General features: G+C 48.2%; 33 protein-coding genes, 2 tRNA genes and 1 pseudogene (1 of these 36 only partly in view). 18 read left to right on the forward strand and 18 right to left on the reverse strand.

The window, feature by feature from the left end; all coding sequences use genetic code 11:
- From OC187_RS00925 to OC187_RS00935, 3 genes are all read right to left on the reverse strand, one after another.
- Positions 1–734 carry the 5' portion of an MFS transporter gene (locus OC187_RS00925; RefSeq protein WP_262997811.1) on the reverse strand. It extends 580 nt beyond the left edge of the window, so only the first 734 of its 1,314 coding nucleotides appear in the window; the start codon lies at positions 732–734; its stop codon lies beyond the left edge, outside the window.
- 145 nt (positions 735–879) lie between these two features.
- The gene (locus OC187_RS00930) at positions 880–3,699 is read right to left on the reverse strand and encodes a PD-(D/E)XK nuclease family protein (RefSeq protein ID WP_262997810.1); all 2,820 of its coding nucleotides are present in this window, start codon (positions 3,697–3,699) and stop codon (positions 880–882) included.
- Positions 3,700–3,797: 98 nt separating this feature from the next.
- On the reverse strand, positions 3,798–5,279 hold the full coding sequence (locus tag OC187_RS00935; RefSeq protein ID WP_262997809.1) for a peptidoglycan D,D-transpeptidase FtsI family protein: 1,482 nt from the start codon (positions 5,277–5,279) through the stop codon (positions 3,798–3,800).
- Between the two features lie 428 nt (positions 5,280–5,707).
- Between OC187_RS00935 and hemB the strand changes: the two genes are divergently transcribed.
- Positions 5,708–6,703, forward strand: a complete 996-nt coding sequence (gene hemB, locus OC187_RS00940; protein ID WP_262997808.1) for a porphobilinogen synthase — start codon at positions 5,708–5,710, stop codon at positions 6,701–6,703.
- The gene (gene nadE, locus OC187_RS00945) at positions 6,696–8,240 is read left to right on the forward strand and encodes an NAD(+) synthase (RefSeq protein ID WP_262997807.1); all 1,545 of its coding nucleotides are present in this window, start codon (positions 6,696–6,698) and stop codon (positions 8,238–8,240) included. The genes hemB and nadE overlap by 8 nt, the downstream gene beginning before the upstream one ends.
- Positions 8,241–8,257: 17 nt before the next feature.
- Here nadE and mutS read toward each other — a convergent pair whose 3' ends face one another.
- Entirely contained in the window at positions 8,258–10,732 is a 2,475-nt protein-coding gene (gene mutS, locus OC187_RS00950; RefSeq protein WP_263008496.1) for a DNA mismatch repair protein MutS, read from the reverse strand.
- A gap of 330 nt (positions 10,733–11,062) precedes the next feature.
- On the opposite strand from mutS, the gene OC187_RS00955 reads away from it, so the two are divergent.
- From OC187_RS00955 to OC187_RS00970, 4 genes are all read left to right on the forward strand, one after another.
- A complete protein-coding gene (locus OC187_RS00955; RefSeq protein WP_263008497.1) occupies positions 11,063–12,373 on the forward strand; it encodes an AM410 family tick-upregulated protein in 1,311 nt (436 codons plus the stop codon).
- A complete protein-coding gene (locus OC187_RS00960; protein WP_262997804.1) occupies positions 12,366–12,737 on the forward strand; it encodes an HIT domain-containing protein in 372 nt (123 codons plus the stop codon). Before OC187_RS00955 ends, OC187_RS00960 begins: the two co-directional genes overlap by 8 nt.
- A gap of 127 nt (positions 12,738–12,864) precedes the next feature.
- Positions 12,865–13,767 (forward strand): 4-hydroxy-tetrahydrodipicolinate synthase, encoded by a 903-nt coding sequence (dapA, locus tag OC187_RS00965; protein WP_262997803.1) that lies wholly within the window; start codon positions 12,865–12,867, stop codon positions 13,765–13,767.
- 109 nt (positions 13,768–13,876) lie between these two features.
- Positions 13,877–15,067, forward strand: coding sequence for a phage major capsid protein (locus tag OC187_RS00970; RefSeq protein WP_262997802.1), 1,191 nt, complete (start codon positions 13,877–13,879; stop codon positions 15,065–15,067).
- On the opposite strand, the gene OC187_RS00975 is transcribed toward OC187_RS00970, so the two are convergent.
- Positions 15,039–15,236: a hypothetical protein gene (locus tag OC187_RS00975; RefSeq protein ID WP_262997801.1), complete on the reverse strand. Its 198-nt coding sequence runs from the start codon at positions 15,234–15,236 to the stop codon at positions 15,039–15,041. The two genes, OC187_RS00970 and OC187_RS00975, sit on opposite strands and share 29 nt — an antisense overlap.
- Positions 15,233–17,950 carry a 2-oxoglutarate dehydrogenase E1 component gene (locus OC187_RS00980; RefSeq protein WP_263008498.1) on the reverse strand — a complete coding sequence of 906 codons (2,718 nt, stop codon included), beginning with the start codon at positions 17,948–17,950 and terminating at the stop codon, positions 15,233–15,235. Before OC187_RS00980 ends, OC187_RS00975 begins: the two co-directional genes overlap by 4 nt.
- Before the next feature lie 249 nt (positions 17,951–18,199).
- Here OC187_RS00980 and OC187_RS00985 point away from each other — a divergent pair, with 249 nt between their 5' ends.
- The 3 genes from OC187_RS00985 to miaB all read left to right on the forward strand — a co-directional run bounded on the left by OC187_RS00985 (position 18,200) and on the right by miaB (position 23,383).
- Complete coding sequence (locus OC187_RS00985; protein WP_262997799.1) at positions 18,200–19,027, forward strand: DUF2163 domain-containing protein; 828 nt, start codon at positions 18,200–18,202, stop codon at positions 19,025–19,027.
- Between the two features lie 205 nt (positions 19,028–19,232).
- Positions 19,233–21,860 (forward strand): glycoside hydrolase/phage tail family protein, encoded by a 2,628-nt coding sequence (locus OC187_RS00990; RefSeq protein ID WP_262997798.1) that lies wholly within the window; start codon positions 19,233–19,235, stop codon positions 21,858–21,860.
- A 134-nt stretch (positions 21,861–21,994) separates the two neighbouring features.
- On the forward strand, positions 21,995–23,383 hold the full coding sequence (miaB, locus tag OC187_RS00995) for a tRNA (N6-isopentenyl adenosine(37)-C2)-methylthiotransferase MiaB (RefSeq protein ID WP_262997797.1): 1,389 nt from the start codon (positions 21,995–21,997) through the stop codon (positions 23,381–23,383).
- Between the two features lie 1,115 nt (positions 23,384–24,498).
- On the opposite strand, the gene ubiB is transcribed toward miaB, so the two are convergent.
- Together ubiB and OC187_RS01005 are read right to left on the reverse strand one after the other, a co-directional pair.
- Positions 24,499–25,944 carry a 2-polyprenylphenol 6-hydroxylase gene (ubiB, locus tag OC187_RS01000; protein ID WP_262997796.1) on the reverse strand — a complete coding sequence of 482 codons (1,446 nt, stop codon included), beginning with the start codon at positions 25,942–25,944 and terminating at the stop codon, positions 24,499–24,501.
- Positions 25,937–26,596: a metal ABC transporter ATP-binding protein gene (locus tag OC187_RS01005; protein ID WP_263008499.1), complete on the reverse strand. Its 660-nt coding sequence runs from the start codon at positions 26,594–26,596 to the stop codon at positions 25,937–25,939. The genes ubiB and OC187_RS01005 overlap by 8 nt, the downstream gene beginning before the upstream one ends.
- A 60-nt stretch (positions 26,597–26,656) precedes the next feature.
- On the opposite strand from OC187_RS01005, the gene OC187_RS01010 reads away from it, so the two are divergent.
- Positions 26,657–27,586, forward strand: coding sequence for a metal ABC transporter substrate-binding protein (locus OC187_RS01010; protein ID WP_262997795.1), 930 nt, complete (start codon positions 26,657–26,659; stop codon positions 27,584–27,586).
- A gap of 22 nt (positions 27,587–27,608) precedes the next feature.
- Here OC187_RS01010 and recR read toward each other — a convergent pair whose 3' ends face one another.
- From recR to OC187_RS01025, 3 genes are all read right to left on the reverse strand, one after another.
- A complete protein-coding gene (gene recR, locus OC187_RS01015) occupies positions 27,609–28,199 on the reverse strand; it encodes a recombination mediator RecR (RefSeq protein WP_262997794.1) in 591 nt (196 codons plus the stop codon).
- Between the two features lie 85 nt (positions 28,200–28,284).
- The gene (gene tatA / locus OC187_RS01020) at positions 28,285–28,455 is read right to left on the reverse strand and encodes a twin-arginine translocase TatA (protein WP_262997793.1); all 171 of its coding nucleotides are present in this window, start codon (positions 28,453–28,455) and stop codon (positions 28,285–28,287) included.
- A gap of 19 nt (positions 28,456–28,474) precedes the next feature.
- On the reverse strand, positions 28,475–29,539 hold the full coding sequence (locus tag OC187_RS01025; RefSeq protein WP_262997792.1) for an ABC transporter ATP-binding protein: 1,065 nt from the start codon (positions 29,537–29,539) through the stop codon (positions 28,475–28,477).
- A gap of 343 nt (positions 29,540–29,882) precedes the next feature.
- Here OC187_RS01025 and OC187_RS01030 point away from each other — a divergent pair, with 343 nt between their 5' ends.
- The 4 genes from OC187_RS01030 to cpg1 all read left to right on the forward strand — a co-directional run bounded on the left by OC187_RS01030 (position 29,883) and on the right by cpg1 (position 36,606).
- Positions 29,883–30,389 (forward strand): protein-disulfide reductase DsbD domain-containing protein, encoded by a 507-nt coding sequence (locus tag OC187_RS01030; protein WP_262997791.1) that lies wholly within the window; start codon positions 29,883–29,885, stop codon positions 30,387–30,389.
- A 93-nt stretch (positions 30,390–30,482) separates the two neighbouring features.
- A complete protein-coding gene (locus OC187_RS01035) occupies positions 30,483–31,154 on the forward strand; it encodes a glutathione S-transferase family protein (protein WP_262997789.1) in 672 nt (223 codons plus the stop codon).
- Positions 31,155–31,160: 6 nt separating this feature from the next.
- On the forward strand, positions 31,161–31,883 hold the full coding sequence (locus OC187_RS01040) for a biotin--[acetyl-CoA-carboxylase] ligase (protein ID WP_262997788.1): 723 nt from the start codon (positions 31,161–31,163) through the stop codon (positions 31,881–31,883).
- 487 nt (positions 31,884–32,370) lie between these two features.
- A complete protein-coding gene (cpg1, locus tag OC187_RS01045) occupies positions 32,371–36,606 on the forward strand; it encodes a Cpg1 family polymorphic protein (RefSeq protein ID WP_263008500.1) in 4,236 nt (1,411 codons plus the stop codon).
- A gap of 150 nt (positions 36,607–36,756) precedes the next feature.
- On the opposite strand, the gene uvrC is transcribed toward cpg1, so the two are convergent.
- The 3 genes from uvrC to OC187_RS01060 all read right to left on the reverse strand — a co-directional run bounded on the left by uvrC (position 36,757) and on the right by OC187_RS01060 (position 38,926).
- A complete protein-coding gene (gene uvrC, locus OC187_RS01050) occupies positions 36,757–38,586 on the reverse strand; it encodes an excinuclease ABC subunit UvrC (RefSeq protein WP_262997786.1) in 1,830 nt (609 codons plus the stop codon).
- A gap of 136 nt (positions 38,587–38,722) precedes the next feature.
- Positions 38,723–38,794: transfer RNA gene (locus OC187_RS01055), tRNA-Gly, on the reverse strand.
- 60 nt (positions 38,795–38,854) lie between these two features.
- Positions 38,855–38,926 (reverse strand) — tRNA-Gly (locus tag OC187_RS01060).
- 268 nt (positions 38,927–39,194) lie between these two features.
- On the opposite strand from OC187_RS01060, the gene purB reads away from it, so the two are divergent.
- The gene (gene purB / locus OC187_RS01065) at positions 39,195–40,508 is read left to right on the forward strand and encodes an adenylosuccinate lyase (RefSeq protein WP_262997785.1); all 1,314 of its coding nucleotides are present in this window, start codon (positions 39,195–39,197) and stop codon (positions 40,506–40,508) included.
- 1,483 nt (positions 40,509–41,991) lie between these two features.
- Here purB and htpG read toward each other — a convergent pair.
- The 4 genes from htpG to gyrA all read right to left on the reverse strand — a co-directional run bounded on the left by htpG (position 41,992) and on the right by gyrA (position 48,181).
- Positions 41,992–43,905, reverse strand: a complete 1,914-nt coding sequence (htpG, locus tag OC187_RS01070) for a molecular chaperone HtpG (RefSeq protein ID WP_262997784.1) — start codon at positions 43,903–43,905, stop codon at positions 41,992–41,994.
- Positions 43,906–43,992: 87 nt separating this feature from the next.
- Positions 43,993–44,598 carry a hypothetical protein gene (locus OC187_RS01075; RefSeq protein ID WP_262997783.1) on the reverse strand — a complete coding sequence of 202 codons (606 nt, stop codon included), beginning with the start codon at positions 44,596–44,598 and terminating at the stop codon, positions 43,993–43,995.
- 242 nt (positions 44,599–44,840) lie between these two features.
- Positions 44,841–45,467: an endonuclease III gene (nth, locus tag OC187_RS01080; protein ID WP_262997782.1), complete on the reverse strand. Its 627-nt coding sequence runs from the start codon at positions 45,465–45,467 to the stop codon at positions 44,841–44,843.
- A complete protein-coding gene (gene gyrA, locus OC187_RS01085; protein WP_262997873.1) occupies positions 45,467–48,181 on the reverse strand; it encodes a DNA gyrase subunit A in 2,715 nt (904 codons plus the stop codon). Before gyrA ends, nth begins: the two co-directional genes overlap by 1 nt.
- Before the next feature lie 386 nt (positions 48,182–48,567).
- Here gyrA and OC187_RS01090 point away from each other — a divergent pair, with 386 nt between their 5' ends.
- From OC187_RS01090 to OC187_RS01100, 3 genes and pseudogenes are all read left to right on the forward strand, one after another.
- Complete coding sequence (locus OC187_RS01090) at positions 48,568–50,541, forward strand: ATP-dependent helicase (RefSeq protein ID WP_263008501.1); 1,974 nt, start codon at positions 48,568–48,570, stop codon at positions 50,539–50,541.
- A gap of 954 nt (positions 50,542–51,495) precedes the next feature.
- Positions 51,496–52,932, forward strand: coding sequence for a hypothetical protein (locus OC187_RS01095; RefSeq protein WP_262997780.1), 1,437 nt, complete (start codon positions 51,496–51,498; stop codon positions 52,930–52,932).
- Between the two features lie 411 nt (positions 52,933–53,343).
- Positions 53,344–54,471, forward strand: a pseudogene (locus OC187_RS01100) (hypothetical protein); the annotation flags it as partial.

Genomic DNA, 54,471 nt, shown 5'->3' on the forward strand with positions numbered 1-54,471 from the left:
ATGTTCTCCACCAGAGATTCAAAAATGTTCGTCCTACTCCCCGTTGATTTATACTCCACATAGTCACGGCTTTCACGTATCTTAGAGCGAAGGTATGGTAGTGGCAGGCCAATTACAACCGCAACCAAAAATGGAATCCTCCACCCCCATTCGTACATCTGCAGCTCCGTGAAGAGCGTTTCGCACACCCGCACCACAAACGTACCCAAAAACAATCCCAAATTACAGAACGCTATTCTGCAAACCCATATAACTCTTACCTTGCTGCTATCAGCGCTTTCAGCCATGAGCACAACACCGCCAATCTCCGCACCGTATGCCAAACCCTGCACTACCCTGAGTATAGTCAGAACCAATGGGGAAAAGATACCCCAAGTTAGGGGAGTGGGGAGAACGGCCATACACAAAACTGACCCTATGAGCATGGAGGCAGAAATATTTAGGACAATCTTCCTCCCCTTTCTATCGCCTAAGTAGCCGAAGACCGCAGCACCTAGAGGCCTAGCAACAAAAGCAGATGCAAAAACCAAAAATCCTATGAGTTCGGAAAGATACGCAGCATGGCTTCCCTGGCTAGACGGAAGAACCCCCTGCGCAAAGAATACCTTATTTATCGTGGAGCTAAGAATACCAAAAATAATGAAATCGTAATGCTCTACAGCATTGCACAACAACACAGCGAGCACAATTTCGTTCAGACCCGAGATTCTCCTCCAGATCCTGTATATGTACATAGACGAGCCAACAAGCAGGAAAACCCAACCGCACTGTAGCATGTGCCATGGGTGCACTCAAGTAAACATTTAAAAGAAATTAATTAATATATTAAAATAAATGAAATCGGGGCGCGGTGGCACGGTAACCTGCACAGATTTGGTATTAAGCTATGGGCACTTCACGCATCGGCCCGGGGCATAGTGCGCCCTCACGTATTCTCGACAGAAGCTCATACTCAGAAAAGTCAGAAAAATCTTCACGGGGTGAGAACGGGGTCATCTCTTCAGCGTATCGCAACAAAAGCTTTGTAAAGCCCTCCTTTGTAATGCCCAAAATCTCAGTAAAATCTGAGACTTGGGTTACCTCAACCGCCCAAGGTGTGATTTTCCAGTACGAAAAAGACACTGCATCTACCGCAGCGCCCTCCGAAACGCACACGGCATCTATAACAGCTCTAGATGCAAATCCACATCGTATATCAACCTGAGAAGGCACTGAACCAATCTTGTGACACACCACAGTAACACTGCCGTCTTTTAGATATTCCACTCTGTCACACATGGCAACAACTTGCATTTCATCACTAACATGCCAGAAGAAATTTTTATATGCTTCAATACGTACAGCTGCAGACCTACGTTCGCTGTCCATCTCAAAAAAGTTACGTGCCATCTTTTCAAATTTTGGCCACCACAGCACAAACGCATATGGATGCTGGGCAGCAATTGCATCAAATTTGCGCCTTGCTATTTCTAAGAGAAGATTATAATCGCCCTCCGCTACAACACTTGCCAAGTATTCTCGTAGGATCCCATGAACGACTGTGCCAAAACCCCCTGCCACACGCCGGGTGTCCACCACCCTTACTGGACGCATCTTCAGAATGTATTTCAGGTAGAACACGTACGGATTGTTGATCAAAGTATTCACAGCTTTTGCGGTCAGCACAGACATAGCCTTTTTCCTGACTGCCAATTCTGGATTCGGAGCAACCGTGCCGGATGCACCCGCTGTGGCGGCGCCACTGATGGCCTGAATGACGTTGCAGTTCACGGCGCAGTCCTTCAACAGAAATGCTAGGTATCGAATCCACACGGGCTCACTCACTACACCAAAGTCCTTGGTGGATTTGGTAATCCAAACCTTGCTGGAGTAGAAAAGGCTGTATAGCACATACATAATGCGTCCGCCGTATTCCTCAGCAGATGGTAGATCTAATTTCTCGCGCATCCAGTTGCTCAGCATAGGGCTGCAACGCGGTTTACAATCTGCCTCACTTAACCCAGAAATTATCACAACATCTCTGGTCGCAAGGTTCACAGCAGAAAATTTGTTGCGCTCCCTAGCAAAAAAAGCACCTATCAGCAGTTCGCACGCCTCTTTGTATTTCACCAGAGAAAACGTCATGGCACCGGTACAACGGTTCCTGAACAGGGAAAAAAATTGCTCTATTCTGTTCAGTGCATGTGTGTGTGCGGCCAAACCGTTAGTGCCGCATCCGCACAGAAGCTTAAGACACTTGGCATGCGCAGCAGCTACTTCACTAATCGTGCAGCCCTCGTGCACGGCAATTAGAGGTGATACTGCTCCCATGACCCTACTCCACAGCTCCTCCAATTGCTGAAAGTCTTCTTTTATGACATTGCCTATCGCCTCAAAGCTTGTAGCTGAGCGCTCTCTTATTATCTCAACTTCCAGTGTAACAAGTAGCTCTCTGTACCCATCGGCGTCATATCCAAGCGTAACTAGCGGGTGTTTTAGCAGATATAACAGCCGCACAGTATCTTCGGGCGAAAGCAATACCTCAACCACACAAAGTACGAGGGGGGCTATCACTCTATCATAATCCAGAGTTGCTGCTTCCGCTTGTTCGATATAGGACAGAGCATCTATCCTATGAGTGAGAGAGTTGCTACCTATGAATGCAATGCAACGCCCCTCTAGGGAACGCGCAACGTCCATATCACAGTTAGCACCCCCTGGTGTTGACGTGTGTCTCTCACCTAAGACTCGCCCACATACGGCTGCAACGCCAGCCGGGGCTTCTCCACTTTCTGCTGTCTTGCATAATTTCAGAATCTCCGCAACCTTGGTGGCTTCTTCAGCCTCCGAAGAACATGTAACGAGCTTGATGTTTTCCGTATTTTTGGCGCCATAGTCTTGGAGAGAATGCTCGACAATCCCAAAATTGAATAGTGACTCAACAACATGATTCGTCCTCACTCGACCAAGTCTCTGTATATCGTTCCTATCTATACCAAGCTCCCTTAGCAAGCGCACAAGGTAATACTGATAGTGCTCACAGTGTACAGCCCCCCACTTATGCTTAGGAAGTTCCAAGTCAACGTACGGAAGAACGATTGCAACATCCAGCACACTACCAATTAGTGACTGCAAAAAACGTGTGAATACTTTGCTGAACACAACACCCGCCACAATGACTTTTTTGCCTCGTTGATTCAGACTTTCCGTAAACAAATCAATACAGTACCCTGGAGGCGCAATACCCAGACCACTTGCCTCCCTCTCCCACCACAGCACTAATTCGTACAGAAAGTCGGCAGTGCGGCAATACCCAAACTCATCACTACGGCAAACTCGCAATGCACTCGATTCTACGCAGTTCACGTATAGCTCATCAAGTAAGGAAGACAGCTCACCAGCCATACGCAGAGGGTAATTAGAACCATGGTCTACATTCCATTTCTCTATGAACTGAACCAGTAACAGAAGCTGCTCTGCCGCGCTTATTGCAACACCATGGGACGTGAGTGCACACCCCTCAATGTCAGAAAACGCCAGAATTTCTGGACCGGTACCGGCACCACTGTATGCAGTAAGTTTAGAAATCTCATTGCTGAAAAGTCGCGCATCTTCCGCACTAGGAACAACAATTACACCCACCTGCTGGTCACTAGCGTACTGTGAAACCACCTCCACAAATGACTCGCTACAGTGTGCTGTAAAAACCTTGCCACTCATGAGTTTCTACAAAATCACGTAACACACATACTAGCGTAGCAACGCTTTTGGTACAATTTTTTACGGAATGGAGCGGTACCTGAGCACCTACAGAAATATTACCCGCCCACCGGGGCTACACTCAGTATAGGTGCTATCCTGCCGATTATTCTACCCACAACCGGAGCAGATACGGTACCACCCGTGACTTTCGCACCCTTAGGCTCGTCAATCATCACAAGAATTGCGTATTTGGGCTCCAAGATAGGGAAGATGCCTAAGAACGAAACAAGGTTTGCGTCCTTGCGGTATCTGCCGTCAATCACTTTCTCCGCAGAGCCGGTTTTCCCCCCGACAGAATACCCCTTCACGTTCGCCCTTTTACCCGTACCGTGCTCAACCGCAAACCTCAGTAGCCGCCTAACCTCGTATGACGTTCTACTGCTCACTATTCTTCTGCCTTCCGCCTCACGTCCCAGAATTAGCGTGGCCTCGTGCATTATGCCATCATTCACGAGCCCAGCAGCGGCTTGCACGACATGTACCGGAGTAACTGCAACCCCGTATCCATACGAAGCCGTGGCAACGGTGCTACTTCCCCACTCTCTAGGAAAAATTGGGAACCCCTTTTCTGGCACCTCCAAGCCTAGATCTGACAACAAATCCATTCTGTCAAAGTACTCCAGTTGTATATCTTTGCCTAAATCCATAGCAATTTGCGCCATACCCACGTTAGAGGACTGCGCAAAAATTTCCCGTACACTCAACACTGGACGACGCGACTTGTACATGTCGCTAATCCTATATCTGCCAATAGCAAAAGGTTGCGAAACGTCATATGTGTCCTCAGTTGAGACCTTACCCGAATCTATGGCGCTGGCCACTGTAAACAACTTGAATACTGAACCCATTTCGTACACGCCAAGAGTGGCTCTGTTGAATCTTTGATAGCTCTCAAATTTTGAACGATTGTTTGGATCAAAGTCGGGGAGGCTTACCGCAGCAAGGATTTCACCATTCCTTACATCCATGACAACGCCAACACCAGCAGAAGCATCATACTTGTTTACTTGGCGCAGTACTTCGTCTCTTACAACATTCTGCACCCTAATATCTACCGACAGTCTAACGTCACCCTTGACATCAGAGCTATCCACGTACCTTTCTATGCCTGAAATGCCCTTACCATCGGAGCTTACATAGCCAAGTATGTGTGAAAGTAGATTGCCATGTGGGTATACGCGCTTAACTTCCTTAGTTAAGTGCAGCCCCTTCAACTTCAATGCTCTAATCTCCGCTTCCTCAGCGGGGGTTATACCGCGCTTTATCCATATGAACTTTCTCCTAGGCAACAGTAACCTGCGTATGTGCTCCCTGTCGCCATGCAGGACAGCCGCCACTTTTTCGATCACCAACTCTGGATGTGATACGACAGTTGTATCAGCAGAAAGCGATGCAACGGCAACATCCATTGCCAGTATTTCACCATTTCGATCAAATATCATAGACCGGTTTCTAGGCTCCTGGCTCTCGCTAGTTGGCGCTTCCATCTCTCTAGATGGAGTAACCGTAAGAGTCATCAGCCTGAAGGCTAATATCACAAAAAAAAGCGCAAACGGAATCGCGGAGTATATAAGCCGTCTTCTGCTTCTGCGTGGAACCCCACTTTGCGGCTCGAAGCTATAAAAAATTTTCTCTACACGGTCACGCAAGGCTCCCTCAAGTAAAAACCCTTCAAGAAGGTTAGACGCTACACTTAGCTACATCAACTAATTTCGGTGCAACAAAAGCACAACCAATGGCATTGTGTGGGATAAATCTGCCATAGCACCTTCATACGATACAGTCAGGTACATTGCGCATCGTGCACTCTACCATCCCCGATTGCAGTATCAGAATACGTGAATGTCAAGTTAGTTGCTGAGTGTTACAAGTGTCAAGTTAGTTGCTGAGTGCTACAAATGTCAAATTAGTTGCTGAGTGCTACAAAAGAAAATAGACTTGGTCACCAGAGTGCGATAGGTGTCACATGCAATTTCCCAAGACGAGGCTCCGGCGTAGGCGTAGTCATGCCTGGATGCGTGATATGGTCAGGGAAACGGTGCTCCGCGCCGGGGATTTGGTGTTACCTATATTTGTCTTTGCTGGCGAAGGAGAAAGTGTCCCAATAGAGGGTTTGGAGTGTATGCGACATGTATCCGTGAAGGGTGCAGCGCATTTGGCACGCGAAGCACGTAAAACGGGCATCAACGCAGTCATTTTGTTTCCCTCCGGGTGTGAAAAGTCTGTCGGAGCAGAAGAAGCCTATAACCCGGATAATCTCATTTGCAGAGCAATACGTTGTATCAAGGATGCCGTACCGGAAATTGGGGTCATGGCCGATGTAGCGCTTGATCCCTATACAGTTTCTGGTCACGATGGAATACTGGTGAATGACCGAGTGGATAATGACGCCACAATAGGTGTGCTGTGCAAGCAGGCAGCGGTGCTTGCAGCCGCAGGTTGTGATGTCGTTGCCCCCTCTGACATGATGGATGGCAGAGTTGGTGCAATTAGAGAGTTTCTCGACAATTGCGGGTTCAGTAACACCTGCATACTCTCCTACGCCGCAAAGTTCTGCTCGTGTCTATATAAGCCATTCCGCGAAGTGGTGGGCTCTCGCACTATGTCCCAGCCCATAGATAAAGGCACGTACCAGATGGACATAGCAAACTCCAGGGAGGCCGTGCTGGAGGCACGTATGGACATTGATGAGGGTGCTGACATCGTCATGGTCAAACCAGGAGTGTTCTACCTGGATGTGATATCCGCCGTGAGTACTGCATTTGAGGTGCCAGTGTTTGCATATCAGGTCGGAGGAGAGTATGCAATGATAAAGGCTGCATCGGCGAATGGATGGCTTGACTATAACCAATGCATGCACGAAGCACTGATAAGCATGAAGCGCTCAGGGGCCAGGTGCATTATCACCTACGCAGCACTGGAAATGGCAAAAATGCTCGATACCGGGGAAACTAGTGGCTAAGATCTTCATAGCGCAGCTAAATTACAATTCGGAAGACGTACGCGGCAACCTTGAGAAGATACTTGCTGGGTACGAAGAAGCATCAGGTAGCGGGGCAGACATCATGCTATTGAGCAGGTATGCAATATCTGGGTACCTTGGTAAAGCTCCGCCATTTCTGAGAGAATTCACAGAGCTGTGTTACGGGCACCTGCAAAGCCTTGCATCACACACACTAAACAGAAGGACTTGCATTGTAGTCGGCAGTATAGAAAAAAAGGACAATCAGCTACATGAGGCTGTTTTCTTATTATCCGGTGGCGCAATACAAACCCTCATGTGTGTGCCAAGGCATATGTGCGATACCACTGGAAGCTGTGTAGCGTTCAGCACAAATGGCTTGAAGTGTGTACTGTTGTTTGGAGACGGGCCATCGGTGCAAGAGAATGCACGTGCCAGCATGCTGAGCAGCGCAGACCTGATCATACTAATGGGGCAATCCACCCGCGGATGGCCAGATGCTTTGCCTTACTGCACAGAGCTCTCCAAAAAATTTGGTGTTCAAGTGGCGTACATTAACCTACTAGGTGGGTATGAAAACCAAGTTTTTCCCGGGGGGTCGTTAATTTGCAGTGGCACAAAAGCACACCTGTGCACCCTATGGTCGGAAGAGACAAAGGTTTTTAGTCCTGACACCATACCACACAGTATCACAGCGCCTCCAGCAAGTGAAGAGCAAGATTACCAGAACCTCATGCTTGCGCTGAGGGACTACACCCACAAAAACAGATTCACCGGTGCAATACTGGGAATGTCTGGTGGAATAGACTCGGCATTGGTCGCCACCATCGCTGCTGACGCCCTCGGGCCAGAGCACACACACACGTTCATGTTACCGATGAGGTACACAGTAGATTCAAGCGTAGAGGATGCCGCCAAATGCGCCGCAAATCTTGGTATCAACCATGCAGTGGTACCCGTAGAGGACGTTTTTTGTGCCTCACTTGAAAGTCTACATACGCTTTTCAAAAATTCTCATCCAGATATCACAGAAGAGAATATACAATCCAGAATAAGGGGTATGTTTTTAATGGCAGTAAGCAATAGGACTGGATTGTTGCTTCTTGCTACTGGAAACAAATCTGAGTTGTTAACGGGGTACATGACTTTATACGGGGATACGTGTGGAGGCTTTGCCCCTATAAAAAGCGTATATAAAACCAGAGTGTATGAGCTTGTAAAGTGGAGAAATAGCAATGTGCCACAGGGCAGCCTCTGCAAAAAAGTCGGGGTGGTTCCTGAAGAAATAATACACAAACCTCCCTCTGCAGAGCTCAAGCCCGGCCAGAAGGATCAGGACATTTTACCCGAATACCCTGTTTTAGACCGGGCGCTATACGCGCTTGTGGATATGGAACAGACACGGGAAGAAGCAACACGCTCGGGGTTAAGCAGAGATGTGGTTGAGTTGGTGGCAACCCTGGTGCAAGGGTCGTCTTTCAAACTTCAGCAAGTCCCGTGTGGGCCAATAATAGGAAGCAGCACGCCACCTGCCTAGATACATCACCAGGGGTTTCAATCCTGCAGTGCCTCAGCTTCACGCTGCTCAGCGGAGCCAATACAGCTTGGAATTCCGTTACCGCTACCACTGAGCTCTTCCATAAAAAATCGCGCTCTCTCCAGAACACTTCGTGGGAACCCGGCAAGTTCAGCAACGTATATTCCGTAAGATTTGCTGGAAACCCCAGCTGTAAGCTCATGCAGAAAAACCACCTGCCCTTGCCATTCCTCTATCCTCATACAGAAGCATTTTACACCTTGCAAATAAGAACTAAACTTCGGCAATTCATGATAATGCGTGGCGCAAATTGCTCTACTCCTCGTGACATCATGAATATGCTCTAAGACAGCCAAGGCTATAGAAAGCCCGTCGTGGATCCCCGTACCACGACCCACTTCATCAAGAATCACCAAAGACCTATCGGTCGCTTGATTTAGAATCGCAGCAGTCTCTGTCATTTCCACCATAAAAGTTGAATGTCCCAGTGCTATGTTATCTGACGCACCAACTCTGCTGAAAATCCTATCTATCACTCCTATATGAGCGCTCTCTGCCGGCACGAATGACCCAATATGAGCTAAAATTGCTATTAGCGCATTCTGCCTAAGAAAGGTGCTCTTACCCGCCATATTAGGCCCTGTCACCAGGCATAGCCTGCCACCCTCCGAAAGGTCAGAATCATTAGAAATGAAACGCACTCCCACCTCAACCACCGGGTGTCGGCCCTTCTTAATAGCAAACTCCCTGCTATTATCCACAATTGGCCTGACGTATTTGTTTTCCACAGCTAGCTCAGCCAACGACGCTAAAACATCTAGCTCCGCAACCGCATTTGCTGCTAGATCAACATCTTGCGCTTCCTCTAATACTCTAAGACAAAGCCCGCGGAAAATGTGGGCCTCAAGTTCCATAATCTCACCCTTGGCAGCAGTAATTTTCTCCTCTAATTCCCTAAGTTCTGAGGTGGTGTAGCGCACCGTGTGGGCCAGGCTTTGTCTGTGTATAAACACTTCATCGTTGAGCTTATGTGCAGAGGAGACCTCTATGTAGTACCCAAGTACGTTATTGTGCGCAATTTTCAGGCTACCTATTCCGGTATGCCTGCGGTATTTATCTTGCAAGTTCCGCATTAGCTGGTCACTCTCACTTTCAATGCGTACTGCTTCTGCCAAACGTGCATCGCATGTCGGATTAACGAACCCCCCATCTCTTGCGTGCACAACGTTGTTTTCGATGAGGGTGCTACCTATCAGCTTCAGCAACTTCCTATGCTCACCACACTCTCCGGTAATTCTCAGCAACATAGGGTTGTCTGCCGCCAGCATTATTTGTTGCAGGCGTATAATTCTCGCAAGGGCCTTCCCCAGCATGCAGACGTCTTTGGGCGAACATTTGAGCAGCTTAACTCTGGTCATAATCCGCTCCATGTCGGGAATATCGCGTACTACATCCCTAACGTTCTCACGCATCACCCTATTCTTCACAAAAAACTCCACAGCGTCTTGCTTGCTGTTAATAACATGAGGACAAGCAGCCGGAAATGCGAGCTGACGCTTCAAGAGACGACTTCCCATCGAGGTCACGGTACGATCTATGACAGATATTAGGGACCCTTCCTTGTCTCCGGATTGGGTACAGAACAATTCTAGATTCCGCAGTGCCGTACTATCCACCAGCACAAAGCTATTGCTGTCACACACTTTTGGGTAGCCCAATGTGGGCAGGCTGTTTTTTTGCGTCATGCGGACATACTCAACCAAAGAGCCACACGCAGATACTTCGACATCCTTAAAATTGCCAAGGCCGCGCAAGGTATTAACTCTATAGACCCCGCACAAAACTTTCTCTGCCTTCTTTACATCAAAAAAGCTTTCACTGTGGCTCGTAATTGTACACTTGTGCTTGCGTAAAACTAGTTCGATTTCTTTTTGTTCTTTGAGTTTATCAGAAATTAGAAGCTCCCTGGGACGCACTCGCTGTATTTCACTATCTAGATCTTCTAGCTTACTGGAGCGCACATTGAACACTCCTGCAGATATATCCATCCACGCCATACCATAGTCATTGCCTAAATTCGAAAGGCATGCCAGATAGTTGTTCTCGCGGGCGTCTAGCAGGTCGTCTTCTAGCAGCGTCCCAGGCGTAATTATTCTCACCACATCCCTTCTAACCAGGGCTTTGTACCCCCTCTTACGTGCTTCCTCAGCAGTCTCAAGCTGTTCGCATATGGCAATCTTATGACCAAGTTTAATTAGCCTACTTAGGTAGCTATCAACACTATGTACCGGCACACCACACATAGGGGTACCAGCACCTCTTTTCGTAAGAACTATATCTAAAGCCTTTGATGCCACAATTGCATCGTCAAAAAACAACTCATAAAAGTCCCCTAGTCGGTAAAACAGCAAGCAGCCTTCGTATTGGTCTTTTAGTGATTTGTATTGCCTAATTATGGGAGTGTACCCAGTATCGTCACCTATCTTCACCATGTGTTAACCTTTGCGTGCTTAAGTATGCGTCAACCCTTGCGTGTTCTTGGGTTGCGATTTTATACACAATACCGGGTACATACACCAAAATTTTTGTATTTTGTCCGGTGCGTTGATGTTTAACTTTTGCATACTGCACGCCAGGTACTTATAATCAACCCCGCAGTTCTCCTAGGTGCTCCTTTTGTAGCAGCAGGAATTTGGTCGTGAGAGTGATAAGTGGCGCTTCGGACTGATTGTGTTGGGTGAAGTGGGGCTGCGACTGGCTCGCGGTTACAGAGTCAACAGAGTGCCACTAGGGTGGGAAGTCGATTAATTTAGGAGATCCATATGAGCAGCGAAAAGGGGTTGCAGCACAAGGCAAGTGAGGCCCTCAAGCAAGCCAAAAAGGGCGTTTCAATCGCTGCAGATGCTTTCACCACTCCACCCACAAAAAGTGAATATGCCTTAACCACCAGAAACACGTGGCAGAACATAAAAGACCTGTTCAACAGAATTAAAGGGGGTGACGAGTGGAGCCCATTCAAGGCAAGAGTTGGGAGAATAGAAAACACACCTAGTGAGCGTAAGCGCGGTAATGACGTCAGCGCTTCTTACGGCATAGATGGAAGGCTGGTCATCAAGGTTGCGGATTACGCATTTAACGGTGAGGCGTTAAAGATATTAGACGCAGTTGACAGCAGCGAAGACAAGAAGTTGGACCCGCACAGTTCCGCGTTCAGGCTGGATTTTTCTAGCGACACCATAATAGACGTAAAAAAGATACTTAATAACAAGAAAGCCATGAAGGGCTACGATAATCTCATGGCGCTGCGTGCTGAGCTAGAAAAATGTGGCGGCGAAATTAGTGTTGAACGTTCCCAGGACGGGTTCAGCAGGGTGCTTAAGGTAACCCTAGACACCGCAAACAAGACAGAGAAAGAGATACAACATGAGATAGAGCTGGTCCTTGAGTGTGCCGGGCTTCGCAACAAAAAGTTGGCACAAAGCTTGGCTAAGGAAATGGCGTATAAGAGGGATAGTGAACATACTGGAGCGGATAGAAGCCGCGTTAGTAGCGCAATAAACGCCGCCTCTCCACCCAAAGATGAAGGCAGCCGGGATGTGGCCGGGAATGTTAGATCTGGAGTTTCAGCAACTTCGGAGGAACACGTGCAAGATTCAGGTGTTGACAGCGCTACTTCACACAGCGTAGATAGTAGTGTATCTAGAGTGGGGGATGATATGGTTCTTGGCAGTTCGGATGCAGCAGCACGACAGGCAGCAGGGGCTCCAGGTGTGTTGTCCGCGCATACAGGAGACATAACACCAGCAAGCTTTGACTTGGCGGCAGCAGCCGGGGAATATGTAAAATCCCAAATTGGGGTGAACTACAACGGGGAAAATGCAGCGAAGAGCCAGACAGCCTTCCTAGAAAATTACTCAGCCGTAAGGGCTGGATTGGGTGAGCATCAGGCTAAGGACGCTGATTTGCACTCGTTGAGTGGCGTGAGCCATGACACCCTGCGCGGCGCCTCTGCGGGGCTTGACGGAGTTACCGACGCCGGTCAACAGCAGGAGGCAACGTTCTCCCCTTCGGCAACCGCTGGGCAGAGTGTTGCCGCTGCGCGGACTTCCCAAGCAAGCCAGGCACGTGACTAGCAACGCGGTAATAGCACAGTACGATAGCGATAATGTGTTCGCTCGTATTCTGAGAGGCGAGTCCCCGTGTCGGAAGGTATATGAGGACGCTCAAGTTCTGGCTTTCCACGACATTAAGCCAGAGGCTCCTGTACATGTCCTAGTAATACCCAAAGGCAAGTATGTGTCATACGATGACTTCATAAGTTCTGACTGTGATATTGCCGGTTTCTTTAAGACGGTTGGCACCATAGCGAGAGAGCTAGGGCTGCACCATGGCGGTTACAGGTTAGTTACTAATCATGGAAAGCTAGCTGGGCAGATAGTACCGCATTTTCACATCCATATACTAGGGTATCCCAAAAAGCCTGAGGGACAGGCCTAGAGTGCCTCCCCATCCTTTTAGCTATGAGTATTGCAATTAAAGCATGGCGCCGCTGCTTGCGCATGCGGCAAAAAGGTGCTATTCGCTCTCCATGTATATGGTGGGACCCCGCAACAGTAGACAAGCGATGAAATTGGAAGGAATCTTTACCGCATTAGTCACCCCATTCAAGGATGACCTATCTCTGGATGAAGACGCGTTGGTCTCGCTCGTGGAGTGGCAGATTGCTTCTGGAATTCATGGAATAGTGCCGTGCGGAACCACGGGAGAGTCCTCAACCCTGAGCTTTGAGGAATATTGCACAGCAATAAAATTGTGCGTAGAAACCTCACGAAACCGCGTTCCAGTGATAGCCGGAGCGGGCTCCAATTGCACTGCAGAAGCCATAAAGAAAGCACTGTTTGCCCAGTATGCAGGGTCAGATGCAGTTCTGATGGTAACTCCCTACTATAACAAACCAAGCAGTGAAGGAGTATACCAGCACTTTCGAGCCATACACGACGCAACCAACATACCAATAGTGCTATACAATATTCCGCAAAGAACGGCAGTTGACATGTCCGACGACACAATCGGAAGAATTGCGGAATTACCCAGAATTGTGGGCATAAAAGATTGCACCGGAGCAGAAAGAGTGACAACCCTAAAAAAAATTCTCCCAGTAGAATTTGCTATTCTCTCCGGGGAAGACGAAACCGCATTAGCCTGCTACGCAAACGGAGGTTCTGGATGCATTTCTGTGGTGTCTAATGTGGCGCCAAAAATGGCTTTGGAGCTCTATAATCGCCATGTGTTAGCAGACATCGATGGCGCAAGAGAGGTTAACAGCAGCTTTGTGGAGCTCAGCAGGATATTATTCATCGAGCCAAATCCATCACCCACAAAATACGTGCTAAGCCTTATGGGCAAGATGCAGCCAAAAGTCCGCCTGCCACTGCTGGAACTAAGCAGTAATGGCCAAACCGCGGTTAGAACAGTGTTAGAAAAACTAAACATTGTAAAACCGGCCTTGTTTTCTGCTTACACATAACAGCAAACTGGGCAATAATACCTTATCCATTACTTGAAGTACTCGGGGTGGCCAACACCCCAAACAGATTCTGCTTACAATCCATATCGACAGCTAACTTAGGAGCCACATGACATTATCTAATTTTGAGACAAAAGACAGCATCACAGGTTTTATTCCCCCATACAACGAGCCTCAGGAACAAGAAAGCAGCGCCTCCTACGAAGGAAATCAGTGTCCTACCACAGATTTACTACAATACATGGAGGAAACCAATCGTAAATTTGACCAGCAAGGTGACCGCCTGGACAGGCTAGAAATCGCCTCTAAGCGCATCAATCTTCACGAGGATCCCAAAGCTGCGCTACAGTGCAAGTCACTTACGGAATATATACGCCATGGACAAGTCACAGGTTTTGAGAAGAAAGGCCTTGATAGCGGTTCAACGCTCGCGTATCTCGTGCCTAGAGAAATTTCTGTGCACATAGACAAACGTCTATCTCAGGGTTCCGTCATGCGCAAACTGTGTTCAGTAGAGAAAGTTTCGGGAGATAGTTTAGAATGTTTCACTACCAACAATCAGGACACTTTTGTGGGCTGGGGAGAAGAGATTAGTGCCGATACCAACGCCCCAAAGCTGAGCAAAACAACCATATATCTGCACGAATTGTATTCACAGCCAAAAATTGCAAAAAAGCTCTTGGATGACTCTCTGGTAGACTTAGAGGGCTGGCTCATAGACAATCTAGTAGATGCATTCAGTAGAAAGGAAAACCATGCATTCATATTGGGAGATGGAAACAAAAAGCCGGTCGGTATTTTGTCATCCGAAGATGGAACTGATGAAGCACAAGTGCAAAGAATACCTTTCAGGCAGCTTAGCAGCGATGCGATAATCTCACTTTATTACTCTTTGGACGAATATTTTGCAGGCAGGGGTGCTTTTATAATGCACAGAAGCGTGTTACAAACAATAAGGTCTCTGAAGACCAGCTCGGGACAATACTTGTTACAGCCTGGTCCCTCCGGAGAAGAAACGTTGCTCGGAGCACCTGTGTACCAGACCTCAGATATGCCACCTATGAGCAATACTGCGCTCCCGATAATAGCGTTTGGAGATTTTAAAAATGCGTACAAAATTGTGGAAAATCGCGACATTAGGGTCTTACGTGATCCATTTACGAGTAAGTCCTTCGTTACATTCTACACGACAAAGCGCGTGGGAGGAAATTTGATAAATGGTAGCGCAATTAAGCTACTCAAGATCGAATCCGACGGGATACAACCCCAACCTACGAGTGACTCAGAACTCCAGACATAGGGAAAACCCGTATATAACGCGGAACTGCAGCAGAAACCGCAATCCGGGCTTCACTATAGGCACTCACCACCCAATCTGTGCCAAAATTTCCTATAACAACAATGACGCGCATGAATCTCATAGAGTACGCAGCCCAGGCGGGATTTTCCCTGCCTGGGCCTTTCCTCATAGATTCCGACGCGCAAATATAGCATCCATTATAGCCTGTTGCTGGGCTACGTGTGTGTTTAAGTACCCAGCAGCTGTTGCTGCAGATTCAGGTCTACCTACGTAGGACAGAGGGCCGGCAATACCAGCACGCCGCATGGATTCCTCAACCCTGTCACGCGCAAAACTCCAACCACCCATATTGTAGTGCTCTTCCTGACACCATGTCACCGAAGCCTTTTTGTACTTCGCAAGTTCGGCAGCCAGAAGCTCAGTAGGAAACGGGTAATACTGTTCTAACCGCAAAAGCACAACATCAGTTCTACCAGCCCTGGCTTCAAGAAGATCATAATACACCTTCCCACTGCATATCACTACTCGACTTACCGCACTAGGGTCAATATCACCGGCACAGTCACCAATAACCGGAACAAAACGGCCTTCAAAGTCAGACACCTTAGACACCGCCATCTTGTGTCTTAGTAAAGATTTTGGGGTAAACACTACAAGAGGTTTTCTGAAATCCCTGTGTAGTTGCCTACGCAGCACGTGAAAAAAGTTGGCAGGGGTTGTACAGTTCACAACTTGCATGTTATCCCCAGCACAAAGCTGCAAATATCTTTCTATGCGTGCAGAGCTGTGCTCAGGACCTTGACCTTCGTACCCGTGTGGCAACAACAAAACTAACCCGCTGGAGCGCAACCACTTGGTCTCGGCAGAAGCGATGTATTGGTCAATGATGATTTGTGCTCCGTTGGCAAAATCGCCAAACTGGGCTTCCCAAATGACCAATACATTGGGAGAATCCAAGCTGTAACCATATTCAAAGCCTGCAACCGCATATTCAGATAGGGGGCTGTCTATAACCTCAAACTTAGCCTGCCCTTCACAGAGATTATTCAGGGGAATGTAGCGCTCCCCAGTTACCTGATCTGAGAGTTTGGCGTGCCTATGAGAGAACGTGCCTCTACCGGAATCCTCTCCCGACAGACGAACCCTAAATTTCTCGGTCAATAGTGAGGCTATAGCCAAAGCTTCACCCATACCCCAATCTATGGAGTCATTCTGCACGCCCTTGAGCCTACTTGCCATCATCCTGGCGATTTTCGGCTCTGCATTAAATCCATCTGGTATGGTGCACAGGGAACCAGCGAGGACAAGTAATTTACTCTTTTCCACCCCGGTGTTGGGGAGATAATCCTGAAACTCACCCGGTTCTGGATACCTGAAGCCACTCCAACAACCTTGAAACCAGTCCGCCCCCTTGGGCTTGTACTGCGCAGATTCAGTAAAGGCGGTCTCCAGTGTCTCGCGGAACTTACCACGCAGCCCGTCAACCTCCTCTCCAGAAATCACCCCCTCACCAATTAACTTTTCTGCATACAAACTTGCAACTGTCTTGTGCTCCGCAATACGTCTGTACATCAGTGGCTGCGTAAACATGGGCTCATCACCCTCGTTGTGACCAAAGCGTCTGTAACAGACTACATCAACTACTACATCCTTCCCAAACTTGCTTCTGTATTCCATGGCCAAATCAGTCGCCAACAACACAGATTCCGGATCATCGCCGTTAACGTGGAATACCGGGGCACCAATCATCTTTGCCACATCAGAGCAATAGAAGGATGTTCTGGTGTCTCCAGGATTGGCGGTGAAACCGATCTGGTTGTTGACTACAATGTGCATAATCCCACCTGGAGAGTACCCTTCAACTCCGCTCAAGGTAAATCCTTCAGCAACTACTCCCTGCCCTATAAATGCGGCATCTCCGTGAACCAAAATCCCGAGTACGGGTGCGCGCTTTTCGTCACTTTTCGCCCTTACTCTACCCATGACAACCGGGTTCACAGACTCCAAATGTGAGGGGTTATACGCAAGCGACAGATGAACCCCACAACCCTCAACTGTTCTGTCAGTTGAATACCCCAGGTGGTATTTCACATCACCCGCCACTGATAATCCCTCCGGATACACCATCCCCCCAGAAAACTCATACAGTACTGCAGCATAGGGCTTGCTCATGACTTTTGTTAGTACGCTGAGCCGCCCCCTGTGCGCCATACCCAGTACAATTTCTTTGAGATTAAACTTCGGCACAAGTCTAACTATCCTTTCAAGCATGGGAATGAGAACGTCGCCACCCTCGATAGAAAACCTCTTGTACCCCGGGTACCTGACGTGCAGAAACTGCTCAAACATTTCTGTCTCCTGCAAGCACTGAAGGATATTCCTCCGTTCTTCTGGTGCTATGACCCTATTTAAGTTTTCAATCCTACTCAGTAACCAGGAGCGTTCCTCTTCAGAGCATACGTGCATGAACTCAAAGCCAATCTTCCCACAGTAAGTCTCTCTCAAAGTCTCCAAAATCGAAGATAATGACGCACCGGACCCACACACAGCCCCAGTGCTTTCAACCATGGAAGAAATATGCTTACTGTAATCAAGTGCCACCTTACCGGCCATACCCAGCGGATCAAGATCAGCTGCAAGATGCCCGTAAGATCTGAAAAAGTTCAGTAGACACAGTACGTTAGAGGATTCGGTCAAACTGTCACAGGAGGTACCCCTGGCATTCCCGGATGCGCGCCCATTCTCCAATGTGTGTACAAACAAATCTCTCCAGCAATCTGAAAGCCCTTCGTCACCGCTCTCGTACCTGCCATACGCCTCTTCCACAAAAAGTGTATTATCCCCAAATAGACAGCCTTCCTGGCCCTTATTAAGACACCTCATATATTTTGCACCCAATATCAAATCACTGGCATAGCGGAGAGAATGCCACCCACTCTAGCATACTTTCATAGTCATTAAAAGTTAACATTGGACCAGCGCTATGCGTAAATTTGAACACATTCGCGGTTCTCTCTCGGGTAATTTTTTGCTTACTAGTTATGCAGCCTGGGCTCTATCCTTTAAGCAGAGATGTATGCATCAAAATCCTTTAGGGAGCACTTATCGGATATTTTTTAGGGGCCAATTCCAATGAAAAACGTAGCACAAGAGCTTTTAACCCATATCTCGCAAGAAGTCATCACTGTTGCACTTTGCTGCAGAATGACCGCAAAGAGCACTGAGGTGAGGCTAACAGAGCATGACGAAAACCTTGAAATCAACAATGCAATCTATAGTGCGTGTAATTGTATAAACTTCGGACCCATACACCACGGTAGAAATAGTATCACAGCCCTGGTAGAGATTACAGAGTGCAACGCAGTCAGTAAGGTAAATCTCATGAACGGGCAATGTGGCCGGGTAGAAGTAGAGTTATTCCTAGTGAATTATGAGAACATATCACAGGGAGCAATTACTTTGTTTGTCGGGACAATCGGCGGAATCACAATCGATGATAACAAACTCAAAATTTCTCTGGAAGGGGCTAAAAACGCGCTACACACCAAAGTCGGCACGCTGTTCTCCCCACATTGCAGGGCACAATTCTGCGATGGTAAGTGTAAGCTAGACAGGGAAAAATTTACGTTTCAAGGCTCGGTTAGTAAAGTTGTAAATTACCTGACATTGGAGGACGCTGCACTGCCCGACATAGACGGCTACTACAAGCACGGAGTGATCACATTTCTCGAGGGAAGCAATCGGGGAGTATCCGTAGGGGTACGCGACCACGTAAGTCACGTGCTCTACTTGTTGAGGAGCACTCCGCATCCCGTTCTGCCGGGAGATGCGTACTCGATAATCGCCGGATGCGATAAAAATTTCCTAACTTGTAGCAAAAAATTCAATAATACGAGAAACTTCCGCGGTGAACCTCATATACCAGATTTAAATTCTATATACCAACCCACTGAGGCTTAAGGGTGGCTATTAATCTGCCACTTAAGCTATGCAATCTTGGGCACATACCCATTGTAAAAACATGGGCACAATTGCCGCGGCACCGTAGCAGAGAAAACCATTGAACCTATATAGTACCACGCCTCTGATTGGCAACGCCACCTGGGGCATTTTTGACCACTCAGTGAGCAAAGTCTCGGCAACCATCAACTAATTCAGGTTTAGCATGTCAGCAACACTAATATTACCTACTATCGCGACCTTGGTGAGCAACACCGTGTGGAAAGCTGTAAACGCATCTGTTGGAGATGCACTCAGGCACATAACGGTTGACGATACACACAACCCTCACCGACGAAACAGACCCGGTACAGGGGCAGCAAGACCTCTGAAGGAAATAAAGGTACAGACATCTACCTACGGCAAGATGCTATATGAAGTTTATGGCACGGTGCGAATATCAGGCAACATAGTGTGGGCACAACAAATAAGACATGTAAGGCATAAGGAAATTCATACAAAGAATAACTCATTATCTACGAAGCGCTCCGTAACCACTGGTTACTATGCAACTTTTGCTGTTGCCATATGCTCGGGACCAATACATAGAATCTCACGAGTATGGGCAAGCGGTAGACCTCTGGACTTATGTAAGATTAAGCACAGGCTGTACAAGGGCACTGAAGATCAAGAGCCAGATCCACTCATATCCTCGGTAGAAGGGAATACTCCGGCATATCGCGGAATTGCTTATATCGTGATAGAGAACCTACCACTCCAGGACTACAACAACACCGTGCCAAATTTTGTGTTTGAAGTCACTGCATACCCTGAAAGCTTTTTAAGAAATCACGTGACCAAAAAAATCGATGGTATACACACGGTAGGAAGCGGAGAATTTGCTTACGACACCGAAGTGCAGACATTAACGCAAACAGAGACGATAGGTACGCAGGAAGCCGCTTACGGCACAGCTGTAAAAATCAATGGAAAAACCGGATACAAAGAGTCTAACGCATTACTGGCTCTGAACACGATGCAAAGCACTTTACCCAACTTGCAGTGGGTCGCGGTGACTGTGTGCTGGTTTACTGACGGCGCCAACATCAAAAATTGCAAGCTACGTCCCGCAACAGCCTATGAAAAGGACGCTAAGATCACACCAGACATCTGGAAAGTTGGCAACTTCACCGCACACAGACTCATGCCACACGACAGCTGCTACCATGCAGGCACCGCCAATGATGCATCTTTGGTGAGGTATATACAAAAGCTCAAACTCACGGGTTATAAGGTCCTTTTACTTCTAAAGCTAATAGCAGATTGCGAAGTAGGCTTGCAGTTGGTGTGCGAAAACCCCGGAGACATTAGCCAATTTTTTGATCTACAGTACCACCCGTTTGTACAGCATTACTGCCTGCTCACAAAAGGGACAATAGACGCATTTGTAGTTGGCAGCAATTTGGCATCGCTCACCAAAATTCAGGATGCTACCGGTGCATTCCCGGCAGTGAATGCCTTGGCGCGCTTAGCTGGGGTGGCAAAACAAACCCTGGGACATGGCGTAATCGTGACTTACGCAGCAAACTGGGATGAGTATCATTCGCATAATGGTATATACAATATGGACACATTATGGGCGTCCCACGATGTTGATGTTGTGGGCATCAACGCGTATTTTCCCCTGACCGACACCCCCAGCCCAGCGTGTGGGTTCAGCGAACAAAGCATCAGGCAGTCTTGGAGTAGCGGAGAAGGCTACGACTACTTTTTCAAGCCCTCTCCTACGGGACATGCTTCCTACAAAAATCTGCATCACGCATGGAAGAACATACATCAGTGGTGGAGTAACCATCACACAAACCATGGCAGCGATATAAAAACCCCATGGAAGCCTGAAAGCAAAAAGGTGTGGTTCATAGAATATGGGTTCCGAAGTGTAGAAAACTGCACGCACAAACCCCCGTCACCAGAGCAGAGCGCCAAAATGCAGAATAACTCAATCCCGGAAAGAGTAGATTTTGCTGCACAGAAAGCCGCCATAGAAGGAACATTAAACGCCTGGAAATCCTCAAAGATGGTAGAGAGAATGCTCCTCTACGCCTGGAACCTTGAACCATATCTCGAAACGGAGTCAGCCTCCTACCGACACTGGCAGACTAGTCACTGGATCAATGGAAAAATAGAACTGGTAACCTTATCAGCAATAATTCAAAGCGTACTTGGTAAGGCTGGTCTACACGCCACAACATCTATGAAGACAGACAAGCTAGTTCTAGGGTATTCCATTCATAACTGTACCCCGGTGTGGACCATCATCAAAGAGCTGCAAAATGCCTATTGTTTTGATCTTCTAGAAAAAGATGGGCAGTTATCACTAGCAGATTCTGACCCGGAATCTATATTGCACATACCCGGAGAGGACGTATATCCCGAAAGTTATAGGGCAACCTATGCAATTGCAGCCCCCAGCGCGGCCTCATCATTGATGTATATCAGCCATAGGTTTTGTTACCAACCAAGGCTCAGGAGCCCCCAGATGTGCAGGGCAAATACTTCACAGACTTCGGGCATTGTGCATACATCACTAGTACTAGATGATCTGCAGGCAGAAGGCATAGTAGACAATTCTTATTACCTGGCAGCGAACCAAAATTGCTCCTACAGAATGTCCGTGCCCATAAGGTACATCCAACTTAACGTCGGAGACGTGATCCGCATAGAGCTAGAGCACATGCAACACACAATCAAGTTGACTAGCATCGAAATCGCAGGTCTACAAGTGTGTCTAGAAGGTATTAGCTATGTTCCAACAAACTTTAGCTGCAAAACCTTCCCTGCACTTCCCGTGTAACCAACAGTAACGTTGCGCATTATTACACAAGGCACCGTGCACAGCTATAGCCCGCGAACGCGCACACAGAGATTTGCGTTGTATCACTACATCAGATGATGTAGGATCGTCCGTTACCATAACATGCGAAGCTTATGAAACGAGGGCTGTATATTAAGTCCTATGGGTGTCAGATGAATGCGTATGACTCCTCAATGATTGAGAATATCCTAAAGCCTTTAGGTTTTACGGCGGTGCCTCGTCCTGAGGATGCGGACATAATATTGATAAACACATGTCACATAAGGGAGAAAGCATCAGAAAAGTTATACTCCACGCTAGGGCGCATGAGAACACAGCGCAAGGAGGGCTGTATCATAGTAGTAGCTGGGTGCGTTGCGCAGGCAGAGGGGGAAGCAATTTTTGAGCGGGCACCATTCGTTGACGTAGTAGTGGGCCCACAGAGCATACATACTCTACCAGAGCTGATAATGCGAGCCACACGTGGGGGTAAGAAAACAATCAATGTCGAGTTCCCCGTCATATCAAAATTTGATGCCATACAAGTATATAGGGAAGCTAACCCAGGAACCTCAGCATTTGTATCGGTTCAGGAGGGGTGCAACAAATTCTGCACATTTTGCGTAGTGCCGTACACCAGGGGCCCCGAATATTCGAGGTCAGTTGAAGACGTGTTAGAGGAAATACGAACACTTGCAGATAAGGGCACCAAGGAGGTTGTGCTGCTTGGACAAAATGTGAACGCATACCATGGAACTTACAGGGGCAATGAGTGGGACTTAGGGCGCCTAATACAGAAGGTGGCCGAGATCAGCGGCATAGAGAGAATTCGATATACAACCTCTCACCCAAAAGACATGCACAGTTCGCTGTACTACGCGCATGAACACGAACCCAAGCTTATGCCTTTTGTCCATCTACCGGTGCAGTCTGGCTCCAACTCTGTGCTCCGCAGAATGAATCGCAAGCACAAGGTGGAGGAATATGTAGATATAATAGACACTCTAAGAAATTCCAGAGATGGCATGGCTTTTTCGTCAGACTTCATTGTTGGCTTTCCGGGAGAGACAGAGCGAGATTTCGAGGAAACGCTAAACTTGGTTAGGCATGTAGGGTTTGCTATGTCATACAGCTTTAAGTACAGTCCAAGGCCTGGAACCCCTAGCGCAGAATACCCTGCTCAGGTGCCAGAAGAGGAAAAGAACGACCGCCTGAGTAGACTGCAGAATCTTTTGTTCGAGCAGCAGCTATCGTTTAATAAAAGCATGGTAGGTAAAGTGATTCCCGTACTAGTGCATAGCGTAGAGGATGGTGCACACGGCGGTGGAAGAACAGTCTTCGGCAGAAGTGAGTACATGCAGTCTGTACACATCTGTGTGGGTGCTGACCCAGCTCAGTATATCAACAAAGTACTCGACGTAAGAGTGTCAGAGGGACACAAAAATTCCTTGAAGGCTTTCATCCACAACACGGGCAGCTACAGTGTTCACGACACTCTCAGCACTGCCAGGGAAGCCATTTAGTGTTTTGGCTATAGTCACCACAGACAACCCACAACATTTCTGACCTGGTATCGCAGTGTAGTGACAGAAACGGCAGAGTTGCTTATCCCACCGTCTTGGTAGACTGCCATTGCATCTTGGGCGCACCAGCGCACAATGTAACTCAGCCAAAACCTTATCTGAGGGGATGATTGCAGTATCACAAGATGTATACCGCAAAACTACCAATATGCCCGGTCTCACCGTATCATCCAAGCGCCACACCATTTACTAGCAGCGCAAAATTGCCATTCCCGCGCGGTACAAGCGCATCAGAGGCGCGCTGTCACGTATCCACCTAGAGGCTAAAGGAATGAACCATCATATTCACATTATGCATAGCTAAGACCGCAACGCAGATATCGGCAATAACCATTGCAGAGCTATAAGCCAAGCGGATAATAGGGCATGTTTCCCGTATCTCAGCCAAGATCTCAGCAGCGCGTGGAAACCTAACCAGCCGAGGCCCTGAATCCAGCCTTATACAGCGGGAACCTATAGTAAAAAACACACAAACGCTATACATCACGAGCATATCGCACATCTTCAGTTCAAGGGACGCGAATATTCCCATCTTTTAGAATTGTTCCATAAGCAGAGGCTCGATCCTATACCGCACCCCCTTTACACTGGCGGAAAAGCCGCAAATCCTGCAGCGCACGACACCAGAACTTCAGGTGCACCCACAGATTGGTAGGAAATACCAACATGAGACAGGCGCAGGGCTGTCCGTACGGGCTCCGGTACACGTCAGGAATTTGGAATACAATTGGGGGTAGTCCCCAGCTCTGAGAACTGATGCAATTCTGGGCACTGCAATCAGCTGTTGAATTATGATCACAGAAAGTTTGGCTGGCAGCACTTTGGAGAATCATGCCCCCAGAAGCACGTTGAGAATGACAATTAAGCCCACCGCCTGGCGGGAAGCTCGGAAAACGGTCCTGTAGAGACATTATGCACATTTTGGTTGCAACCCCTATCTCTCGCGTTAAGCTTATATCCGTTCTAGCCGCCTAATGGATACCAGATGATCGCGTCCGTCCTGGTAGGTACACGCACAAGGCAATCTATATCCACAAATCCCACACTACAGCAGCTTATCTGGCTGTGATCAGCACAACTAACAGAACAACTATGACCAGCACCAAAAATGGATTAGGGCTGTACTTGGCTTGCTTGCATTCTTGTCTGCTATTATGAGCAATTATCGCGTCTAGGCTGCGATCGAGCTTGGACGCCAGTACCTGAAAACCTCTTAAAGAGCGGTACAACTGCGACCGTCTAAATTTCTCAGTATACCCGCTGTTATCGCCATGCTCCTGCACCCATGACTCCGCAATCTTCCACAAATTCATATCAGGCGCTAGCTGCCTACAGATACCCTCAATTGAAACCATAGTCTTCTGCAGCAGAAGGAGTTTGGGCTGCACCTGCATATTAAACTCGGCAGTAACCTTAAATAGCTGGGCCAGTAATTCTGACATTGAAAAACCCTGCGCATTCATATCAGCAATGGGTTCCCATATGGCGCGGCATGCAGTGACAAACTCATCGCACCGTCCCGGAATGTACCCGGCATAAAGATGGGCCTCAGCAACTCTACGGTAATCCTTACTCAAAAATCCTATTAATATTTCGGATATATAGACGCAAGTTTCCTCGTCAAGTCTGCCCATAATTCCGAAATCTACAGCAACGATCCGGTCGTGGCTATCGACCATAAGGTTACCGGGGTGCATGTCTGCATGAAAAAATCGGTTTTTATATACCTGGTTACAGAAACACAAGATCAGGTTTCTAGCCAAGGACTTGCGGTTTCGCAGTTTATCAATTTCATAAATCGGAATAGCATCTATCCACTGCAGTGTCAGCACACGCCTAGAAGTGCAATTCCAATCCACCTTTGGTACGTAAAATACCGCACAATCCGCCTTTACACTTTCCCGCAACTCTTCCGCATTTGCGGCCTCGAAGCGCAAATCAAGTTCTAATCTGCATATACCAGAAAACATCTCGACTAACTGCCTAAGTCGAAATCTCTGTAACCTCTCGCACCTCCCAAAAACTCGCGCAAGCAATTGCATGACCCTTATGTCTCTACGGAAGGCATCTTCTATTCCGGGTCTAAGAACCTTAACTGCTTTTAGCTCACCATCCAGAGTTCTGGCCCTATGCACCTGGGCAACACTTGCCGCAGCAACCGGCACTGTGTCAAACTCTCGAAAAATGTTGTCAATGGACCGGCAAAAATCTCCTTCAATAGTCCTGACAACATCATCAAATGGAAACGGCGGGAGCGCGTCACACAGGCATAGAAGGTTTTTGGCGATGTCCTCCCCTACTATATCTATTCTGGTAGAAAGAAACTGGCCAAATTTGATAAATGTCGGACCCAGGCTTTGTAGAAGCATGCGTACCCGCTCTCCACGGGTTTTTGAGCGCAACCCCAGCGACAAGAAGCCTGTACACGGGAGAACGCCGTGGCGAAGAACAGCGGCAGTTATCTGTAGCAACCTAGCACAACATCTTACTACGCTAAACATTACTTGAGAACACGCTCAGAAATTTTGCACTTTCAGCGATTTCCTCGGGAGTGCCCTCACAACGTATCGAGTGATTGATGCAAATGACCCTATCTGAGCACGACATTACACAGTGAAGATCATGCGACGTCATAACAACACTTACGCCGCACTCTGCAACCAATCGTGCAATCAGCTGATAAAAACTGTTCTTCGCCTCAATGTCCATACAGCTTACAGGCTCATCTAGAACTATTAGATCCGGTTTCATCATCAAGCATCTGGCAAGTAGCACCAACTGGATCTCTCCGGCAGAAAGTTCTGACACTTGGCGTTTCAACAGCCTGTCAACATCTATGTACTGCGTAGCGTTTTTGAGATCCGGAGCCCTCTGTCGCCCCATGTATGTGCACAGAAGAAAGTACTCAACCGTCATTGGAATTAAGCGATTGACCTCAGGATGTTGTGGTAAGTAGCCAATCCCCCGCTCACCAAAATAATCTACAGTACCCGTATAGCTGCCCCTACTTATTCCCACTAGAATGCGCACCAAAGAGGTTTTTCCGCCCCCATTAGGGCCTAAAATAGTCACTATCTCCCCAAACCTCACTGAGAGGCTAATGCTATCTATTACCTTGTTATCCCCGTAAAATAGTGTTAGATTGTCGGCCATAAGTATTGTATGGCCTGGAGCTCTTGATTCTTCTCTCCCCACTGCTGTCGACTTTCCGTTATGTTGGCTATTAAAAGGCACGTAACCCCGCTTATAGCAGCACTCGCGATGCTGCTACCGGTAGCAGGATATACCGTTCCGAGGGTGGCTGCAACCATAAATCCCGTATACTTTCTAGTAAGCGCAGTTGTGCATGGAGTCACAGAGCCCGTGCTGCCGGCAACGGGGGCGTCGTGCGTACATGACTGTGTGCTGAAGCCCTCGGATGTGGCAAAGCTTAACTCCTCGGACATAGTGTTCTACACTGACGATAGGCTGGAATCCTTTGTGAGCCGGTTGGGTCACAAGGCAGGAAGAAGGCTGGTAAGGCTATCAGACGAAGTGGAACTGCTAGCAGAAAGGGGAATCAAAGGGCGCTATACGCACGAGAAAGACCTACACATATGGCTAAACCCAGATAACGCAAGCAAGATGCTACGAAAGATCTGTACGGCATTGTCCGAGGAAGATCCGGAAAATGCCCCCGTGTACAAGCGCAACGCGGAGGTCGCACTCGCAAGAATACAAGACATGATAAGTGAAATTGGCGCAGCGTTGGCACCCGTGAAGGACGTCCCATATATGGCTGAGCATGACGCCTATCAGTACTTTGATAGATATTTTGGGTTGAATTTCGTAGCTGCTTTATCAGGTAGCGGCGGACATGCTTCTGGTATTACGGCGAGAAGGCTGGCGTTCGCAAAAAGGGCAGTCAAACTACATAACGTACGGTGCATATTCGCCGATTCGCAGCACGGGGCATCGCGTTACAGGCTGGTGGGCAAAAAGAAAACATACACATTAGACCCGCTTGGGCGCGACATAGGACCCGGAAAGGACGGGTACTTTAAGATGATGCGGGCAATCGCCGATGGTTTCCGAGACTGCCTTCAACAGGGTATAGATCAGTCTTCGCAAGAATACAGACCATTCCCCCAGAAAGGCGTGTAATTCGCTCGCAGCCGGGCTCAGGCTAAGAAGCAATAACATACCTTGAGGACAAAGCAACGCGAAGCGTGCCTTCATCTAGATAGTCTATTTCCCCACCAAGTGGGATGCCACACGCAAGTCTGGTGACCTTCACATCGGTACCCTTTACCATCTGTGCTATATAGTTGCAGGTGACTTGGCCGTCCATATCGTTACTTGTTGCAATTATTAGCTCCTTCACCCCTTGTGTGTGTATCCTCTCTAAAATTCCGCCAAGATTTAGGTCTTCTGGGCCAATGCCTTCAAGCGCGGACAGAACCCCACCAAGCACATGATAAACACCGGAGTATATCTTTCCCCGCTCAAATGCCCACAGGTCACCTAATTCCTCGACAACACACACCACACCACTGTCTCTGCTTGCATCGGAGCATATAGCACAAGGAGAGGCGGTGTCCAAATTGTGGCAGATAGCGCACTCCCTGGTATGCATTTCTAATTCCCGAATCCCAGCAGCAAGCGGTACCATTATATCCTGCCTATGCCTCAACAAATGCAGAACTATACGGCGCGAAGACGCAGGCCCCAAACCTGGAAGTCTGGCAAAGAGATTTATTAACTTACTGATGTCCATATCAACAAAAATCGCGCACCCAGAACGCCGTCAACCACGAAACACCGAAGAAGCGCTAGACTACATCACAGGAGGATTGCCCCAGCTAGTGATTCGGCTCGTCGCTATTGTGCGCCAGCTTACCATCTTTTAGCTCTTTCCTCAAACTACGAATGCCCTTCCCAAGATCACTCATAACCTGGGGCAACTTACCGGCACCAAACAGCACCAAAACTATCAGGAATATCAAGAAAATCTGCCACGGACCCAAACTCATCGCACTACCCCAAAACAAATCACAATCTAAACAACGAGACCTTGCTAAAATCAAAAGACACGGATATCACATCACCTACTTCTGGTAAAACAGAACCGGTAAACTTCATCCAGTAAGCGCAACCGCTAACCTCTATGTATATCATACTGTTAAAAAACCTCACAAGTTTTACCATTGCCTGAGTTCCCCCACTTTGCTGCAAAGTAATCGCCTCAGGCTGTATGTACACAGCAACTCTGTTACCATTTCCAAACGAGCTTGCATCAATGTTGCCAACCCCGGCCACTTGAACTTTCATGTCGTGTACTACGGATTCGAAGTAGTTTGATTTTCCAAAAAATTGCGCAAGGTGCACATCTTTAGGATTATTGTATATCTCGCTTGGGGTACCACACCGCACTATCCTCCCCTCGCTTATTATGTAGATCTTGTCTGCAACTTCTAGTGCTTCCTCCGGATCATGTGTCACCAGAAGGGTGGTGATGCGCTCACGCCTTATTATGGACAGCACTTCTGTCCTAATCCTAGATCTCAATATAGCATCAAGATTAGAAAAGGGCTCATCCAGTAGAAATATCTCCGGCCTTTGGGCCATGGTTCTTGCGATCGTAACAAGCTGCTGTTGCCCTCCGGAAAGCATATGGGGGTATGCATCCTTGTAGCCAGCCATGTTGAGCAAATTTAGCATATGCAGCGCTTGCTGGGCTTTTCTCTCCCTGTTTTGATCTCTTATCGCAAATGCAACATTTTCCTCGACAGTTTGGTGATGGAACAGCGATGGGTGCTGGAATACCAGCCCCACATTCCTTTTCTCTGTGGGAATGTGTATATTGCTCTGAACATCGCTTAGCGTTCTACCGTTAACCGTTATCGTGCCCGTACGCAGCCTTTCCAGGCCAGCAATTAACTTCAAAATCGTAGATTTCCCACACCCGGAAGGGCCGAGCAAACATATAACTTCCCCCTTGCTCCCTGAAAAACAATCAACACTGAGCAGGAAATCTGTTTTCCTGTACTTGTGCGATACATTATCCAGTCTTAATCCTTCCACTACAGTCTCACCACCGACTACAACACCAGCCATGGTACCACCCACCACATTTATTCACAAGTACACCCAAATCAATGCCCCTCATCACAATGGCGGAAGCGCCATAATCACCACCCATACACGCCGCAAGGCCAGGTGCGCAACCACCCTTTGTCTCATGCAAATCCGACTGCACGTATCACATTATTTAGGGTTCCCCACACAAAATTACAAAAATTTTTATTCAGTACACAAGCGCACTCATTGCACAAAATTGCAAATCCCCCACTGCGTAGCACAAAAAAATGAGATAGCCCCAACCATTGCAAAACAGAAAAAAAGGGGCTAATCTTACGGCCTAGTAACGTGTGATATGAGGCTTCCTATGGGTATTTTTATGCGTTTTGCTGTATTACAACTCTCGCTTTTGCTGTGTTGCGCGCCAGTTGCGCATGCTGATGATGGCAAATACTTGAACCATGTGAACACTAAGGCTGCCGTAGGCTCAGTTACCGGTAACGTTGTAAGTGCTGCTGTGACGTTTGATATTGAATCGGGGTGGCACATATGCGCCCAGGAACCCGGGGATACCGGCATGCCAACCGTGTTTTCTTTTGAGAGCGAGGAAGTGACAAAGCACAATGTGCACTGGCCAAAGCATTCTGAAGTCACAGACAAGGCCAACGGTAAGACTCTAAACAGCCGTGTGTACTCGGGCACCGTGGTGTTCCCAGTAACATTTGAGATCGCTGAAGGCGTAAAGCAAGTGAGACTGAACGTTAGCTTCGCGGCTTGCGGCCCATCTTGCATACCACAGAGCAGGATTCTCGCTCTAGACGTGCCAGAAACAGGCTTTGAGGATGGAGCCACTCTCTCTCTAATAGATGAGTGGAAAGGCAAGTAAGATCTACAGTCCTTGCGTTGGGCCAGGGCATTGTTGTGCTCCTGGCTCCAATGTGGTATTGATGCAGGGTTTACTTAGCAGGCATTCCGCTGGATGGCTAACATTCTATATCACTTCCCGTCATGCCCGTTTTCCAGAAAGGTGCGAGTCTTTTTGAGAGAAAAAGGGGTGGATTTTTCCCTAGTCGAGGAAAATCCATGGAAAAGGAGAAGGGAGTTTGTGGAGTTGAATCCGGTGTGCCAAGTCCCGGTGCTGGTTAGCGGGCAGAATGTGATAGCCGACAGCCAGGCCATATGTGAGTACATTGAAGAAATATGCGACGGCGAGCCTTCGCGCATGGGGAAGTCCCCTTATGAACGTGCCAGGGTTCGCAGGCTGGTTTACTGGGTGGATTGCAGGTTCTATCATGAAGTGACCAGATATGTGATAAATGAGAAAATCGCCAAGCAGTACACAAAACATGGGAGCCCTAACCCTGGCTTGATTAGGGCATCCATGGCGAATCTTCAGTCCCATGTCAGGTATATGGAACACCTAATAGACACTAATGGGTGGCTCGCATCCCGTGAGTTTACCCTCGCCGATATAGCATTATCCGCACACATCTCCTTACTGGATTACGTGGGCATTTTCCCCTGGGACCTCAGCCCAACACTCAAGGAGTGGTATTCCCTGGTAAAATCCAAGCCATCATTCTCCCAAATTCTCGGAGACAGAATACCGGGCTTTACACCCCCGGTACATTACGCGCAGTTAGACTTTTAAACAACAATGAAGTTTGTTATACGCCACGCCAGCACGTCACACAGCACTAACTCGGATGCCATAGAGCTCGCGCATAGCGGGGCCTTAGACGGCACAGTGGTGGTGGCAGACGAGCAGATCTCAGGAACCGGAAGACACGGGAGGGAGTGGCACTCCCCAAAGGGAAATCTGTATTTCAGTGCCATAATCAGGAGAAACTTACAGGTTGCAGAGCTGTCCTTTGTGTCATCGTTGGCAGTAGGAATCACAATAGAGCAGATCTTCGAAACACACACTTGCAGCGAGAAAAAGGCTCTGATCCGGTACAAATGGCCCAACGATGTTATAGTAGATAACAAGAAGATCTCCGGTGTACTGATCAAGACAAAGATGGTAGGTGGCACCGTAGACTGGGCCGTATGTGGAATAGGAGTAAACATGTACGCTCCCCCCACGTACGCAACCTCGCTGAAAGCCCATATCCCAGAGTTTAAGTTGTCGAATCTAGAGCTCTTAGACATGGTGTTACAAAACTTAGACAAGCTCCTAAACATTCTGACAGACATGGGATTCTCGCATCTAAGAAGTCTGTGGCTGAACAGAGGGCCCAAACTAGGAGATAAAATCTGCATCATGACCAACAGCAAGGGAACGGTGGAGGGGCGATTTGTGGATATAGACATGCTGGGAGCGATTGTGCTGGATTCCGGTAGCAAAATCCTAACCATAAACTACGGAGAAATTCTCTAGTATCATTGTCAGTAATGTTTTGGTCATACTTCAAAAAAAGTCATTGGCTAGCGTGAAGCTGTAATGGCCTATGAACGGTAACTACAGGTACAACACAGCACGTAACGGTTGCATGCGTTACGATATTGCTGTACACTCCGGATGTGGTTTATGGCTAGTTGGCACCAGCAGCTGCGCGCGCAGCTGCTGGGTCCTTTCTCCGCACTATCTCCTTCGCGCCGTCCTCCTGGGTCGCCGTTTTCGCCCTCTGTACACGGTGTAATGCTACATATGTCACTGCACACGTGTGCGTAGGTACCATATCTTGACAATACACCTCGTGTGTGGTACAATCCGGCGTTGGTCTCGTTAGGCGGTAACACATCATCTTTGGCTGCTGAAGTAGCAGATGACTGAAAAAACCGCTTTGCGGACCTTCCGAACCACGGGGGGGGGGGGAGTGCACCCAACCCCAAAAAACACAAGCCAACGAACCACGACGCCAGCCATGCCGAAAAGGCTTATTGACGCAACGGAGCAAGCACTCATCGCGCTGCTTCAAAAAACAATGGAGGAGCACAAGCCTTGGAAAGGTGTCAAGGGGCAGCTCGCCCAAAAACTGCGCGAGATTACCATACCAAAGCCACAGGATGCCCACAGTCTGTCAATCTTCGTAACCGAAGATTATCTCTTAAAAATCTCAAGTGGATATACGGATGCCCACGTAGGGTCCCCATTCATGAATGTGCTCTCCTTGGCGGACGAGGAAGTTAGAGAGCACTACATACGTCCCGGGCCTGGGCGCTCACCAGCGTTCGCCCGCATACTCATAGAGTTTCGAAATGCACTCAAAGCCGGCGTTATCGATGGATCTCTATCAGACCTTAGCACATTCACAGACTTTCTCGAAGAATTAGTCGCAAAATCGAGGGGCGAGATAACATACGACTACGTAAAAGTCGATCCCGTAAATGGGAGTCTAACAGAAGATGTTGGTCCCCTTGAAAGGGCAATGATAGAAGCGGACCCGAAACGTAATAAAAATGCCAAACCCAAAGCAGCGACCCTTGCTAGCTATGGAACAGCTAGCAGCACCAAGGAGGATGCAGCAAAATCAGCAGTTGAAATCTTGATCGGGCAAGACTATAGGATCCTGTCGCCTGACTGGTTACTTATGCGGTCACTGGCCATTGCATACATAATCGCGAGAAGACAAAAGGGCTTAGAAGTCGAAGAGCGGTGCCCCGACAACGAAGAACTAGTAAACATGTTCAACCAGGAGAGGAAGTGCGCAGCGCTTTTATACGGTTGTGTGCTGCTCTCAACATATGTAGAGGAGATTAGACAAGCAGCGGTCAAGGCATTCGAAGCAGCCAACCCAAAATTGTCGAAGCTCCTTAAGGTGTGCAGAAAAGTTGCGAGTATGTCTAATATAACCTTAGGGATATACTTGTCGTTCATGGTCGCATCGATGATTGCCACAAGTATAGGGACCGGTGGAGCTGCTCCAGCAGCAGTAACGGCTGGCACTGTCCTAGGGTGGAGCGGGGCCGCGGTCGCACTCGCAACTCAGATCCCGCAATTGTCACTATTAGCTTCGCAGGGTATAAAGAACGTAGGAGAAGCGCTAGGACTTACTAGTGCTGCGGGGATCGAAGCTGCTGCGCTGCCCGCAACAGCGGCAGCCGCTACCGCAGCAACGACTGCTGCTGCTGGTGGGGCAGAGGGATTTGCAAAATTGGCTGCCCAATTTGCAGACACGGCAGTAGAATTCGCGAGCCCTGTTGCGGTACCTGCAACATTAATTTCAACCGCAATGATGTATATCTCCTTCCCAAGGGTGATGTTCGGCGGATATGAGTCTTCATGGATTAGGAAATATATTGAAGCATCAGGGGACGAAAAGGAATTCAAGCCACCCAGCATGTGGTCCCCCCTTATCGCATCCATGGGTATAAAACTTATCATGAATACCATGCTGGGTGCTACCCCTCACATAAAATGTAGTGCCCTAACTGCCGCACTTGGGTGGAGCCTATACCGGTTATATCTGCCACTCTCATTGATTGAACAACCATCAAAAGTTCGCAACGCTTATGAAGTTGCCATTGCCGCAACCTCCAGGAGGGATAATTCGGACTTTACGTATAACAATAAGGTCAGTATTCTGTGCTGTTTTGCCGCTCTCGGGGTTGAGCTTGCGCTACATGCCGCAGGTTTTCATATGCCGTCTGCTGCATCAATGGCGCTCAACTTCCTAATGAAAACCGCAAGAATTGGGGCATGGATCGGGCCAGTGATCCATGCAAGGTTGCATGGACAAGTGCAGTACACCAGAGAATTTGAGAAAATGTTCTGGACCGATGGTGTTAAGGCGATAACTGCCCCTGCAATTCTACTGTTGTTTGAGATCGCAAGTGGCCAACCGGCATTAAGTACTGGGGTACTTGCTGGAGACATTCTAGTCTCTCTTATTCCTGACTTGATAATCGGGTCCAGATTTGGAGCACTCAACGTGGCCTCAGGTAAAATCGTGGCGCTGGAATCACTGATGAAAACCGGCCTAAGTCAACAGGCAATCATTGAATTAAGCGTTGCGATGGCAATGCAAGAGGAGCCCTCAGTTGCCCAAGAACGCTTACAAACCATACTGGAAAAGCACTTCGGCAAGGACCAATACAAAGATCTTGGAATCGATCTCACAGTAGATGGCGGATTAAAAAGCCTGAGCCTGGAGGCGGAACGCAAGTGGAGGACAATCGTCGAGAACACAGCGCATGACGCGGAAGAAGATATAAGCACAGATAAAATAGCGGAATTAATTGAAGAACTGGGAGGTGTCTTCCGCAACGAAGAGCAGAAACCCGCAAAGAAGAAAGGTGGTAGTGCGGGTAAAGCAGAAAAAACAGAGGAAGAAGTAATATTGGATGCACTGGAAGCGCAGCACCCATTCCTGGCCCTATGGAACAAAAAACTTACCGATGCGCAGAACCGCGCGCTCGAGATTTCAACTGCGAAATTTGCGCAGCTTAGTGCTGAAGAACAAAAAAAGTCTCAGGAGGCAATTGATAAGTTTGAGGACGAGTACTTCGATAGGCTAATAGCCAGCATGACGGATGAGCAGCGTGGAGCGATGCTGGGCATGTTGAAACGAGCGGAAGAACTTGGAGATCAAGCAATTCCTGGCCTCAATAGCGTAAATGACAAGAAAATCAAGAGTTCTGTGTCTAGTGCGGTCAAAGCGTCAATCAGCAACCTTAAACAAAAAATAACAGGGTGGGATAGAAATCGCGACCCATTCGCTAACAGTGATATACGTGATCTCGCAAAGAACTTAGATACCCCTGAAGGCCGTAGTACGTTCCTTGGCTTTTTAGAGTCTAGTGAGACGTTCAGCAACCCGTTTGGCCTTTCTCCATTCGACCAGCAGTTTGCCAGTACTTGCAGTGGGCGTACATCCGGACATACTCGACAAGATGTCACCTCAAGGGGAGCAGCGGGAGTGAGCGGCGCAGCTAAACATGCTGGGGACACAGGCGGCGCTAGTGCCAGCACTCCTGAACCTGGCTCAAAGAAGCCATCTGACCAGTGGGGTTCGCTTGTCAAGGCTATACTGGAAGAAGATGATGCTGCAAGGGCAGAAGCACTCGCTGCGCTGCTGAGATCACCACCGGAAGAAGACCCCGTATTAAAAGAAGAAGAAGCGGAAGAAGTATTCAACAAGCTACATAAAGGGGAGGCATCACTATCACAGGTAAGGCAGCAGCTCAGCAAAAAAACAGCCGGTGGTACCCAGCAAAGAGGAAAAGGCCGAGCAAGATCCGCAGCACAGAAAGACGAGGATACGTTGAGCATAAGCGACTTGGCAGTAGACGCGCCGCCCCCAGGAGCTAGTGGAGGATCTGCACGTCCTATGCGAGGTCTAGCATCCGCAGGCGAGACATTTCTTTCACAGCTCGCACAAGGAGGAACACAACCGGGTGATGGCGCAGTGGAATTTTCGGATAGTGCTGCGGCAGCAGAGCAGGCGCTGCGCAATCTATTTGCAAATGCAGATAGTGAAGACATGACGAGGTTTGTGGAGAAAACGCAGCGCGCTCTGTCAGATCTCGTAGGACAGACAACTTTAGAAGACGATGACACGGGGATAGACGAGTTTATTGAGAGCACGGAGCAAGCTTGGTCTGAGCTCAACGGCAGCGAGCAGGCTCCCGACGAAGGTGTGCCCGCCACCAAACCTACCCAATCCAGAGCAGCAAGCAAGCCCGCGCAACGCAACGTACAAAAGCAAACCGCGGCAGCACGTAAAGCGGCAGCCCCGGGTCCAGGTTCTGTAGGCGCTGGCACCGGAAGTGGAACTGCCGGAAGTCGCAGTCACCCTAAAGGTAACGCAAAAGCAAGCACACCAAAATTTGATGCTGGTCACGGCACCAGCGCTGGGGGAGCACAGAAGAGTTATCAAGAAACATTTATTGTGGGTAGTGGCAGCGACGGCATCACCAAGAGCCGCGTTGCAGCCTCTTCCACTGCAGGGGGGCGACCTCGCACCCAACAAGCAACAAGTACTGGCGCACAGACAGCCACCAAATCTGGAACAGCGGGCGGCGCTCGTCCAAAGACTCAGGGAGCAACACGAGCCACACCCGCATCAGAAATACATGGTATGCGCATCACAAATGCATCTGGTAGTATGACTATAAGAGAAGCTTGGAAAATTGTGGGAGAGTACACCAGGCAACAGTAAGGGAAACCAGTGGGGGTTTGTACAACTAGGTACAAACACAAAAATACGGACCAAGGCATTTTGTACAGTGTCACCGCTATGTATATCACCTTCACTCATGCCAGCCTCGCTTAGTTCCTCTACAGCACGTCACACAGCACTAACTCGGAATTATGTAGAATCACGCTTTAGAAATTCCGCTATTCTCTGGGCCAACTTGCTGCTTATCCCCGGAACTTTGCTTATTTCATCAGCCTTTGCGCGCCTTACGTGGTCTATCGAACCAAAATACGTGATCAAGGCCTTTCTCTTAGTACCACCAACTCCGGGTATGGCACACAGAATGGCTGATGATAGCTCCCTATCTCTGCTATTCCTGTGAGAAGTAATCGCAAATCTATGCGCTTCATCGCGTATTTTGCGCATGTATAGCATTAGCCTACTATCCGGATTTAAGTGCAACTTTTCTCCACTGTGTAGATAGAACACTTCTTCCCCCGCATTACGATTCTGGCCCTTTGCCATGCATGCAAATGGGATACCTAAATCACCAAGTACGCGGACAACTGCAGAAATGTGCCCCTTGCCCCCATCTATCAACACAAAATCAGGCAGTACTGACAAGTCCTCACCACAAAACCTTCTAGAGAGCACCTCGTGCATCATTGAGCAGTCATCTCCATTGAGCACCGTTTTAATTTTAAACCTGCGATATTCCCTCTTCAACAACCCGTATCTACCGCAAACCACCATGACACCAAACGGGTGCGTACCAGAAATGTGGCTATTATCATACACTTCTATCCTCTCGGGGAGGCGTTGAAGTCTAAAAAATTCAGCAAATTCTTTCAGCTCAGCAGGCAGTGCATCGTCACGTAATTTGTGATTCAAGGCCTCCATAGCACCGTTACGTGCCAATCTCAGAAACTTTACTTCTTCATGAGATTTTGCGGTAAGAATCTCAATCTTACGCGTTAATAACCCCTCTAATGCCAAACTTATAATCTCACAATAGTCGGCGCTACAGTCAACGTACACCCTATCAGGTGGGTCACCATAAACCTGCAGCATAAACATGCCTAACACATCTGACTCGCTATCGTAACCTATATCATCGGCAAAATATGGTTGGCTACCATAGCTTATACCCCCCCGCAGAGAAATGACTTGCAAGCAGTATGTTCCGGAACGCCCGTAAATTGACACAAAGTCAGCATCACCGGGGATCCCTGTTTGGAACGAGGCACACTCCTGAATAGATTTAAGAGCTTGGAGTCTATCACGGCAGACCATGGCGCTCTCATAATCTTGGTCGTCACTGAATTTACACATGGAATCAAATAGCTCTTTTTGCAGCTCTTTGCTCTTTCCCATTAGAACCCTGTGCGCCATGTTTACCGACTTCGCGTAATCCTCCTCGGAGATTTTTCGGGTGCACGGTGCCGAGCAATTTCGTATCTCATACTCAATGCACGGTCTATCGCGAGAAGCGAAAAAACTGTCAGAACACGATCTGAGCTGAAATGCCTTTCTGATCGCAGATATTACTCGCTTGACTACCAATGAAGATATAAAGGGCCCGTAATACCTCCCAAGACCAATTAACTTTCTCCCTCTGTATTTGACAATACGCGGGTATCCGTGCTTTGAGAGAAGAATGTATGGGTAGAACTTATCGTCCCTCATTATTATATTGTACTTCGGCTTTAGGGTCTTAATGAGCCGAGCCTCCAGCAGTAGGGCTTCTGCCTCACTTTGTGTGACAATAACATCGAGCTCAGCCACATGGCCCAACATTGCCAAGATCCTGTCTGACATTTGGTTAAAATTGTAGTAGCTACGCAACCGGTCTCTGAGGTCCTTAGCCTTTCCCACATACAAGACCACACCGTCAGCACCCAGCATTTTATAGATTCCAGACACACCACTAGGAACTCGGTCAACAGCTTGCTTGACCGCACCGCGCGCGATGCGAAATCTATCGGCCAGATTTTTTCTCACAAGACACAAAACCCGCTTGAACTATACGCTTAGAGCGTAAGTCTCGCTCCAATGGTGTTAAAAATCAAGATAGTGCACCACGCAGGTCAAACGGCAAGGAAAGCCACCGCATTCGAGGTGGGGTGGGCAAAAAGAGAGCGGGAGAAGGGGATCGAACCCTCGGCCCCAACCTTGGGAAGGTCGTACTCTACCACTGAGCTACTCCCGCAAAACTGCCGGGCACTTAGCTGGCAGTTACCACACATTCACCAAATAGACAAAAGGCACGAGCGGGAGAAGGGGATCGAACCCTCGGCCCTAACCTTGGCAAGGTTATACTCTACCACTGAGCTACTCCCGCAACCACAGCGCCCAATGATAAATGAGCACAAATCATGAATCAAGAAAATAAAATTACCAAATGGGTACCACACAAATTAATTGGACCGCTGATTTGGCCACAACCATTGGCCGGAGCATCGGTTGGCACGCATTTGACCCGGTTTACAGACCCCAGCTCAACACAATGCAAAGCAAAACACCTTGTTATGCATCAACAAGGCGGGCTGATCTTATTGCAAAGACAGCAGATCTGCTGCATATTAATCCATTAAACTTTGGTGCTGGATGTGATTGAGCGCTATAGTCTCCCGGAGATGGTAAAAATCTGGGAGGAAGCAACCAAATACAAAATTTGGATGACTATAGAGGGTCTCGCCTGCGAGGCACAGGCAAAGTTGGGGATAGTCCCCAATCATGTGCTTGATGGGTTGCGCAATTTAAAAGACGGGTTCGACATACACGAGATTAAGGCTATAGAAGCGGAGGTGAAGCACGACGTCATAGCCTTCCTCTCCTATGTAGCAAAATCCTCAAACACAGACGTAAGATACTTACACTACGGCATGACCAGTTCTGACGTGCTGGATACATGCCTCTCTCTGCAGTTAAAACAATCTTGTGACATCCTACTTAGGAACATTGAAGATGTCATGCGAGTGCTAAAACAAAGGTCGGAAGAGACAAAATATTTGCTGTGTGTGGGCAGGAGCCATGGCGTGCACGCAGAACCCATAACATTTGGGCTCAAGCTCTCAAGATTCTACGCGGAATTTGAGCGCAATCACAGACGTCTGACGAGCGCGAAGCAGGAAGTATCCGTGTGCAAGATCTCCGGCGCCATGGGTAACTTTGCACATATTGACCCGTCGGTAGAGGAGTATGTTGCTGAGGCGTTGGGACTTGTACCAGAGACTACAGCATCTCAGGTAATACCTAGAGACAGATACGCAATGCTCTTTGCAACGTTTGGTGTAATAGCTTCATCAATAGAAAGAGTCGCCACAGAGCTTCGCCATCTGCAACAAACAGAAGTTTTGGAAGTTACGGAACCTTTTTCACCGGGGCAGAAGGGTAGCTCCGCCATGCCTCACAAAAAAAATCCCATTTTATGTGAAAATCTGACTGGTCTTTCCAGGATGGTGCGTAGTTACGTGATTCCTGCAATGGAAAATGTTGCGTTGTGGCACGAGCGTGATATTTCGCACTCTTCAGTAGAGAGATTTATAGCACCAGATTCTTGTATAACTCTGAACTTTGCGCTTGTGCGCCTTGCGCATATATTGCGCGATATGAAGATTCACAAAGAGAAGATACAGGCAAATCTGGACTCATCCAGGGGTATTATGCTGTCGCAGCGTGTTTTGTTAGCTCTGGTGGATTCCGGTATGAGCAGAGAGGATGCATATAAAATCGTGCAAGACAGCGCCATGAATGTGCTAGATAATGGCAGTGACTTTATAGAAAACGTTAAGGCTCACAAACTGTTTGAAAAAAGAGTAGAACCCGGAGTTTTGGACTCACTATCAAATCTAGATTACTACACAAGGCATGTTGATCTTATATTCAACAAGACATTTAAAAAGGATAGGAAAACCCCCTAGAGGGACACCAAAATGCGGCCATACATCACGCATCGCGCGGCACTGGTCCCGTTGCAAATGAGAAAAAATACGAAGCACGGAGAAGTGAGAAGTTCACAACACAACCACCTATTTACTCATGCATATACACAAGCATCCGGAACCAAACTGGCTTTAGGTAAGCACTGATACCGTGTCCCTCCGCGATACCACCTCCCCGTTTCAATATGAGCCTATACAAAAAGTTTATACAAAGACCGCGTAGATGTAGCCCCTACTCCTATACGTTATGTAGTGGGTGTACACAAGCTGCCGGAACAAACCCCGAAATATAATGCAAATTACGAAAAAGCTACCTCTTCGCTGTCGTAATAAATGACATCAAACCGCCGATCATCGCGGAAACCGTTACCGAACAGCACCAGAAAAACCGCACCTCACTTCAAGTAAGAACGGGCGACACAAATAATAAAGTACGGCCCTAGCACAAAAACGAAATATCCCTATTGACTAAGGAAGACACTCCGGATACAATGCGGGCAGTCCGATTAAGAAATTAATTGGGCGATTGGGGCTTTGTTCTACGGTCAATGCATAACCATTAGGTAACACACACACACTTTATCTTGGTAGAACAAAGCCACCCAAGCTCCCCACTGAGTGGAAAGTCTACACAGTTTGCTTAAATGCTGCAAGTGTTTTTTGTCAAGATGTGCTCTTTTAGTTACTAGTACGACTAGTTATTATTGCAAAAACCTCACTGTGCGAGGCTCCTCAGAGGGTTCTCTCCCCACGATGCAGCTCCTACCATATGCTTTTGTTATACTGCACTCGAGGTTCAACAAACCCCCGGGGGATAACGTGGAGCGCCCCTCGACTAGCCACCAGTTGGCTTCATATTATTGCCACGTTTGGTAACTGTCCCATTGAGCGCAGAGTGCCCGATGACGAACAGTGACCTCTATCCCATGCAAAGGTAGGACACACAAAAGCGGGAGAAAGAGTTGTGACAAGCACACACAATATGATCCATGTTTCATATGTGCAACAGTACCAAACTTCGACACTACAACACAGACAAGACATCTGGATCGTATAACAGCGCTAGAGAAAGCCCAAGACAAAGCAGAAGCCGCAACATGCGTGTCGCCAGGAAAATCTGAAAATCCACCAAAGCAGTAGAAATATGCGATTGCGCGGGACATTGACCCTTCTGTGGGTCACCCGGTACACAACACCAATTTCTTGGTACAAGCTCTGGTTATGCCACCATCAGTCATCGCTCTTTATCCCTCATGATAAGTTCAGGCGGATTTTGGGAATATTACAAAAAACGCGACTCTCCAGTTGCCGGAATAGAACAAAAAAACCACCAAAACCACCCGGTTATTCAGCAGAGATCTCGGCGAAGATGGGAAAACCGGGAGACGCAAAGAGCCTGAAGCCCACAAAAACACAATCGCTCACACGACCCGCACACCGGCAGCAACCCCTGAACCAGGGTTTATTTCTTAAACAGTAGCGACAGAATCTGATTCATTCTATTTGCAAAGTCAATCGCGCTGCCCACCTCTTCACCCTCTATGATACAGGCCTGGCCAAATAGTATGTGAATCATATTCTCCAGCAGCTCGCTTTCCCCCTTGCTTTTATACTCTTTCAGCAAACCACTCAGTACTGGGTGCTTGTCATTAATCTCAAGGATCCTACTACCCTTGTAACTAAGCTGCTTTTGCTCCCTCAAAAACCGTTCCATCCTAATGTCCAACGAATTCTCTGGAACAGCAAGGCAAACCAGGCTGGTCGTGAGTTTCCGTGAAACTTTGACATCACTCACCAAGTCTCCGAGCACCTTCTTCATGTAGGCAATAAAGGCCTCAACATTTTCGTGTTGGTGCGCATCATCAGTGCCTTTTTTCCCTTTCGTTTTCTTAGCGCTCTTGTCCTCCGCACCGGCGAACTTCTCCATATCGTTCTCGTCCACCCGCGTCACAGACTTGAAAGGTACCCCTTTATATTCCGGAACGACGCTAGTCCAGAAATCATCCACTGGATCCACAAGCAGCACCACTTCAACTCCACTACTTACCAGCCCCTCGATTTGAGGACTCCGTATGGCAGACTCGAAATCATTCCCAGATAGGTAAAATATGCTTTCCTGGCCCTCCTTCATCCTAGTGATGTAATCACTCAGACTCGTAAGCTCCCCATCTTTACCATTACTGCTGTGAAACCTACACACTGAAATAATAGCCTCGCGAGATTCAGTATCCATGGCCTCGCATAAACCCTCCTTGAGCACTGGACCAAAATTCTCCCAAAACGTCTTGTAGTCCTCAGGGTCATTCTCAGCCTTTTCCCTAAGAGCAGTAAGCACTCTCCTGGTCACAGAGGCTTTGATTTTTCCGATTATCGCGTTGTTCTGCAAAGTCTCTCTACTTATGTTCAGCGGTAGGTCGGAAGAGTCAATCACACCCCTGAGAAACCGCAGATACTGCGGAACAGCCTGCACATTATCTTCAGTAATAAACACCCTGTTTACGTACAGCTTGACAGAGCACCTTCTATCCGGATGGAACAGGTCAAACGGTTTCACAGAAGGAACGTACAGCAAATTTATATATTCTATCGCCCCTTCGTTCTTGTTATGTATCACCATCCAAGGCTCACTTCCTATATGTGCTACAGAGCGAAAAAACTCCATGTGCTCACTCGCAGAAATTGCATCTTTCGGCTTTGTCCATATGGCAACCCCGCTGTTGAGCTTCTCTTCAGCGCCATCACTTGCTATAAAGTATATCGGATAGCCTACGTAGTCAGAGTATGTAGTTACAACATGTTCAATGCGGAACCGATCAAGAAATTCGGACTCCTCTTCTTTGAGCACCAGGGTAACCTTGGTGCCTCTACTCACATCCCCGGAAATCTGCGATACAGAAAAAACGCCATCACCTGAGGATTGCCACCTGTGTCCTACTTTCTCCCCAGCTTTACAGGATTCCACAACAACATCAGTTGCAACCATAAACACCGAATAGAAACCTACACCAAACTTCCCTATCAGATCGTATCCCTGCGCCTTGCCACCTTTTAACTCCTCCAGAAATTTCTGAGTCCCAGAACTAGCAATGGTTCCCAAGTTATTTATCAACTCTTGGCGACTCATCCCCACGCCATTGTCCCGTATGGTAAGCTCCCTCTTATCCACATCCGCGCTGATGACTATCTTCAGCTCTTCCCCGCTCTCCATGAGGCTCTGATCCGACAAAAACATATATCTAAGCTTGTCACAGGCGTCAGAGGCGTTTGAAATGACTTCACGCAGAAAGATATCCTTATTCGTGTAAAGAGAATGCACAACAAGACTAAGAACCTTGCCTACCTCAGCATCAAACTTTAACTCTTCAACATCACCCATAACCCTGCCCTATCACATATAATCGAACACAACAGCACTCAACAACCGTTGGATGCCAGTTTTTCAAGCCTCAGAGACCAAAAAGCCCTAAGTCCCATAAACCCTCAGTAAACTTTCCGCGTTGCTCCTCACCTCGGGACTGGAAGAAGCATCTCCCAATATCTCTCGCATAACCCCGACGGCAGCATCTACATCCTTACTCTTGAGCTTCAGCAATATCAGAGCCTCCTTAGCTGAAGACTTGTACACACCATCTTTACTCGAGGCAAGTCGTACAATCCTGTTCTCCAGTTCAGCACCGGTCTCGCCCAAACTAATGGATAGCACAACACTCATATACTCAGCCAGCTCTCTTAGCTCGCGGACTAGACTCTTATCTGTAGCTAACTTTTCATACACGTCGCGCGCGGCAGAAACATCTTGTCTTTCCTTAACATAGGCGTGCGCCAACCTAAATTTTGCCAGGTGGGCGCTTGTACCCTTGCCGCTCGACAAGCGCTCCAAGCCTTTAATACCCTCATCACCTGTACCTTTGAGAGCAAAGTACATAGCGTCACCTTCCTGCTCAGACATTGCCTCGCGGCGATTCTCTAGAAAGAACACGGCCCCAGAGGCTCCAAGCATGAGCAACACCAGGGCGATTACCGCACCTTTGAATCTCAGGAAAAACCCCCTAACGGCCTTTAATTCCATTAGTTATACCAAAACACATCCCGCCCTGTACTGTAGTGATACACGTCCCCATAGTCAATGATTTTAGTGGTATAACAACGTGGAGACCTACCCTAGGTCCAGGACTCTAGAGGCTGGGCCACATCTAACTTACAAAGGAGACTGCATAGGAAGTTGCTACTCCACAGTGCTAAAGTCACCGCAACACTTGAAAACAACGCAAGCACGCTACCCAAGCGGTTATAGCCACCACAACCCGCACTTCATGACCACTTCCCGTAGCTGTCGCACAAATCACTGACAATGCACTTATGGCACAGGGGAGCGCGTGCCTTGCATACATACCTGCCGTGCAGCACCAGCCAGTGGTGCGCGTACAACTTCCACCGCTCCGGAACAACTTCGTTGAGCGCACCCTCCACCCCCAGAACACTCTCTTCATGGACCAGCCCAATCCTGTTGCTCACCCTAAAAACATGCGTATCAACCGCGATAGCAGGAATGCCAAGTGCAGAATTCAAGAACACATTGGCGCTTTTTCTGCCGACTCCGGGTAAGTCAGTCAGAGTGGAAAATTCCCTGGGAATTGCCCCACCATGCTCCTTAACAAGCACCTCACTCAGCTTAATTATGTTCTTAGCTTTGGAGTTGTAGAGCCCTATGCTACTTATGTGGCTTTTTAACCCATCCTCCCCTAAAACAAGCATCTTCTCAGGTGAATCGGCCACATCAAACAGCTTGTCTGTAATCTTATTAACACTCACGTCCGTAGCGCGTGCGGACAGCACTATAGCAACCAGCAGAGTGAATTCATTGCGATACCGCAGCTCTATGCGCGGATGCGGATTGCTGGCGGAGAACCTGCCAAAAAGTGAATCAACGTCCTTCATCAGCTGCCATCGTCCGAAGACTGCTCCTCTTCTTCGCCTTCTTCCTTGCCACCATCGAACACAATGGCCGCGGATACTACTTTCTCATCCTTTTCAGTCTTAAAGAGAGTCACACCCTGAGTGCTACGTCCCACAACCCTGATATCAGTCACCGCTATGCGGATCAGCTTGCCCCCGTCAGTAATCAGCATAACTTGATCTGTCTGAGCAACAGGAAAACTGGCAACCACATTACCATTTCGCACAGTTGTAAGAATGTTGACCACCCCTACTCCCCCTCTGGAGGTAATACGGTATTCATAAGCAGATGTCCTCTTCCCAAAACCATTCTCAGTCACCGTCAGTATGAATTGCTCATTGCGAGCCATCTCTAAAAAGGACTCTTTCTCGATACCGTGCTCTTCCAGCATTTGAGCAATTGCATCGCTGACAACGCCAACACACGCAGTAGTAATCCTGGCCTCCACCGGAATTTTTAGGTAGGCATCCTTAAGCTCAGAACTGGCTTCCACACCACATAGCACAGACATAGAGATCACCTGATCACCCGCAGAGAGCCGTATAGCCCTAACGCCATCAGACGTCCTGCCACGAAATTGCCTCACGTTGCTCACAGAAAATCTAATGCTCTTTCCCAACCTACTGGAGAGCAGCACGTGATCTACACACCTACATACCCGCGCAGATACCAACCTATCACCGGGAGTCAGAACCATGGCAATCTTCCCACTGGAAGGCACATATTGAAAATCGGACAAAGCATTGCGCCTAATGTTACCCGACGCAGTCACAAACACCACATCCAGATCTGCAATGCCCGCCGCATCATCACAACTGGGCAGCGGCATTACACTGGTGATCGTTTCGCCCTCAGCAAGCGGGAAAATATTCACCAAGGACCTGCCCCGGGAGCTGGGCTCACCTAGCGGAAGTTTATACACCTTCAGCTTATACACCTTGCCCATATTGGAAAAGAACAGCACGCTGGTATGGGTATCGACGACAAAAAGCTTCGTGGTAACGTCCTCTTCCTTGATACCCTGAGCCACGCGCCCCTTCCCGCCGCGCTTTTGCGCTCTGTAGTTGGACAGCTTCACTCGCTTCACAAACCCGTTCATGGTCACCGTGACCACCATTTCCTCTCTGGGAATCAGACTCTCTGCGTCAATCTCATCAGTGGATTGCTCTATGGCTGTGTTCCTAGGCTTAGCGAGCTTCGCCTTGGCATCCAACAACCCCTGCTTGACCAAGTTCATGAGTAAGGAGTCCGTGCTCAGAATCTCGGTATACTCGGTTATCAAAGCAACCATGGACTCCAGCTCTGCTTCCAGTTTCCCTTTTTCAAGACCGGTAAGGCGCTGTAACCTCATCTCCAAAATGGCTTTGACCTGGGGAACGGTCAGCTGGTACATTCCATCCTCAACAACACCAGTACTATCAGATACCAACTCTATCATATTCCTTATATCCGAAGACGGAGCCCACCTGCGCTCCCGTAACGCAGTAGAGGCCTCGGCACTGTCTTTAGAGGCTTTGATAATCGCAACCACCTCATCAATATTGAGCACTGCAATGTACATACCGATGTACAGGTGCGCCTTTTCCCTAACCTTCTTGAGTCTGAACCTGGTCCTACGTACTATAACTTCCTTTCTGAAGCTAATGAACGTGGAAATAATCTCAAGCAAGGGCATAACCCGAGGCTTGTTGCTCTCTAGCACAAGCGTGTTGATGCTGAAGCTAGTCCTTAGGGGGGTCAGCCCCAAAAGCTGGTTCAGCACCACCTGAGAATTCACCTGTTTTTTAAGCTCCACGGCGACACGTATACCAGACTTGTTGGATTCATCGCGAAGATCGGCAACACCTTCTATTTTCTTCTCCTTGACAAGTTCATGGATCCTCTCAACGAGTTTCGCCTTGTTCACCTGGTATGGAATCTCATCTATGATGATAGCCTGCCTACCGGAAGGTAAATCTTCGGTGTGCGTCCTGCCATGGATAACTATAGTTCCCCTCCCAGTAGCAAAAGCAGACCTGATCCCGGCATTCCCCATGATCACCCCCCCGGTGGGAAAGTCCGGCCCGGGTATTATGGCCATAAGCTCGTCCAAAGTTATATCTGGACATTCTATGTACGCCACACACGCATCAACAACTTCACCCAAGTTATGCGATGGAATGTTGGTCGACATACCAACAGCAACGCCGCCAGCGCCGTTAACAAGCAAGTTGGGAAACTCTGCGGGCAGTATTACAGGCTCTTCCTCGTTTTCATCATAGTTAGGACGAAAATCAACGGTGTCTTCATCAATATCATTAAGCAAAAAGTGCGCGGCCTCTGCCAACCTGGCTTCTGTGTACCTCATGGAAGCCGGAGGATCGCCATCCACGGAACCAAAGTTACCTTGGCTATCGATCAGCGGTACAAGAAGGGAAAAATCTTGCGCCATTCTGACCAGCGCATCGTAAATTGCGGTGTCCGCATGGGGGTGATACCTACCCATGACGTCACCCACAACGCGGGCTGCCTTCTTGTAGGGCTTGTTGTGATCATACCCGGACTTGTACATGGAATATAAAATCCTTCTGTGAACCGGCTTCAAGCCATCCCGAATATCGGGGATCGCCCTGCTCACAATCACGCTCATAGCATAGGAAAGGTACGAACTCTCGAGCTCCTTCTCTATGGAAACGGGTAAAACACCTCCGTTCATCTGTACAACGGACATCACGACCTACAAAAGACCACCCATCTTAGTTCTCCGAGTTGCCAAGGTCAAGGCAATTGTTTGCAGTGCTCTAGCCCCAATTCAAGTCTGAAATGTGTATAGATCGCTCCCAAAGGGTTGTTTAAACCACTAAATCTACGCACCAAATAGTCACCAGAGACATTCCCGGTTTCCCCCAACGCAAATCTGTTTACGCACATATGCAGAATACCCCAAATAGTAAACATTGCTGTGGCTGCATCCCGGGAAACGCTCCATCATGTGCAGTTATCCCCCTACTCGGTTTTTGTTGATTGTATATTCTCTTTGGGTACCATGGGTATCGTACCTTAAGTAAACACTCGCATCCGCATTCTCGGGGCTTTGAAACTATGGAATACCAAGACTTCCCAACAGATGGCACCGAGCAAATGCCAGAGCGCGCCACAGAAGGCTTTCTCTTATCTCTAAACGAGGCACAAAAAGAGGCCGTGTTCTGTGTGGATGGCCCTGTCCTCATTCTGGCAGGAGCTGGAACAGGCAAGACTCGCACCATAACTTCTAGGATGGGATACATAATAAAGAGTGGGCTGGCGTTCCCCAGTCAAATTTTGGCAGTAACGTTCACAAACAAGGCTGCGAAGGAGATGCTTGTCCGAGTGAGTGAGATCGTCAATGCTCCGGGTATATGGCTTGGAACGTTTCACGCAATTGCAGCTAAAATCTTGCGTAGCAACGCGGAACTTGTGGGCCTGAAGGGGGATTTCACAATAATTGGCCCAGACGACCAGCTACAGTTGGTGAAGACCATTGTAAGTGATATGAAATCTGAACACTCTGCGGATGAGTGCAAAAAAATAGTGTATGCAATACAGCGGTGGAAAGAAAAAGGGCTACTACCCGGAGGCGTTACAGATACAGAGCTACATAAACACTCGGGTAGTATAGAGCGCGATGTTTATTATGAGTACCAGGAGCGCATAAAGGCGCTGAACTGCGCAGATTTTGGTGATCTCCTCCTGTATAACGTATCAATATTTGGCACACATGCCAATGTTCTTTCTCGCTACCAAGAGCAGTTTAAATACGTTATGGTTGACGAATATCAGGATATCAATACAGTGCAGTACTTGTGGTTACGGCTGCTGGTACAAAAACGTAAAAATCTGTGCTGCGTCGGAGATGATGACCAGTCCATTTACAGCTGGCGCGGGGCCGAAGTTGGTAATATCCTAAGATTCGCAGACGACTTTCCCCAGGCAAAGATCGTCAGGTTGGAGTGTAATTATCGATCCACTTCCAACATACTCTGTGCCGCTTCTGCAATCATAAACAACAATAAGTCCAGGCTAGGTAAAAAGCTATGGACCGCAAATCATGAAGGACAAAAAGTCGGCTTGATGAAGTTTTTGGATGGTAGGTTAGAAGCGCGGTTTATTAGTGAATACATAAAAAACTCCAGTGAGTACAGATTTGATGAGACCGCAATACTGGTCAGAGCGGGTTTTCAGACCAGGGTATTTGAAGAATATCTGGTAAGATGTGGGATTCCCTACAAAATTGTAGGTAGTACCAAGTTTTACGACAGACAGGAGATCAAAGACCTGGTGGCATACCTCAAGGTGGTCGCCAACCCTAGGAACGATATTGCATTCGAAAGAATAATTAACAAACCCAAAAGGCAGCTTGGGGCTTCAACAGTCGCCAAAATGCGAGCTTACGCCAAGGACAATGGGCTGTCACTGGTCGAGGCTGGAAAGTCCATGATAAACTTCGGATTGTTACCGGAAAGGACCTCCAACATCCTACAAAAGCTATTTGGCAAATTTGATCACTGGCAGGAAATTCTGGACTCAGGCTCACTAATGATGGCAATGCGAGCCATAGCTGAGGATTCTGGATATATTAGAATGCTCAAAGACGAGGGAGAGGCAAGCGCGTCAAAAATGGAAAACATCGAGGAACTGTTCACTGCCGTATTAAGCTTTGAAAACGCGACCAAGTTCTTGGAGCATATAAGCTTGGTGACTGAAGTAGACTCACCGGAATCAATCAGCAATCACGTATACTTGATGACTCTGCATGCGGCTAAAGGCCTGGAATTCCCGCTAGTTTTCCTTCCTGGGTGGGAAGAAGGAATCTTCCCCCATGAAAAATCTATGCATGATGCCACTGGAAATGCTTTAGAAGAGGAGCGTCGCTTGGCATATGTCGGCATGACTAGGGCAAGAGAACGGCTATTCATATCATGCGTTGCGGTACGGGAAGTAAACAATTGGAGGCAGCCAATGAAAATATCAAGGTTTATCAAAGAGCTTCCCGCAGAACACGTACAAGTGCTTAAAAATGTGGACGGCTACATGTAACAATCAGAGTGCTACTTCCATAGATGGAGAAAGCTGCATGCAACCAACTGGTTCGGGTAGCACGCGGAGAAGAGCAGTGGCACAATCGGGAACAATTACGTACAGGTCCAGTCTCTCTCTTAAGGGCGAGCATGGGGCATCGAGAGACTGATGAGCGAGCCAAAACCCGGAGCAACGCAAGCAACACTATAGCACTCACACGATTACTTACAGACAGAAAAGGAACCACAAGAACAGGCTATCATATCCGGTGTAAAACTCGTTTGGTAGGCACAATAATGGTGTAGGCAATTCAAGCATACAGGATCATGATTAGGAAAGCCTCTGCAGAATACGCCCTAAAAAACGAAGAAATTAAGGATTTCCAGCACAAATAGGGGGTACACTACTAAACAGAACGGAGTGTTAACATGGAGATACAATGGTCTCAGACAGCGGAGATGTAACCAAAACAAAAAAGGCTGCGGTCAGTCGCCGTAAAGAGAAGTTGCAGGTGCAAATTCGCGGAACAAATGGATAGCTGCAATTCTTGTGATGGGTCACCAACCTGCAGGGACGTGTGTATTATATGCCTCAACCATGGCATGAGGAAATGCGCGTGTGTCGCGCACGGAGTTTGCGCACCCCTCCACACACGTGAGGCGAACATCCCTGCGTTCAACCTAAACACGTGAGGTACCTACAAAATTGGCACAGAAACAGAGCCATTGCATCTTGGCAACACACAGACATGCATGTGAAAACATGGTGGTTATCATAGTAAAGTTAGCAGACAACCTCGCCAGCAAACTTAAGATGCTATGGTTGAGGAAGCCGAGAGCACTCTGCTCCCTGCAGGCGCAGCAGAGAAAAATGACGTTGGGAACGCAGCAATGGGCGCAGGTAGGCATGAGTGGTCGGAACGAGATGTGTAGACCACATCTCAACATAAGAAGTTTAGATTAGGGAATGGAAATGAACGATGCTAAAAATCCCAGTCACCTGTCAGGAGACCCACATTTGAAATACACAATACTTCCCTCACCTGCGATTGCGTTTTGCTCGTCAATGATACTGGGCATACACAACTATCTTCATGAACAGTACAACACCAAATTTGTCGCTCAAGACGAAGACATAACCACTCTGGTGACCAGCGTACTTGCGACAAAGCAGGATGGCGCATACGTAATTTTGGATGGTGAGTGCATAGAGGCAATACTTAGGGCGTTTAGAGACAAAATTCAAGACACATTCCGGACAGTAGCCGAAAAAGAATTCAAGTACGGCACTCAGTTTGTCGCACAAATTACAGAAGAACTTCTAGATGCCGTAGCATACTACAATCATGAGCAATTTATAATAAACAGAGAGATCACCAGAACTATCGAGCGAGCCGTGGCTCGACTTTGCGCCTCCAAACGCGCAAGTCTTCTTGCTGAGGCTCACAGCCCTACAAGCGTTCCCCCAGGGGAATCCGTACAGCCTGAGGAACCAACACTGGGGGCCGACACAGCAGCCCTGAGTCGTCAGCCTACACTCGGAGATCACGTAACAGAGACCCTACAAGATAGCGTCTTAATGAGGCGTCTGTTCTTCATACAGGGAAGCAGTAGGCATAGTTTTGCTGAAAATCTAATTTTGGGCGTAGCCAACGCAATCAATGCTCGCTGCTCGCCACCTGGTTCTGATTTCAGGATTAAGAACACAATCATAAGCAGAAGCGTGCCGGGGTACGCCTCGTACTACGTGACTCACACAGCAACTGTGACACAACAGCGCGGTGATGACAGCAATGAAATGGGCATGCAGTTTTTATACACGGTACACGCTCCTGAAGCTGAAACGGAAAGGCTCGAGTATGAGATACGACACGCAAGGCTTGTGGTGCTGTGTGGAAAGGACCATGAACAACAAAAGTGCTTTGAACTGGACGACATGACTTCTGAGAGTAGTCTGCCTTGGATGGATGCCATAGAGATTCACGAGTCGTGCCAAAGAGGCCGTAAGAGGAAACGCGTAAAGAAGGCTGACCATACTGATAGTGTGCAGCGCGAGAGGGAACCCGAACCCGCGACAACCCCCTGTAGCCGGATCCTCTCAACTCTGAAAACGATTCTGAGCCTCGTGTGGAAGGCTATAACTTACCCATTCAGGTTACTCGTCAGACTGTGTATCTCCTGTTGCTGCGCTAACCGGGGTGTTGGGACAATGCAACGTGCCACGTATACAGAAGATTCGGGTCCGAAAGCACGTAGCGCCAGATCTAGCACCACAACATTAACAGAATGCAGAGAAAAAACTTCCGCACAGAACACGGAAAGGCATGATGCTACCCCTGCTGTGGTTGTGCATGATGTTGCAGTAGGCTCCTATAGCACGAATCCCCACAACACATCTGTCGGGCGATGACACACCTTGCCAACCGTTTTTGCTAAGAATCACAAACTAAAGACTTGCCAATCACGGTTAGATAGGATTCAGACGAAGCCCCCTGCCACACACCGCGCATAACGCGCCTTGCACCGTTGAAGAGCCGCTCTCACTGCCACAACAAGTATAAGCAAGATTCAACCTTGAGTTGAGAATTGGCAATTGTTGTACATATTTTTTTACTCTTGATGTTGTATCCTATCGGCACGTTAGATTTACGTGGCGTACTTCAAACCCACAAAGCCAGCAAAAAATCATGGGCAAAAGTGGAACGTGCGCCGCACACAGAAAAGGGGAGTAGAACTGCAAGCACAGGCAGCGTTGTGTACACGCAGCAGCTGCAGTAAGTGCTGTGCGTTTTTATAGCTCTCTCTGATAGAGGTTTTACTGGTGACCGGTAATGTGAATCTCCCCAAACCCTGGGAGATATTATTAACGCGAAAGGAAGCTAGTACAAGCACGGCGGGGGCAGCTTGTGCACTAGTCGCCTTTGATGAGAGCATAGATCTAAACAGCGATAAACGCTGTGACAGCTCCTTAATAGATACTCTACACACCATAGTAAGACCCACCGCGCAGTGCACTGCGCTGCTGGATTACATACTAAAAACTGCATACCACACCAACGTGTATAAGCAGGGAGACCATGCCCTTGTCGTCACTTCAGAAGAGGATGTCCCAACACCACTGGTCTCCGTCACCAGAGAAAATCCTCTTTCCACAGAGCACAGCGCAATATCTGTAGTTGAAAAACACCGGCTACGGGTCGCAAAAAACAAAACTAAACGGGGAGTTATGGATGCGAAATATGTGGATAGGATGACAGCAACTATGTCATACAGAATCTCATCCCCAAAAGACTTCGAAGGCGAGTTTTTGATCAGCCAGCTGAAAATTGAGCTGGCACAGATAGGAGTAGATGGGCGAAAAGAGCCTGAAGTGTTCGCTAGGCTCAAACCAGATTGCGATTTTTTTTACACGCCCCCACAACAACAGAGTACTTATAACAGCCCCGCACAAAGCGTATATGCCGCAGGGAAACATGCGGTTGACACAGTAAGAGAAAGACTCAGTGATGTAAAACCGGCGAGAGTTATCTCTACAGATAATATACTCCCTGCATTCAGACTCAAGGAACAAGTAGATCAAATTATGGAGGCTAGGGCAAAAACGCCCTGGCATATACTTGACCCAGAAGCGCAGTACCCATTTGCAGAAAAAGGTAGGGCCCATATTCTAGGCTCGTATGACAACACCTCAAAAATGAAGCTGAGTGAAATTGTGCTTGGTGGCGCGAGATGCGCTGAGGAGTTGCGCGATGTCCTGAACACCTTGCTCACGCCGACTGCGAAGCGTGGGGGTTTATTGAGCTTCCTGGAGTCGTGCCTGAAAGGCAACAACTTGAAAGTCTCCCCACATGGGGTCATTGTTGATAACCCCAGTGTGGTGCTGATTCCTATGCCCAAATCGAGCGTCTCAGGAAAAGTGCGGGTAATAGAAGAGCACTGCGTGAAGGTT

The sequence above is a fragment of the Anaplasma capra genome (assembly GCF_025628805.1).
Lineage (GTDB): Bacteria > Pseudomonadota > Alphaproteobacteria > Rickettsiales > Anaplasmataceae > Anaplasma > Anaplasma capra.

Coding starts and splice junctions, on each gene's coding strand:
- OC187_RS01005 (WP_263008499.1), bottom strand. CDS start 26,596: ATGGCCGACAATCTAACACTATTTTACGGGGATAACAAGGTAATAGAT.
- tatA (WP_262997793.1), bottom strand. CDS start 28,455: ATGAGTTTGGGTCCGTGGCAGATTTTCTTGATATTCCTGATAGTTTTG.
- OC187_RS01030 (WP_262997791.1), top strand. CDS start 29,883: ATGCGTTTTGCTGTATTACAACTCTCGCTTTTGCTGTGTTGCGCGCCA.
- OC187_RS00975 (WP_262997801.1), bottom strand. CDS start 15,236: ATGAGGAAAGGCCCAGGCAGGGAAAATCCCGCCTGGGCTGCGTACTCT.
- nth (WP_262997782.1), bottom strand. CDS start 45,467: ATGAAGGACGTTGATTCACTTTTTGGCAGGTTCTCCGCCAGCAATCCG.
- ubiB (WP_262997796.1), bottom strand. CDS start 25,944: ATGTTTAGCGTAGTAAGATGTTGTGCTAGGTTGCTACAGATAACTGCC.
- hemB (WP_262997808.1), top strand. CDS start 5,708: ATGCAATTTCCCAAGACGAGGCTCCGGCGTAGGCGTAGTCATGCCTGG.
- OC187_RS01035 (WP_262997789.1), top strand. CDS start 30,483: ATGGCTAACATTCTATATCACTTCCCGTCATGCCCGTTTTCCAGAAAG.
- cpg1 (WP_263008500.1), top strand. CDS start 32,371: ATGCCGAAAAGGCTTATTGACGCAACGGAGCAAGCACTCATCGCGCTG.
- htpG (WP_262997784.1), bottom strand. CDS start 43,905: ATGGGTGATGTTGAAGAGTTAAAGTTTGATGCTGAGGTAGGCAAGGTT.
- OC187_RS01025 (WP_262997792.1), bottom strand. CDS start 29,539: ATGGCTGGTGTTGTAGTCGGTGGTGAGACTGTAGTGGAAGGATTAAGA.
- OC187_RS01040 (WP_262997788.1), top strand. CDS start 31,161: ATGAAGTTTGTTATACGCCACGCCAGCACGTCACACAGCACTAACTCG.
- OC187_RS01075 (WP_262997783.1), bottom strand. CDS start 44,598: ATGGAATTAAAGGCCGTTAGGGGGTTTTTCCTGAGATTCAAAGGTGCG.
- OC187_RS01095 (WP_262997780.1), top strand. CDS start 51,496: ATGAACGATGCTAAAAATCCCAGTCACCTGTCAGGAGACCCACATTTG.
- OC187_RS01090 (WP_263008501.1), top strand. CDS start 48,568: ATGGAATACCAAGACTTCCCAACAGATGGCACCGAGCAAATGCCAGAG.
- miaB (WP_262997797.1), top strand. CDS start 21,995: ATGAAACGAGGGCTGTATATTAAGTCCTATGGGTGTCAGATGAATGCG.
- mutS (WP_263008496.1), bottom strand. CDS start 10,732: ATGGTGAAGATAGGTGACGATACTGGGTACACTCCCATAATTAGGCAA.
- OC187_RS00990 (WP_262997798.1), top strand. CDS start 19,233: ATGTCAGCAACACTAATATTACCTACTATCGCGACCTTGGTGAGCAAC.
- OC187_RS00980 (WP_263008498.1), bottom strand. CDS start 17,950: ATGAGGTGTCTTAATAAGGGCCAGGAAGGCTGTCTATTTGGGGATAAT.
- OC187_RS00970 (WP_262997802.1), top strand. CDS start 13,877: ATGACATTATCTAATTTTGAGACAAAAGACAGCATCACAGGTTTTATT.
- OC187_RS00985 (WP_262997799.1), top strand. CDS start 18,200: ATGAAAAACGTAGCACAAGAGCTTTTAACCCATATCTCGCAAGAAGTC.
- OC187_RS01010 (WP_262997795.1), top strand. CDS start 26,657: ATGTTGGCTATTAAAAGGCACGTAACCCCGCTTATAGCAGCACTCGCG.
- OC187_RS00930 (WP_262997810.1), bottom strand. CDS start 3,699: ATGAGTGGCAAGGTTTTTACAGCACACTGTAGCGAGTCATTTGTGGAG.
- gyrA (WP_262997873.1), bottom strand. CDS start 48,181: ATGAACGGAGGTGTTTTACCCGTTTCCATAGAGAAGGAGCTCGAGAGT.
- dapA (WP_262997803.1), top strand. CDS start 12,865: ATGAAATTGGAAGGAATCTTTACCGCATTAGTCACCCCATTCAAGGAT.
- recR (WP_262997794.1), bottom strand. CDS start 28,199: ATGGACATCAGTAAGTTAATAAATCTCTTTGCCAGACTTCCAGGTTTG.
- OC187_RS00955 (WP_263008497.1), top strand. CDS start 11,063: ATGAGCAGCGAAAAGGGGTTGCAGCACAAGGCAAGTGAGGCCCTCAAG.